Source organism: Photobacterium indicum (assembly GCF_003026215.1).
Taxonomy (GTDB): Bacteria; Pseudomonadota; Gammaproteobacteria; order Enterobacterales; family Vibrionaceae; genus Photobacterium; species Photobacterium indicum.
The window spans coordinates 1-57,671 of sequence record NZ_PYOC01000016.1; the positions used below are offsets into that span (position 1 = coordinate 1).

Below are 57,671 nucleotides of genomic sequence, written 5' to 3' on the forward strand. Positions count from 1 at the left end.
TGTCTGGCGACCATAGCGCTGTGGCTCCACCTGATCCCATGCCGAACTCAGAAGTGAAACGCAGTTGCGCCGATGGTAGTGTGGGGTCTCCCCATGTGAGAGTAGGGCATCGCCAGGCGCCCAATTTAAGAAGGCCATCCGAAAGGATGGCCTTTTTTCGTATATACAGTGAAAATATCTATTGTTATTCCAACCTAGAAAACTAGTGATCCAGCAGCCTTCTATCCCTTGAAATAGTCTTCTCGCCTTTTAGCTATCTGTTACTAAGCAGTACAAACTCTCCCTGCAATATCACCATAATCCTTAAACGCTTGATTGGCTAAAAACAGCATTGTCGCATTCTAGCTACCTACTCATATTCATAACGGCATCATGATTCTTCCTGTGATAATTGATTGTTTCTAAAATACGGAGAACTAGAATGCCTTATATGCTTAGTTGCCTATGAACTATATAAAAGTAAGCTTAGTAGCGGGGGCTGAAAGCTGTCTGGTTGGTGAGGAGGAGCTTATACCTATGACTAAGTCTTTATCTAATCTTATTCTTTGGTTGGTATCATCTGAAGAGGTAAGAATGGTAGCGTTGATATGAAATTATAGAATTGGTGATATTGGGAAGGGTAAGCCTGAGGGGGGTAATGAAGCCTGCAGTTAAAACTGCAGGCTTTTGTATCTTAGAAGATGATATGTGCCATTAATGCGATGACTGGTAGAGTTACTAGTGTGCGTAGAATGAAGATAACAAACAGTTCCCATGCTTTTACTGGTACTTTACTACCAATTAGCAGCGCACCAATTTCAGACATGTAGATAAGTTGTGTTACCGACATTGCTGCAATAACAAAACGAGTCAGATCACTTTCGATGCCTGAAGCTAGAATCGAGGGTAAGAACATATCCGCAAAACCGACAACGATTGTTTTAGAGGCTTCAGTGGCTTCAGGAATTTGAAGCAATTCTAGGAAAGGAATAAATGGCATTCCTAGGTAATCAAAAATTGGTGTATTTTCAGCAATTACTAACGCTACGGTACCTATTGCCATTACGACTGGCAGTACGCCGAAAACCATATCAACGGCATTTTTTAGGCCATCAAGTGCGATTGCTCGAAAGCTTTTTACTTCGCGAGCTTTATTTAAGGCTTGCTCTATACCGTATGAAAATATGTTGTGTCCAGCTGGTACTGCTTCATTGTCTGTCGATACTTTTGAACCATCAATGTAGGTATTCTTTTTATTCGATAGTGGTGGCAAACGTGGAACGATTATCGCGGCTACAAAACCAGCTAAACAAACTGTTAAGTAAAATGGGGCAAACATATGCTCCAAGTTAACTTGTGCGATAACCACTAAGCTAAAGGTAATAGAAACTGCGGAGAAAGTTGTACCAATGACAGCTGCTTCACGCTGAGTATATAAACCAGTCTCATATTGCTTACTTGTAAGAAGTACGCCAACACTGCCATCACCTAGCCATGATGCAATACAGTTAACTGATGAACGACCTGGCAAGCCGAAGATTGGGCGCATTATTTTCGTAAATAAGGTACCGAAAAATTCAAGTAGACCAAAATTAAGTAATAACGGTAATAACATACCAGCAAAAATAAACACCGAAAATAATACTGGTAGTAAGTCATTGAGTACCAGCCCGCCAGTATCACCACTGTGAATCGCTTCAGGTCCTATATTAAGGAAAGTCATTACTGCAAAAATAGCACCTAGTTGCTGCACTATAAACCATGCCATCGTTGGGTTCAGTAGACCATTTAGAAAGCTATTATTTAAAATAAATTTAGGTTTAACTACTTTTGTTATTAAGGACAAAACAGCAGTAAAGCTAATGATAAAGGTTACTATCGCCGTTAATTTATCATCAAATAGGGTTTGAATTGTTTTCGCTAAAATCGCGATCGGAATGGTAATAGTGCCCTGATAATCGACGGGTGCCATAAAAAGAAAGACACCTAATAGAGAGGGAAGAAGGAACATAAGCCAATTGGCCGTTGTAATTGGCTTTGCTTGTACCTGATCCTGCATGATTAACCTTTATCTTATAAATTCACTAGTGTGAATGACTGCTTTTTATCCTTGCGGAATAACTATTCACTGATTATCCATAATCAGGAGGGAGAAGGTTACATTTTTTACGGCTATTTGGGAATACTGTAAGTGCAGAATTGTCTATTTATGCACTATTTGTGAGGTTTTTATTCTTTGTATGAGAGCTGTAAAGGTAAAATCAATAAGTTATAAAAAAGCATATGGCTTTTAATTATTGGCTATCGAGTTCTATTTTTTCCTGATAATAAAAAAGGAGGCTAACTAGCCTCCCTTTATATTTTACCTATTACGACTTAGCGCATAGTAACAAATTCTTCAGAGCCCGTAGGGTGAATGGCTACAACGCTATCGAAATCTGCTTTGGTCGCACCCATCTTGATTGCAACACCGAAGCCTTGAATCATCTCATCAACTGTAAAGCCAATACCGTGTAAGCCAACCACTGTTTCTTCAGGGCCAGCACAAACTAACTTCATTTTACAAGGCTGACGATGAGATGTAACTGCAGTGTACATAGCCGTAAAACCAGACGTATACACTTTAACGTTATCTTCGCCATACTGTGCAATAGCTTCCGGTTCCGTTAAACCAATTGTACCGATCGGTGGGTGGCTAAATACAACAGTAGGGATTAGTTTGTAATCCATCTTGGCTTCAGTTTTACCATTAAATAGGCGTTCAGATAACTGACGTCCTGCTTTAACAGCTACAGGAGTCAGTTCAACACCACCTTCCATAATGTCGCCAACACAATAAATACCAGCAACATTTGTTTGTTGGTATTCATCAACCTTGATATAACCACGTGAATTAGTTTCAACGCCCGTTGATGCTAGGTTTATTTTATCTGTCGTTGGATTACGACCAATAGCCCAGATCAGTAGGTCGGTATTGTGCGACTCACCATTTTCGAAGTGTAATGTTGTTGAACCATCAGCTTCTTTGATGATTTCTTTAGGAATTGAATGCGTATGAAGGGTTGGACCTTCTGCATTCATGACTTCCACTAATGTTTCAACGATCAATGGATCAAAGCTACGCAGTGGTGATTCTTTACGAACGAACAGGTGAGTATCTGTACCTAATGCACTTAAAACACCTGCAATTTCAACAGCAATATAACCTGCACCAATGACAGCTGTACGCTTAGGCTGTTCGTTCAAGTCAAAGAAGCCATTTGAGTCGATGCCATGTTCAGCACCAGGAATATTCGGGATTGTTGGCTCGCCACCTACAGCAATTAGGATGTGATCTGCTGTTAAATGCTCGCCATTTACTTCAATTGTTGTTTCATTAACAAACTTAGCGAAGCCATTAATTACTTCGATTTTGTTGTTACCAAGCACATTGTCATATGCTTGATGAATACGACCGATATATGCCTCACGGTTTTTGACGAGAGTGCTCCAATTGAAGCTTTTCACATCAACATCAAAGCCATAGTCTTTTGAATAAAGATGGATAGCTTCAGCAATTTGAGCGCCATGCCACATTACTTTTTTCGGTACACAACCAACGTTTACACAGGTGCCACCCAGTGCTTTTGCTTCAATTAGAGCAACTTTTGCGCCATGCATTGCAGCACGGTTAGCGGATGCAATACCGCCACTTCCGCCACCAATACAAATGTAATCAAAATGCTTCGCCATGACTTTCTCCGCTTAATTTTATGATTTATGAGCTGAACCTAGTGTAATCAAGAAATAGAAGAGTTACGAGAGGTGTGAATCGAGAAATCTGATTCAGCTTAGATCATTAATCGAAGATAGAAAGAAGGCGATTGAAATATCGCCTTACTGAAGGGGTATAATCGTATTAACTCTTATTCAGGTACTACCCATGTAATTGAATGGTGACCATGATTAGGTGCAATAGCTTGTTGTAACCAAGGAAGAATAGTCTGCATTTGACTCTCTAATTTCCATGGTGGGTTGATTACAATCATGCCTGAAGCCGTCATACCACGCTCGGTCGTATCTGGCTCAACGCCTAATTCAATTTGTAAGATATTACGGATACCACACTTCTCAAGACCTTTAAGCATTTTATCGATGTTTTCGCGGTAAACCACAGGGTACCAAATTGCATAGGTCCCCGTTGCCCAGCGCTTATGGCTATCAGCTATCGCGTTTACGACATCCATATATTCATGCTTAAGCTCATAAGGTGGGTCGATCAGTACCACACCACGTCGCTCTTTAGGGGGTAAACTACCTTTTAATCGTAAGAATGCATCTTCTTTATACATACGTACTTGGCGATCGCCTCGAAACTCTTGCAATAATAAAGGAAAATCGGCTGGGTGAAGTTCAGTTAGCACCATACGGTCTTGTTCACGTATCTGAGCGCGAGCAACACTCGGTGAACCTGGGTAATACCGCAGTTCTTCTGTTTCATTCAGCGCTTTTATTGCTTCGATATAAGAGGTGATTTCAGCTGGAATATCATCACGAGACCAAAGGCGTGCAATACCTTGTTTGAATTCCCCCGTTTTTTCACTTCGCTCATCTTGCAGATCATAACGACCCACACCAGAGTGCGTATCGTGGTAGACGAAAGGCTTATCTTTTTGCTTGAGTGCATCTAGGATCAAACTTTGGACTATATGTTTAACCACATCGGCGTGGTTGCCAGCGTGGAAGCTGTGGCGATAACTCAGCATGAATTGGTCTCTGTGCGTATTTTAAAGTATTTATGTGTGGCTATTATGGCGGATTAGCCATGAATATCCAGATGAGCGGTGAACTTTAGTTGTTCACTATGAATGCCGTCTATAAAAGCTTGTGGGTAACATTCAGTTTTGTTTTATTTAATCGATAGATATTACAAGCAGTTCGACCATAATGAGTAAATAAGGGATTGAATTAACACGCCCGCACACACATCTAAACAATAATAAAAGAATTAAGGATACGCGCATGTCTAACCCATTATTATCCATGACGGCTTTACCGCCATTTTCTCTGATAAAGCCAGAGCATATAAAGCCTGCTGTTGAACAGGCTATTGCCGATTGCCGTGCGAAAGTAGAAGAAGTTCTCACCAATAGCGACTTGGCAAGTTGGGAAACGATTTGTGTCCCACTTGCAGAGACGGATGATCGACTTAGCCGTATTTGGTCTCCTGTCGGGCACCTGAATGGTGTTAAAAATAGCGCTGAATTACGTGAAGCGTATGAAAGCTGCTTACCTATTTTATCGGATTACGGTACGTGGGTGGGTCAGCACAAAGGTTTATATGAAGCATATAAGGCCATTAAAGCGAGTGATGAGTTTGCTACGTTGTCTCAAGCACAGCAGAAAACAATAACCGATGCGCTCAAAGATTTCGAACTGTCTGGCATTGGTTTACCTGCAAAAGAGCAACATCGTTATGGTGAAATTAGTAAGCGACTTTCAGAATTAGCATCAACGTTTAGTAATAACGTGTTAGATGCAACGATGGGATGGAGCAAACTGATTACCGATGAGTCGGCATTGGAAGGCTTGCCTGAATCCGCAATACAAGCAGCAAAAGCGAATGCAGAAGCCAAGGATAAAGAAGGCTACTTATTTACGCTTGAAATTCCCTCTTATTTACCAGTAATGACTTATTGTGCCAACCGTGAATTACGTCAGGAAATGTATCAAGCATTTGTTACTCGTGCTTCAGATCGTGGTCCAAATGCTGGTGAGTGGGATAACAGCGAAATCATTGCTGAAAAGTTAAAGCTGAGCCATGAAATTGCACGTCTATTAGGTTTTAACACTTACAGTGAAAAATCACTTGCGACGAAAATGGCGGAATCTCCAGAGCAAGTATTGGGTTTTCTTAATAATCTTGCTGTACGCGCAAAACCTCAAGCTGAACGTGAAGTGGCAGAGCTACGTGACTATGCGAAAACTGAATTTGGTGCAGAAGATCTAGAACCGTGGGATTTTTCTTTTTATTCCGAGAAATTGAAACAACACCGTTATAGCATTTCAGATGAACAGCTTCGCCCGTATTTCCCTGAGGAAAAAGCCGTCGCAGGTTTGTTTGAAGTACTTAAGCGTGTCTTTGGGATGGATGTGAAGCAGCGCGAGGGTGTCGAGGTATGGGATGACACTGTTACCTTCTACGATATTTTTGATGCAACTGGCGAGCTTCGTGGCAGTTTTTATCTTGATTTGTATGCCCGTGAACACAAGCGTGGCGGTGCATGGATGGATGAGTGTGCCGTACGTCGCATATGTGCCGATGGTGGCTTACAAACCCCTGTCGCATACCTAACGTGTAACTTTAATAAACCCATTGGCGATAAGCCTGCATTGTTTACTCATGATGAATTGGTCACTTTATTCCATGAAACTGGCCATGGTATTCACCACATGTTGACGCAGGTTGATGCGCCATCTGTTTCTGGTATCAATGGTGTGCCGTGGGATGCAGTTGAATTACCGAGTCAGTTCCTCGAGAACTGGTGCTGGGAAGAAGAAGCGTTGGCATTTATTTCTGGTCACTTTGAAACGGGTGAGCCTTTACCGAAAGAAATGCTAGATAAAATGTTGGCGGCAAAAAACTTTCAATCCGCGATGGGTATTTTGCGTCAGCTGGAATTTGGTCTGTTCGATTTCAGCTTATACACCAACTATGATCCAGAAGTGGGTGCCCAGGTATTAGAAACATTATTTGATGTGAAATCACGAGTATCGGTCGTACCTAGCCCTGAATGGGGACGTTTCCCGCATAGCTTTAGCCATATTTTTGCCGGTGGTTACAGTGCTGGTTATTACAGTTACCTATGGGCAGAGCTATTATCTGCTGATGCATTTTCTCGTTTTGAGGAAGAGGGTATTTTTAACCAAGCAACAGGTGCTGACTTCCTACATTGCATTTTAGAGCGTGGCGGTAGTGAAGAGCCTATGGACCTTTTTAAACGTTTCCGCGGGCGTGAGCCTCAATTGGATGCGATGCTACGTCACTGTGGTATTACAGGCTAAGTTGTATTATTAATACGTGAAGTTAAGATGTAATAAAAAAGGCTCCCGAGGGAGCCTTTTTTAATCGAACAGGTTGTGAATATTAGCGTTATTCGCTTTCTTCAAGAACCAAAGGCCAACCCATGTCAGTTTGACGGGTGGCTTCTTGCTGTAACTCAGCGCAGCTTAACGGGTTAGCTAATAGCCAAGCCGCTGGCAATGTCAGAACCAGTTTGTTCTCAGCGACCGATAAACTAAATGGCGGCTGCTGGTTGTGATCACGACGATGACAGAGAATGACGGCTAAACGTAACAGACGTAAAATACGGGCAGCACTTTGAGCTGACAGTGCATGCTGTTCCGGTAGACTCGTTAACTGCTCGCGGAAGCGACGCAGTAATTCTGCTATCAAATATTTTTGTGCGCGAGTAAAGCCTGGTAAATCAATGTGATTGATCAGGTAAGCGGCATGTTCACCGCTTTTCTTGAACTCAATACTGGTACCGATTTCATGTAAACATACGCTTGCATGAAGCAGATATTGTGCCTGAGGTTCTAATTGCCATTCTTCATCGCAACGAGATAGTAACGCCATCGCAGTATTAGTCACCGCACTTGCGTGACTGGTATCGAGCTGAAAACGCTCTTGAACGCTGGTAAGTGTACGTTCACGTACATCATGGTGACGCATTTTGCTCATCATTTCATACACCATACCTTCACGTAGGGCGCCGCCAGCCAGAGTCATTGATTCTATGTTCAATGATTCAAACACAGCGATTAAAATGGATAAGCCGCTCGGAAAGACCAGCGCGCGTTCCAGAGTCAGACCTTCAATATCTAAGTCTTCTAAGCGTTCATACTGCATTGCTTGGCGCTGCATGCGCTTTAGCTTCGGAAGGGTGATGATTTCATCCATTCCTTGGGCCAGCATGATTTCCTGCAGGGCTTGTACGGTACCACTGGCACCCACACAAGTTTCCCAGCCTAGCTGGGTATACTGCTCAACGATTGGCTCAATCGCATTTTTTGCAGCATTAATGGCAGCGTCAAAATTTTCAGCCGTTAAGTAGCGATCTTTGAAGTAGCGCTCTAACCAAGTCACACAGCCAATTTTCAGGCTGGTTAATGCGCTGGCATCAAAGCCCTCGCCAATAATGACTTCGGTACTCGCACCACCAATATCGACTACTAAACGCTTGTCACTGCCACCAGAGGTGTGGGCTACACCTTGATAGATAATCCGGGCTTCTTCTTCTCCGGGAATCACATCGACCTTGCTACCAAGGATATCTTTTGCTTTGGAAAGAAATATATCAGCATTGACTGCAGTACGAAGTGCCGCAGTACCAACAATGCGAACACGCTCAGCAGGTATATCCTGTAAACGTTCTGCAAATAGACTGAGACAGTCCCATCCGCGTTGCATTGCTTCTTCGCTCAATTCGTTTTGGCTATTCAGCCCTGCCGCTAAACGCACTTTACGTTTAATTTTAGCCAGAGTTTGCACACTGCCAGCGACTTCACGAACAATCCACATATGAAAGCTATTAGAGCCTAAATCAATTGCGGCATATAGCGGTGATATTGAATTCCTTTCCATAGGCATATGTTCTTATTGTTGCTTCTGTGATTGTGGATGACGTCGGTTATTATTACGAGGACGTGATTGTCCTTGCCCCTGGCGGTTTCCATTAGGACGACGGTTTCCACCTTGACGCGGCGTTCGCTGAAGGCGAAGCGGTGCTGGTAGCTCGTCTAACAATGCGTCAGAGTTATACTTTGATAATGGAATTGGGTGTTCAATGTAAGTTTCGATAGCAGGAAGGTTAATTGCGTATTCTTCACATGCAAAACTGATTGAACTACCGCTTTCGCCTGCACGACCAGTACGACCGATACGGTGTACGTAATCTTCAGCATCATCAGGTAGATCGTAATTATAAACGTGTGTTACTTGTGGAATATGTAAACCACGAGCAGCCACATCGGTAGCCACTAGAATATCGATATCACCTTGGGTGAACTGTTCTAGAATACGAACACGTTTTTTCTGCGGTACATCGCCATTCAATAGACCAACACGGTGGTTATCGGCAGCTAGGTGACCCCAGATGTCTTCACAACGGTGCTTTGTATTAGCAAAGATAATAGCGCGATCTGGCCACTCTTCTTCGATTAGAGTCTGTAGAAGACGCATTTTTTCCTGATTAGAAGGATAGAAAAGCTCTTCTTGAATACGGTGTCCCGTTTTTTGATCCGGTTCAACAACCACACTTTCAGGGCTGTTCATGTGTTCGAATGCGAGCTCTTTCACACGGTAAGATAATGTTGCAGAGAACAACATGTTCAAACGTGCTTTAGGTGCTGGCATGCGACGGAACAAAAAGCGAATGTCTTTAATAAAACCTAAATCGAACATGCGATCGGCTTCATCAAGTACAACCACCTGAATAGAGGCTAAGTCGATAACACGCTGTTTGTAGAAGTCGATAATACGACCACAAGTACCGATAAGGATATCAACGCCTTCAGCAAATACTTTCTGTTGCTTTTCATACGCTTCACCACCATATGCTAGACCAGCTTTTAGACCGGTACTTGCAAGTAGTGGCGCGGCATCATTGTAAATCTGGATAGCCAGTTCACGGGTTGGTGCCATGATAATAGCGCGAGGCTGGTTAGTTTTGCGCTCATCCGATGCTGGATTAAGTAGCAAATGATTAAAAGTCGCGGTCAAAAAAGCCAGGGTTTTCCCTGTACCTGTTTGAGCCTGACCTGCGATGTCTTGGCCGGTGAGCACAACCGGCAATGCTAAAGCTTGGATCGGGGTACAATTATGAAACCCTTGTGCGTCCAGTCCTTGTAAAACCGTAGGGTGTAAACCTAGGTCAGCAAATTTCTGCTCTGTGATGTGAGTCGTCTTCATTCGTATAGAATATCAGCTTAGGGTTGCAATACGAAACGTATTCCATTCAAATAGGGCAACGATTTGCTGGTTAAAAATAAAATCAGCTAAAAAATCAACCATTGGAGTGGAAGATGAACGACAAGATTGTGCAGCTAACAGACGCAACTTTTGACAGCGATGTAGTGAATGCTGCTGGTCCGGTATTGGTCGATTTTTGGGCTGAATGGTGTGGTCCTTGCAAGATGATTGCCCCAATTCTTGACGAAATCGCCAACGAGTACGAAGGCAAAGTGACAATCGGTAAATTAAATATCGATCAAAACTCAGCAACACCGCCAAAATTTGGCATTCGTGGCATCCCAACATTATTACTATTTAAAGATGGTGGTGTGGCTGCAACGAAAGTGGGTGCTCTTTCTAAGACCCAGCTAAAAGAGTTCCTTGACGCGAACTTATAAGCAGCTTTATGTGAACTATGTGCAATTTCTAAGTTGTACATAGTTTGTCTTCCGTCTATGCTAGACGGAAGGAATCTTTAGTGCTAACGTAATGCACATAAATTGCTATTCCGTTCATTTCTTGACCAGCCCCTTGGTCAACTCTATCTTAAACTAAAATAGAACCCCGATTTTGACAGACAAGAAACCCACCACTATGAATCTTACAGAACTGAAGAACCAACCCATTCCAAAGTTGGTCGCACTTGGCGAAAGCTTGGGCCTAGAGAATCTAGCGCGCTTGAGAAAACAAGACATTATCTTCTCTATTCTCAAACAACACGCGAAAGGTGGTGAGGATATTTTTGGCGATGGTGTTCTAGAAATACTTCAAGATGGCTTCGGCTTCCTTCGCTCTTCAGATAGTTCTTACCTTGCTGGCCCTGATGACATTTATGTTTCTCCAAGCCAGATTCGTCGTTTCAATCTTCGTACTGGTGATACAGTTGCCGGAAAGATTCGTCCACCGAAAGATGGCGAGCGTTACTTCGCATTACTTAAAGTAAATGCAGTTAACTACGACAAGCCAGATAACGCACGTAATAAGATCTTATTTGAAAACCTGACTCCACTGCATGCGAACGATCGTATGCGTATGGAACGTGGTAACGGCTCAACCGAAGATATCACTGCACGTGTTCTTGATTTAGCATCTCCAATTGGTAAAGGTCAGCGTGGTCTGATTGTTGCTCCGCCTAAAGCGGGTAAAACCATCTTGCTTCAAAATATTGCACAAAGTATTGCCCACAACCACCCTGAGTGTGAGTTGATGGTTTTACTTATCGATGAGCGTCCGGAAGAAGTAACCGAGATGCAACGCCTAGTTAAAGGTGAGGTTATTGCATCAACGTTTGATGAGCCAGCATCACGTCACGTACAAGTGGCAGAAATGGTTATCGAGAAAGCAAAACGTCTTGTTGAACACAAGAAAGACGTTGTTATCCTGCTTGACTCAATCACACGTCTAGCGCGCGCATACAACACCGTTGTTCCTTCATCTGGTAAGGTACTAACAGGTGGTGTTGATGCTAACGCCCTTCACCGTCCTAAGCGTTTCTTCGGTGCTGCACGTAATGTTGAAGAAGGTGGTAGCTTAACTATCATCGCGACAGCATTGGTTGATACCGGCTCTAAGATGGATGAAGTTATCTACGAAGAGTTTAAAGGTACAGGTAACATGGAATTGCACCTATCTCGTAAGATTGCTGAGAAACGTGTATTCCCTGCGATTGACTTCAACCGCTCTGGTACTCGTCGTGAAGAGTTATTGGCTAAACCTGACGAATTACAGAAAATGTGGATCCTGCGTAAGATTGTTCACCCAATGGGCGAAACAGACAGCATGGAATTCCTGATCGACAAACTGTCTATGACGAAGACGAATAATGAATTCTTTGACGCAATGCGTCGTCAGAAATCATAATCGAAACTGTTTACGTCACAGTTTGATAAAACGCCACCTTGTGTGGCGTTTTTTATAGGACAAAATTCCGGCATACTGCAGTGGTAAAACAAAAATCAAACAGTATTCAATTGATTGCGTATTTTAATCGCGAGTATATTTCATCGGATTGAAATTTGTCTCTGATTTAAATTTACAATATGCCCAATTTCATTGAATCAATACAACCTTACGACATATGAAAGCATCAAGATGGTCATCGTATGAATACGTTAAAAGGTTGTCCTTTCTATTTAGGAGGCAACATGCGACAAGGAATGTGCATGGTCGTCTTGCTACTTGCAGGATGTGTTCAATCTGCTTTGGCGGTTGAGGTCACTGAAAAAAAAGTTCATGAGGTTTCGATATCGCCTCAAGTGGTTAACCGTGTTGCTGCATTAATTAGGCTGTACGATAAGAGTGATTTTCGTGCCCTCGAATTTAACCTTTACCAAATTTCCCCATTGAAACAAGAATCCGTTCGTAGCCAGCTTATTCAGCATGCTGTGAGTTATGGCCAGCTTGATCAAGATAAAGCGAATTGGTTGCAGGTTCAGGCAGAGCGTCAATCAACCTTTACGATTATAGAGCAGGGCGATGGCTATCTTGTGACTAAAGCCGCATTTCCATACGGGACTCAGGCCCGAAAGTTAGTGCAGCATTGGCAGCAGATACTGTCTGCCGAAAAAATGGTACTCCAAGCCGAAGACGGTTCACTGGTATTATCAAAATGGCTCGCTGGGGATATTAATCATCAAAAAGAACAACGTGATATCTTCCTCGAAAAATTGCCAGATCTTTCATCGATGGCACTTAATAAACTAGTGGCTCAATTCTCTTCTGATCCCCAATTGATGTGGCTGCCTGATAACGCGATCATTGCCAGTCTAGCTAAGCAAACCGGTGATGAGTCAATGTACCGTTTACTATGGCGGCGTCGTACAGACCAATACAGTCAAGCAGAGCTTACTCGCTTAGTGAATAAGGCCCCCGAGCCTCAAGCGATTGAGCAATTAATGGCTGCAACCAGTAACCCATCATTAAAGCAACAAGCCTACCGTTCGTTAGTGTTATTAAAGCCTATGCCACCACAGACTCGTGAATTCCTACAAGGGAAACTCAATGAAGTGGATGATGGAAAAGTTGTTGCCGTGCAGTTAGCTCAGCAGGGTTATAGCAGTTGGCTAGAAAAATTGGCTGAATCCAGTGGTAACAAGGTATTACAAAAAAACTTACAATCGGCATTGGCTAATTTACCTTAGTACCTTGTATAAACAGGCTACATGTTTTGTTACCGCGAACGGTTGGTGCTTATTCTGGTATTCAGAGGTAAGAACCGTGTGTTCAAGTTAACAAATCGTTATAATGTCGCTAATTTGATGGAAGATAGTCGTCATGTTTTACATGGCACCAACGCTATTTAATCTTTTATTGGCAACGGGTAGCCCCTATGAAATTTAAGGATCTGCGAGACTTTATTGATTACCTCGAACAAGAAGGTCAATTAAAGCGCATTAAGCAGCCTATCGATCCAAATCAGGAAATTACTGAAATCTGTGACCGTACTTTACGTGAGGGTGGTCCAGCATTATTGTTTGAAAACCCTATTGGTTATGATATTCCGATACTCGCGAACCTTTTTGGCACCCCTGAACGCGTAGCGATGGGCATGGGCCGCCAAGATGTTAAAGAGTTACGTGAAGTCGGAAAATTGCTTGCTTACTTAAAAGAACCTGAGCCCCCTCGCGGTTTTCGGGATGCCATGGATAAGCTTCCCGTGTTCAAACAAGTATTGAACATGCCAACGAAACGTCTGCGTAAAGCGCCTTGTCAGCAAGTGATCTGGGAAGGTGACGATGTTGATTTAGATAAAATTCCAGTAATGAGCTGTTGGCCTGATGATGTTGCACCACTGTTAACATGGGGCTTAACGATTACCAAAGGGCCGAATAAACCTCGTCAGAACTTGGGTATTTATCGCCAGCAAAAAATTGCAAAAAATAAGATCATTATGCGTTGGTTGGCTCACCGTGGTGGTGCGTTAGATCTGCGTGACTGGATGGACACTCATCCTGGCGAACCGTTTCCTATTTCTGTGGCTTTTGGTGCTGATCCAGCGACAATTCTGGGTGCGGTTACCCCGGTGCCAGATACTTTATCTGAGTATGCATTTGCAGGCTTGCTACGTGGTAGCAAAACGGAAGTCGTTAAGAGCCTTAGTAACGACTTAGATATACCAGCAAGTGCTGAAATTGTGCTTGAAGGCTACATCGATCCTAATGAATTTGCAGATGAAGGTCCGTATGGTGACCACACGGGTTACTACAATGAAGTTGAACGTCATCATGTGTTTACCATTACGCATATAACGATGCGTGAAGACCCTATCTATCACAGTACGTATACGGGACGTCCGCCTGATGAGCCTGCAGTATTAGGGGTAGCACTCAACGAAGTTTTTGTGCCTATTTTGCAAAAGCAGTTCCCCGAAATTGTGGATTTTTACTTACCGCCTGAAGGTTGTTCGTACCGCATGGCCGTCGTCACAATGAAAAAACAATATCCGGGTCATGCGAAACGCGTGATGATGGGGGTGTGGTCTTTTTTACGTCAGTTTATGTACACAAAATTTGTAATTGTCCTTGATGATGACGTGAACGCACGTGATTGGAATAGTGTTATTCAGGCTATGACAACAAGGATGGATCCGGTTCGTGATGCTCTGCTGATAGAAAACACACCGATTGATTCACTCGACTTTGCATCTCCTGTAGTTGGTCTTGGCTCAAAGATGGGGCTTGATGCCACAATAAAGTGGGATGCTGAAACGGCGAGTACGCCTTGCGGAACCAGTCAGGCAAAGCCGGATTTCGATATTGAAACGGGTACGCGCAGTTTACTCGGGCAATTTCCAGAGATTGTCGATTTCTATTTACCGCAAGAAGCGGATAAAAATAGTATGGCCATCGTGAGTATCAAAAAAGATGCTGCAGGCCATGCGACTCGTGTGATGGACGGAGTCTGGTCGTTTCTGAGCCAGTTTACGGATGCGAAATTTGTGATTGTATGTGACGATGATGTCAATGTACGCGATTGGAATGATGTTATTTGGGCGATCACCACCCGAATGGATCCAAGCCGCGATACATTACTGATCGCCAATGCGCCGATAGATTCATTGGATCTTACTTCGCCTGTTGTCGGTCTAGGCTCTAAAATGGGACTAGATGCGACCAATAAATGGCAAGGTGAAACGGCTCGCGAATGGGGTACACCTATTACCAAAGATCCAGTAATCGTTGCAAAGGTGGATGCCATCTGGAACGAACTGGGTATTTTAGATTAACTATTTAGGTTAATTCACGATGTCAGAAACTGAAACGAAGCATCAAATACACCTATTGCCTCATGATCTTGTTTTTATTGCCAGCGAGCAAGAAACGATCTTAGAGGCAGCGCTCAACGCAGGTGTTGCTTTCCCTAACCGTTGTCAGGTTGGAGCATGTGCGATGTGTATGTGCCAAAAAGTTTCTGGCGAGATAAGCTACCAACTAGAGCCTATGCTTACAGAGAAAGAGCAGGCGCAAGGTTGGATGTTTACCTGTCAGGCCGTCGCGCAGAGCGATGTGGTTTTACAGTTAGATTAGAGGAATATAATGTCAGCGATAACAGCAATGCCCACCAAATGTGAAGTGACGTCAGTAGAGCCACTTGCCTGCAATACATTTCGTATTCTGCTAAAGCCAGAACAGAATGTTGATTATAAAGCGGGTCAGTATCTACTCGCGGTAATGGGTGAGAAAGATAAGCGTCCATTTTCGATAGCAAGCAGCCCTTGCCGTGACGGTGAGCTTGAATTACATATCGGCGCTGCAGAGCATAACCCTTATGCGATTGAAGTGGTTGAAGCCATGAAGACAGCGTTAGCAAATGGTACAACCGTTGAAATTGAAGCACCGCATGGTGATGCTTGGGTTCGTGATGATAGCGACAAACCGTTATTGATGATTGCTGGTGGCACGGGCTTTTCTTATGTACGTAGTATCTTAGATAACTGCTTAAGCCGTGGTGTTACTCAACCTATCTTTGTTTATTGGGGCGGGCGTGATGCTTGCCAGCTTTATGCGCACGATGAACTGCAAGCATTAGCGAAACAGCACAGTAACCTTACCTATATACCTGTCGTTGAAGATGCACCGAAAGAGTGGGTTGGTAAAACAGGAAATGTACTAGAAGCCGTTAGCAATGATTTTGTTAGTCTATCAGCGTACGACATTTATTTGTGTGGTCGTTTTGAAATGGCTGGCGCGGCTCGTGAGCAATTTACGGCAGAAAAAGGTGCAGATCGCGAGCGTATGTTTGCTGATGCATTTGCATTTATTTAAAAATACGATGAGTAGCGTGTGGCTATCTGAGGTTAGTCGCTGATTCCAAAACTGTGTTAGTTTAACGGTGAATATTGAAAGGCGAGATTATCGATCTCGCCTTTTCTATTTGAACCGTATTATTTTCAGCCATTCTGCCAAAAAAGCAGCACGGGTATTGGGCTGGCGCTAAGGTTTCACATTGCGGTTGATTGGGTTCTGTAGCGAAATTAATGTTTCAGTCGATTGCACTTCATCGATAGCTTGAAGCTTATCAATGAGTACATATTGCAACTCTTCAATCGAATGGCACATCAGTTTAACGAAAATGTTATAAGCGCCAGTGGTGTAATATGCCTCAACGACTTCATCCAATTCTTTGAGCTTTTCTATGGCTGAATGGTAATCGCGTGCAGCATTTAAATTAATACCAATGAAACAACATACGTCATAGCCCAATAATTTAGGGTTTACCACCACTTCTGTTCCTGTGATGATTTCTGATGTTCGCATTTTTTCTACCCGAACATGCACGGTAGCCGGGCTTACATTAAAACGTTTTGCCATTTCGGCATAAGGTATTCTGGCATCATGCATTAAGGCTTTTAAAATATCGCGGTCTAAGTCATCAATTCGAGGGTGCTGGGTCATGATTTTCGTCAATCCATTGTTTATACGTAACAGCTCATATCTTATACTGGTTTAAATCCCAGATTCATACCTAACAATAAAATAGAGTTATAAGCACTGTAAAGGAATGACAGTGCTCAGTGGCTGATTCACCTCATTCCAGGTTACCAGGATCCTGTTGTCGTTTATGCGTTTTATTATTTTATTCTTGATGGGTTTTCTCACACTCCCATCTTTTGCTGAGCCGGCAAAAAATACCCTCGTTATTCACTCTTATCATCAAGGATTGTTGTGGACCGACGCCTTACAAGCGGGATTAGAGGCAACAACACGGCCTTATAATATTCCATTGAATGTCAGTTATATGGATACCAAACGCTATCAATCTGAATTCGATCTTGCCAAGCGATTAGAGATTTATCGCGATAAGTTAGCTAATGAGAAATTTGATGCGATCGTGGTGACGGATGATTATGCCTTGTGGTTAGTGAATCAACTTGCCGATGAAGTGGGTAATACACCGATAATTTTGGGTGGAATTAATGATTACACACCAGCGAAGCATGAGCAGCTGAAGTTTGTTACAGGCGTATTAGAGGTTGATAGTGTGGCTGATAATATTCAATTGGTGCGTTCATTACAGCCAAACCTAAAACATATCTACTTTTTAGCGGATGACACATATACCGGGCGAACTTTTTGGGCAAAAGTTGAACGTTATTTGGCACAAGCCCCCATTAATGGTGTCCAATTCACGCGGCTTCCCATTGAGGAGTTCTCAGCGTTATTTGATCATGCGAGTAAGCTTCCTCCCGATTCAGCTGTGATTTTTCTGAGCTATTTTAAAGATAGTACAGGGCATTATATGGCGAGTGATGTTTTTTTACAGCAGTTCACTGAGCGGGTTTCTGCACCGGTATACGTTTCTTATCGTTATATGCTGGATCTTGGCGCGACTGGCGGGGTCGTCACAAGCGGGGTTGAACAAGGCCGTAAAATGGGCTCACTGTTGGTGAAAGTCCTCAATGGAAAACAAGGTGAAATACCTGAGTTTATTAATAACTCAACCCAAATTGCGTTTAACTACCAACAGCTTAAGCGCTGGGGGTTAACGGTTGTCGATCAATATGCATTGCTAATCAATAAGCCAATTACCTGGTATGAGTATTATAATAAAGAACTGAAAGCACTCAGTATCTCGGTTGCATTGATGGGGGTGGTGATTGTTTTATTAGTACTGATGATTCGTCAGTTACGAAAGAGCGAACAACAATTACAACAAAGCCAAGCCTTGTTTGAGGGGGTGTTTGATCAAAGTTTTCAATATATTGGTATTCTAGACTCAAACGGCGTATTGATCTCCGGTAACCTCGCCTTACAGAATTTGCTGGGGCATAAGATCATTAAATATGATCGTCCGTTATGGCGCTGGCATTGCTGGCAACAAGAAACTGCCGTTAAACTCAGCCAGACATTTATCTCAGCCCAACAAGGGCAGCTTCTTCGTTTTGAAGCGCCAGTGCAAAGTATTGATGATGGGATACGGGTATTAGATATTTCGGTCAAAAACATGCCGACGGCTCAAGGTGAAAGTGAGCAAGTGTTGATTGAAGCGCGTGATGTTACCTCACGTCACCAGATGGAAGATAAATTACGCGAGCGTGAAGTGAGCTACCGCTTACTCTACGAGCAGCAACCCGTCATTCTTTTAGCCATCGACAGTCAAGCGCGGATTCAGTCGGTTAATCAGTTTGCTGCCGATTTATTGGGTTATAAAAAACGCGATATGCTGGGACATAAAGTAACTGACTTTTACTTAGATAATGACGTTTTGCCGCAACAATTTATTTCAAACTCTAGGTTGAATGACGATCAAATTGTTTGGCGCCGGCAAGTTAGATATAAGTGTGCAGAAGGTAAATCGGTATGGGTACGTGAAACCATTCGTTCAACCCAATCGAAATTGCAGCTTTTGCTGGTGGGGGAAGATATAACCTCAACACGAGAGCTGGAAGAAAAATTGGAATATCAGGCGTGCCATGATTACCTTACCGGATTACTTAATCGCAATTACTTTGAAACTCAGTTAGAAAATGTTTTAGTCGAAGCTAGAGAAAATGATATTCGTCATGCGATGTTTTATATCGATTTAGATCAATTTAAAGTGATAAATGATACCGCAGGGCATGAAGCTGGTGATGAAGCCTTAAGGCAGGTGGCATTATTGCTACAAGACATAACCCCAGAACATGCGACATTGTCGCGTTTAGGTGGGGATGAATTTGCCATTATTTTACGCCACTGTACACAATACGAAGCAGTGACATTTGGTGATGAAATTCTACACTTGTTAGAAGGGGCTGAGTTTTTCTGGCAAAACACCCGCTTTAGCTTTAGTTGTTCGTTAGGTATTCGTTTGATTGATGAGACGGCAGGCTCTCCTCAACAGGTTCATGCGCAGGCAGATACTGCTTGCTATGCCGCCAAAGACGAAGGGCGTAATCGTCTGCACCTCTATCACCCTGACGATGAAGAGCTCAAACGTCGCGAGTTGGAAATGGAATATGTGAACCATATTCACAAAGCATTAGCTGAACAGCGATTTGAATTGCATGCCCAGCAAATTGCACCTGTGGCATCTGGCTCGACGAAGCAGCATTATGAAATATTGGTAAGAATGCGTAACAGTGATGGCAGTATGGTGTCTCCAGGGCTCTTTATGCCTGCCGCTGAGCGTTACAATATCGCTCACCTGATTGATCGTTATGTTGTAAAAGGGGTTATTGAGTGGCTGCAAGCCAACAAAGAGGCAGTTGAAAAGCTAGAATTATGCTCGATTAACCTATCGGGGCAATCGATGGGGAATCGAGACTTTGTCGGTTTCTTGATTGAGCAGATTCGTGATTCAGGTTTACCTCCATCAAAGCTGTGTTTAGAAATTACGGAAACCGCGGCAATCGGTAATATGAGTGAAGCCATTCAATTGTTTACTCAACTTAAGAACCTTGGCTGTCTTATTGCGTTGGATGATTTTGGCTCGGGATTATCCTCCTTTGGTTACTTGAAACGGATGCCTGTCGATATTATTAAAATTGACGGCATGTTTGTGCGTGATATTGCTGAAGATGAAATGGATTTTGCGATGGTGAAAGCGATTAATGAACTTGCAAAAAAAATGGGCAAGCAGACGGTCGCTGAATTTGTTGAAAATGAAGCTATTTTAATGCGCCTGCAAAGCCTTGGGGTGGATTACGCGCAAGGTTATTTGTTTGGTAAGCCAAAGCCTTTAGCGGAATTAGTGGCGGAATTAAGCCAAGATGAAATCTCGGTGCTATAATCCTGCGCCTTATTAGCATTATATTCAGTTGAACCAGCCTAAACCTCTATCACGGTGTGATTGTGAAGAGAAGTGCTAAGACAATGTTAGAACCGGAGAGTGTTGTGCAGTTAGCTTTAATTTGTGAAAACCCAGAACGCCAGAATGAACTGGATGAATTAGCACAACGCTGGGGTCTGAGCCACGATGAAAACAGTATTTTTGCGTTAGTTCTGACAGACACCCAGCTTGAGCTACGTAAATTAGACGAAGCGAAATTGGGAGCGGTATTTGTCGATCTTGTCAGTGGCGCGGCGGCGCATCGACGTAAGTTTGGTGGCGGTCGTGGTCAGGCGATAGCCAAAGCGGTTGGTTTGAAGAAAGGGGTAATGCCGCGAGTGCTGGATGGTACCGCTGGTTTAGGGCGTGATGCCTTTGTATTGGCATCGTTAGGTTGTACGGTGCAAATGGTTGAGCGTCATCCTGTGGTTGCAGCATTGTTGGATGACGGGTTAACGCGAGCAAAACAAGATCCTGAGATTGGAGGGTGGATTAGTGAGCGTTTATCGTTACTGCACGCTTCAAGCCACGATGCATTAGTTAAGTTGGTTGAAGACCCCGACTTTATTGCTCCTGATGTGGTGTATCTTGATCCTATGTATCCACATAAGAAAAAATCGGCTTTAGTTAAAAAAGAAATGCGTGTATTTCAAACGTTAGTGGGTGCAGATAACGATGCCGACAGTTTATTTGCACCGGCTATGGCATTAGCAACGAAACGTGTTGTGGTAAAACGTCCTGATTATGCAGAGTTTTTAGCAAATGCTAAGCCCTCAACGGCAATTGAAACGAAGAAAAATCGATTTGATGTGTATGTAAAAGCTGCAATGACGTAAATTATTAGGTAATCTAACTGATAATGATTAGCGTTTGCTGGGGTAAAGATGACCAAAACTTTGTGTAAGTTTCGTCGTATTGAGATTGCAGATAAATTTTCGACGATCACGAGTATTATTAGTCAGCCAAAATATGTGTGCAGCAGTTGTGCACGTTCAGCAAACGATAAAGCTTATTTATGTAAGCCTAGTGCGCTTGGAAAACTTACTAAGAGTAAACCTGCGAATCGTGTGCCTGTCGCGGTTACAACTTCAGGCGTTGCGCCTGTGATGACCCAGAACTTACCCGTTACGAATGCAATATCTCAAACCACAGTGCATTCATTGCCTACACTTTCTATGGGTGCGCAAGCGCAGCTTCAAGCGATGGTAATTATTGAGCAAGAACAGGCAAAACCTGATGTTGTTTTTACCAATAAGCAGGCGAAGAAATTGAAAAAGCTTGCGAAGAAAAAGAATAAGCAATTAAAGCAAGCAGCCAAAGCCGTAAAGCAATATAACAAAGCATTAAAAAAGGCGAAGAAAGCCTTAAATCTGTAATGCGTTGAACAGAAGTTTCACCCGCAAAAAAGCCTCCATTAGGGAGGCTTTTTTATATTTCATCGATTGTCGTATTAAGATTCTTTAATTAGAACCGCTGTCATCAAACAAGTGATCACAGAAACAACAATACCTGAAACTATCATCCACGGAAGCATATCCATAGTGCGTTATCCAACAAGTAGCGACTAGAGACTACATTGAATAACTTTTACATTCTGCTATCAATGGGGTAGATATAAGCTGAAATAACTATTAACACTTGGTAACAATTATCCATTTATAGCGTATATTTGATGACCTTAGGGTATAAAAAAGCACCCTTACGAGTGCTTTTTGATAAAGAATAGTATGTTAATTAAATGTTAGCTTTTGGCTGGAAGCGCTAAGGTCAATGCCTGACGTGAAACATCTGCAGCACCTTGGTTATCATTTAATTTATCAAGTACCTCTACAAGGTAAGCATAATCTGACACTGTTGGACCAAGTTTTATCGCTTGTTCGAAATGTGTTTTTGCTTCTTCCCATTTCTGTTCTCGAATAAACAGTTGACCCAAGGCACTATGAGTTGCTGGGTTGCTGCTATCGAAACGCAGTAGGTCTTGCAGGCGTACAATCGCAGGGTGTACATCTGGCAAATTGAGCTCAGCGACTAATGAAATAAGCCGAGGATCGGTCTGCTTTTTCAGTGAGTCGCATAATACTGTGTAAGCCTCTGAATCAGCTTTGCGTTTAATCATCTCTTTGACAAAACAACAAATCAACTCTGGGCGTTGCTTAGCTTTTCGACTCAGTGCATTCCAGTGGCCCATTAAGCCATCACTACCGCTGTGTTGACCGATATGTGCCATTAAGCCACATTCTGCCTGTAGCTCTAAGTCCGTCGCCTGTTGTGTGGTTAATACGCCCGTCTTTTCTAGTTGTGGCAATAAGTTTAATAGCGGTTGCCAGTCTTCTAGTTGGATATAGCAGTCTTTTAGCAGAGCTAACAAAATAGGGTTGCGGCTGTTATTTTGTTTGATGTCTTGCAGTGTTGCTAATGCTTGTTCGTATTGCGCTTGACGGTACTGCAATTTAGCACGCGTTAATGCAACGGCGAGGCTGTTATCATCAAGCTCTGCTGCTTGCAGAAGGTATTGATCACGCAGTGTGGCATTACCTTGACCTTGTGCTGCTTCTGCTGCTGCAAGGTAGTTTAGTAATGGTGTGTCACTATGTTTTGCTGATTTAACAACAAGCTTTTCTGCTTGTTTCCAATCACCTTCAATAACTTTCATTAAACCATTTGATGTTTGTACTCGTGCTTTACGCACTTTACGACCACTGAACCAGCCGCGTGTTGAGCTGCCAGCTGATAGTAAACGCTTAAGAATGGTTTCTACTAAGAAGAATACACCAAATAGAACAACCACTAATAAAATGAGCGTGGTGAGGCTCATTTCGATAGTCTGGTTAGCGGCAGAGATCAAGACATAGCCTTGATTACCTGCAAGCATAGGACCGACGACAATACCTGCAATCAGAGCAGCTACCAGCAGTAAAAGTTTAATCATGCTGGATTCTCCTCTGAGCTGAGTGGCTTGATTTTGCCGCGTAAACGTTCGTTGATTAGATCTGAGATAATTGGTTGTGACTGTAATCTGTCTGGGTAGCTAGCTTCTATGTTTTCTTTCGCGAGCTGATCAAGCGTATTGATAAAGCTTTGCGTCGCTGGGTCGTCAATATTATAGAACTGTTCTGCCCATTCTTTAGCCATCGTTAACGACGTTGCATAAACCTCACCTTGCTCGCGATACACTGAGTGAATGGCTGTTTCTAGCTTCGACTTAATATTTTCTTGCAGGTAGAAATCTTGCTTAGGCGAAAGGAGAGGAATAACGCTGCCATCGCGTTGGCGGTAGGTGACAAAGTGCTCGCTGAAATTTTGCAGTGATGTTTTAAGGTTTGTTTGCCAATCATCAACAGAGGTTGAAACGACATTCTCTTCAACAGATTTAGCTTCTGGAATTATCGCATTGGCTAGCGGTAGGGTTGCTACTTGCTCTTGTAAACTTGTTAAGCGTAGTACTAAACCATCGCGATCAATACGAGCAACCGCCTTCAACGAAGTAATGTCGTTGCTCATGGCTTTACGTACATTACGTAGACTTGGGTCGTTTAGTTCTGCAATGCGATGATCGGCAGATTCAAGCAGTGTGGTTGAACTTATCACATCATGTTCGAGCCATAATTTACGTCCTGCCATTTTGATTAAATAATCTGCTTCTGCAAGTAGCCAATCGTTAGGACGGCGACCTTCCATTTCAGATAAGGCAAGTTGTAAACTGGAAATAGATTTATCTTGCTGCTCAATAACAACTTGTGTGCGTTGTAGGCTTTGATCAACCTGTCCAATGGTTTCTTTTTGGCTGGTTTGCACTTGGTTGGTGATATTGGCTATTTGCTGTTGTAGTGCAGCAATTTGAGCTTCTTGTGCAAGACCTTGTTGATGACCGTGGTAATACAAACCAGCGCCAAGTGCGATAACAAGAGCAATAGCGATAGCACCAGTTTTACTGCCACTTTTCTTTTCTGCTGGTGGCGTTGCTGGTTTAGCTGCTGCTTTTCTCTCTGTGGTATTGGTCTCAGCTTTTGCTTCAGTCGCTTTTGGTGCTGCTGAAGAACTTACCGTTGAAGCCGTTTTATTTGCTTCAGCTTTAGCTGCTTCACGCTGTGTAGAGGTTTGCGGTGCCTGTGCTTTCGCACTTGATTGGCCCTGCTTATTGGTTGTTTTTGCCCCTGCAGCTTGGTTGTTAGTTGCAGCGCTATCATTATTGGTTTTTTTATCAGTCATCCGATTATCCCATCGAGCCTATCTTACTTAGGAACGTGAAGAGTGCTTTATTTGAAGCACTACCCACGGTGGAAAAATTTTTATAACCAAGGTTTTTGGCTTGGTTAGCAATACGCTGGCTTGGTACGAAAAGGTGACATTGAAAAAACCAAGTCAGATATTGTTTTGGAACTAAATGTGTTAAATACGCGAGTTGTTCACCGCTCGTCACCACTAAAGTTGACACATTCTGTGCCTGCCAAGTGCGGCAAAGTGCCTCTCCATTTAATGCTAGCCAAGTGCGCTGGTAAGTTTCACAGTAACTTACTTTTGCATTGCGTTCTGTTAGCGTTTGATGGATCAGTTCTCGTCCGCCATTTCCTCGTAAAATAAGGATTTGGCGATCAGTTACATTAGCCAATTCAGGCAGCGCGAGTAACCCTTCGCTATCGCAACGCGTTTGTGGAGAGATGACCTTTTGACCTGTCACTCTCTTTAACGTTGCGGCTGTTTTATGTCCAACGGCTATATAATGCACGTTTTTTGGCCAGCAGACATCCTGTGACATCAAATAATTGTGGGCCAAATTGACTGCATGAACACTGATAACAATCAGAAAATCATCAGTTTTCAAGTTTTTTAGCTTATTAATCAAGTCTGGTAGGTCATTACCAGCCTTGATTGTGAGTAACGGTTGAGCTATCGCATTGATCCCCGCAGCATTGAGTTGCTGAGTTAGTTCGTGGCAATCCGGTTCTGGACGGGTGATCAATATACTCATTATGCGTTGCCGTAAAGCTCGTCTAAAATTTCTTTTGCACCGTCAGCCAGTAGTTGTTCGGCAAGTTGGGTGCCCAATGCTTCACCGTTAATGGCTGGTCCTGTTATCTCACCACGCACCATTTTGCTGCCATCTGGTTCACCCACTAAAGCACGTAACCAAATTTGATCACCTTGTAGCTCAGAGTAACTGCCGATAGGTACTTGGCAGCCGCCTTGTAGGTGGTTGTTCATTGCACGTTCACAAAAAATGCGTGTTGCTGTTTCAGGGTGGTTAAGGGTCGCTAGTAGCGCTCTAACACGGTGATCATCCAAACGACATTCAATGCCTACTGCACCTTGACCAACTGCGGGTAGACTTTCTTCTGGCTCAATAGCAGAGCGAATACGATCATGCATTTTTAAACGCATTAGCCCTGCGCATGCAAGAATGATTGCATCATACTGACCTTCGTCGAGTTTACGCAGACGTGTATTCACGTTGCCGCGTAAATCATTAATGATTAAATCTGGGCGTTGTGCACGAAGTTGGCACTGTCGACGTAGGCTAGATGTGCCGACAATAGAGCCTGCAGGCAATTCTGCAATACTGTTGTAGGTATTCGAGACGAATGCATCGCGTGGGTCTTCGCGTTCACAGATCGTCACAAGACCAAGGCCTTCCGGAAATTCAACAGGCACATCTTTCATTGAGTGTACTGCGATATCTGCACGCCCTTCCAACATTGCGACTTCGAGTTCTTTAACGAATAGACCTTTACCGCCAACCTTGGCAAGTGGAGTATCCAGAATTATGTCGCCTTTGGTTACCATAGGTACCAATTCAACCACTAAGCCTGGATGTGCTTTTTCCAGTTCTGCCTGTACAAATTCAGCTTGCCACATTGCAAGTGGGCTTTTACGAGTAGCAATGCGGATCGGTTTATCGGTCATAAAAATAGGGTCCATAAAGTTCGCGTTAATCACACTAATCGTACCATTCAAGGGGCTGGATGATAATTCACTTATTGTGCTCAGTGCGTTCACGCAGTATTGTCTTGATATGTGCTGTAAATAATGTGATATTTCTCACATAATATTCAAGTGAAAAAAGTATTACAGTGCCATTACTTGTGGCTTAAGTCGTATATACTAGCTTGAAGAAACAAAGGATAGACCATTTAGTTTTATTGCTAGCCATTAATAACCTGTCACAAATCGTCACTAACTTTACGACCATGGTGAAAAGTGTTACATTGATCACGTTTTCGCTTCTGTGTCGAACGAAAATCACGCTAATAGTGACAAGATTTGAGCCGCTTTCACGCTGGCAGCTCTTGGAAGAGTAATTTGCATAACTATATCCAGATGCTAAAAAATAGATTAGACGGACATAATCAGCTGCGCATTGAACGTGCACGAGCAGCGATGAATGTTCAATCTGAACAGGTTTTTGACCTGTTATCTATATTGCTTCACTATAATCATCCAGCGGTACCAGGATACCTTGAGCAAAAGGTACCATTTGGTATTGCTAACTTTGCCGTTTCTGCGTTTCAGCAGCAATTTATTGATGATTGTGGTTTGGGCACGCAAAGCCTTATCCCTACCACACAAATAGATGATTCAGAATGCTCAATCACTGGCTTATACGCCATGGGCAGTACGTCATCTATTGGTCAAAGTTTAACAAGTGATCTTGATATTTGGGTCTGCATTCGCACGACACTTTCAGCTAGCTGCCGTGAAATATTAGACGCTAAATGTTCACTAGTTTCTGAATGGGCAATGAGCCAAGGCGTAGAAGCTAATTTCTTCCTGATTGATGAAAATCGTTTTCGCGATAACTTTTCCGAAAAAATGACCGGTGAAAACTGTGGTTCAAGCCAGCATTTATTGTTACTTGATGAGTTTTATCGTTCAGCTGTTTGCCTTGCTGGTCAGCCTTTGTTGTGGTTTATGGTGCCACCAGAGATGGAAGAGTGTTACGACGAATACATCGAGTATTTAGACTCAGCTGGGTATATTCGTCGTGATGAGTGGATTGATTTTGGTGGGCTGACGCGCATTCCTGCTGAAGAGTATTTTGGTTCTAGTTTATGGCAGCTTTATAAAAGTATCGATTCACCGTACAAATCGGTCTTAAAAGCCATTTTGCTGGAAGCCTATTCTTGGGAATATCCGCATACTCAATTATTGAGCGTTGATGGTAAACGTCGTTTCTTCTCAGAAGATCGTACAGATTTCTGTATGGATGCGTATTACCTGATGCTAGAAAAAGTTACTCGTTACCTTGAACGTATTAACGATCATCGCCGTTTAGACTTGGTGCGTCGCTGTTTTTACTTGAAGACCCATGAAAAACTCACGCGAGAGCCTTCTTCTGGCTCGGTGCCTTGGCGTCGAAAGGTGCTTCAGCAGCTCACGACTGATTGGCATTGGTCACAAGAGGTATTGGAAGAGTTAGATAACCGTCGTGATTGGAAAGTCGGACAAGTAAAGCGTGCGCATAATGAATTACTTGATGCCTTGATGCTCAGCTATCGAAACTTGATTCGTTTTGCTCGTCGCAACAATATTACTTCGGCAATTAGCCCTGAAGATATCAGTATCTTAGCGCGTAAATTATATGCTGCTTTTGAGGTGCTACCCGGTAAGGTAACCTTACTTAATCCACAGATTTCACCTGATCTACATGAGCCTGATCTCACGTTGATTCAGGTGCCTGCTGGTCGTACGAATACTGCAGGGTGGTATTTGTATAAACAGCCGCTCGATCCGTTTGCGATTTTAGGGCAACCATCGTTAGAGCATAACCGTTATCTCAGTAAGCTGGTGGCATGGTCATATTTTAATGGCTTGCTAACAGAGTCGACCTGTTTACACAGTGTGGCGAACGGGACGGATATGGACATTGATAAGCTGTATCAGCTTGTGAGTGACATTCGAAATACCTTCCCAATTCGTCGTCCAAATCCTGGGTTACAGGCGCTATCTAGCCCATGTGAAATTCGTCAGTTAGGGTTATTCATTAATTTGGAAAATGACCCAACGACAGAGCTGAAAAATCGTTCAGTTCGTTTTGATTTTAAAAATACCGATATTTTCAGTTACGGCACAGAGCAGAGATGCTTAGTGGGTAGTGTTGATTTGGTCTATCGTAATTCGTGGAATGAAGTGCGTACACTGAATTTCAGTGGTGAAAACTCGATGTTAGATGCATTGAAAACCGTATTGGGGAAAATGCACCAAGATGCTATTCCACCAGAATCGGTTGATGTGTTCTGTTATAGCAAGCATATGCGCGGTTTAATTCGCAACTTGGTTTATCAGTTGGTCGCTGAGTGCATCGAAATGCGTTTAAAGCCGATAGAACAAGAAAAACGCCGTCGCTTTAAAGCGATTTGTATTGGTGATCAAACTCATGGGCTGTTTTTTGAACGCCGTGGTGTATCAGTGCAGAAATTGGAAAACTCGGTTGATTTTTATAGCTGTATTTCGACCAATAAGCTAACAGGCACGCCCAATGTTGTTATGGGTAAAATGGATGAACCGCATCCGCCTGAAATTGTTGATGCGTATGCGAGTGAAGGTTTAATCCAATTTTTCTTTGAAGATTGCGAAGACGGTTACAATATTTATATTCTTGATGAGACTAATCGTATCGAGATGTATCGTCAGTGCAGTGGTGATAAAGATGAAATGGTGCATGGGGTAAATCGCTTTTACACCTCATCGCAAGATCGCTTTAGCTATAGTGCGAATTTTATTAATTTTAATTTGCCACAATTTTACGAGATTGTGCATACCGATAATGGCGAGTTAAGAGTCATGCCATTCAAAAGCGGACAACAAGCATCGCGAAGCCCTACAGGTGTTAACCCGAAAGCTTCAAATATATCTCTATTATCACGTCAGTCTTGAGTTTTGCCTGTAGTTAGTTGAAATAATAAGTTTTTATAAAAAAGCCTTCAGTGATGAAGGCTTTTTTTATCGGAGAAATTGTTGATTATGACCAATCAACAGCCTCGCCTGCGTGAACAGAGCACTCACGTTTAACGAGAGCAAAGAACTCTTCGCCACTGCGAGTACAGCGCCATTCCCCGTTATTGTATTTGAAGTGATACCCACCCGATTTAGATGCCAACCACAGTTCGTGCAGTGGTTCTTGGCGGTTAATTACTATCTGGCTGCGGTTCTCAAATTCCAGTGTAAGTACATTCCCTGTCGTCTCAGATTCGATATCTGCACCTGATTCGTCGATGCCTTCTTCGATGATCATCAGCGCATGATCGACCAACTTATGAAATTCAGTATCATTCATCACATTGTGTCCTATTGCTTTTCCTATTCTTGGTGCGATTATAGAGGGCATTGAAATGATAATCACTGGCTTTCAAAAATGCATAAAGGTTTATTAGTAAGTTTAGTTGTGAGTGTTTTAGCCTTAACTGGCTGTGGGCAAAGCGGTGGGCTGTATATGCCTGAAGATACGTCACAGCAAAAAGAGCAACAACAGACACAAACACAGCAAGAATCTCAGCAGCAACAATCGCAAGAGCAGCAAGTGCAATTGTAATTATGGCTCATTGATAAAATAACAACGCGACCAGACAGGGAAGAAACAACTTGGATTACTTTAATTATCAACCGAACGGCCAATTGTGGGCTGAAGATATCGCATTAACCGAGCTTGCTGAGCGCTATGGTACGCCATTATATGTGTATTCACGTGCCACGCTTGAGCGTCACTGGAATGCATTCGACCAAGCGGTAACGGATCATCCTCATCTGATTTGCTACGCAGTAAAAGCGAACTCGAATATTGGTGTGCTGAACGTATTAGCACGGTTAGGTTCTGGTTTCGATATTGTCTCTCAAGGTGAACTTGAGCGTGTGATTACCGCGGGTGGTGATCCTGCAAAAGTGGTGTTCTCTGGGGTGGGCAAAACCGCAGTAGAAATGAAACGTGCGTTAGAGTTGGGTATTAAGTGTTTTAATGTTGAGTCTGAACCTGAGCTTGAACGCTTGAATCAAGTGGCAAGTGAGCTGGGAGTTATTGCACCGATTTCATTGCGTATTAACCCTGATGTTGATGCGCAAACACACCCTTACATCTCTACGGGCTTGCGTGATAATAAATTCGGTATCTTCTTTGAGCGTGCGGCTGAAGTCTACCGATTGGCACATAGCCTACCTAACTTGAACGTAGTGGGTATGGATTGTCATATTGGTTCTCAGTTAACTAATATCGACCCATTCATTGATGCGACAGATCGCCTATTGGCCTTGATCGATACCTTGAAAGCAGAAGGTATTGTAATTAAGCACCTTGATGTTGGTGGTGGCTTAGGCGTTACATACAATGAAGAGCAACCGCCGTTGCCGTCTGAGTATGCCTCTGCTTTGCTAGCACGTTTAAGTGAGCATTCTGAGCTGGAGTTGATCTTTGAGCCGGGTCGCGCCATTGCAGCGAATGCCGGTGTATTATTGACCCGCGTAGAATTTTTAAAGCACACCGATTACAAGAACTTCGCGATTGTCGATGCGGCAATGAATGACTTGATTCGCCCGACCTTGTACCAAGCATGGCAAAATATTGTGCCAGTGGTACCACGTGAAGGTGAAGCCAAAACGTATGATTTGGTTGGCCCGATCTGTGAAACCGGTGATTTCATTGGCAAAGATCGCGAACTATGTCTTGCCCCTGGTGACTTACTCGCGGTGCGTTCAGCGGGTGCTTACGGTTTTGTTATGTCGTCTAACTACAATACTCGTACTCGTGCGGCAGAGATCATGGTCGATGGTAATACCGCTCATGTGGTACGTGAACGTGAAAAGCTTGCAGAACTATGGCAATCTGAACATCTATTGCCGTAACCGTTGTACTTATGAATCATAACGAGAAGGAACATCATGCAGATTAATTTTTCCAAAATGCATGGGCTGGGAAATGACTTCATGGTGGTGGATTGTGTCACGCAGAATGTATTTTTTTCGCCTGATGCAATAAGGCGCTTAGCTGATCGTCACCGTGGCATTGGGTTTGACCAGCTATTGGTGGTTGAGCCACCTTATGATCCTGAAACTGATTTCCATTATCGTATTTTTAACGCTGATGGCAGTGAAGTTGAACAGTGTGGCAACGGTGCCCGTTGTTTTGCCCGCTTTGTTTGGATGAAAGGATTAACCAATAAATATCAAGTGGCGGTAAGTACCAAAGCCGGCAAGATGTTATTGAAGTTAGAAAATGATAATCAGGTAACTGTCAATATGGGCGTGCCTGAGTTTGAACCAAGTAAGATCCCTTTTCGCGCTAAGCAGACAGAAAAAACCTACATCATGCGTGTGGGTGAGCGCACTATGTTTTGTGGTGTAGTGAGTATGGGGAATCCGCACTGTGTTACCGTGGTTGATGACTTAGATCTCACTGACGTTGATACTCTAGGGCCATTGATGGAATCTCATGAGCGCTTCCCTGAGCGTGTTAATGCCGGTTTCATGCAAGTGGTATCGCGCAATGAGGTTAAATTACGGGTATACGAACGCGGAGCGGGTGAAACGCAGGCTTGTGGTAGTGGCGCTTGTGCTGCCGTTGCAGTGGGTTACCTTCAAGGTTTACTGGATGAAAATGTCAAAGTTAGTTTACCAGGTGGCGATTTACACATTAGCTGGGCTGGTGAAGGCAAATCACTGTATATGACTGGGCCAGTGGCACATGTTTTTGATGGACAAATAGTATTATGACCGATGCCTCACTACAGGATGATGCAGCGCTACTTCCCGATGCGCCATTGGATGATAAAAAGGTGGCGGAATATTTACTTAGCCACCCTGATTTCTTTGGTAGTAACTCTGAATTGCTGACGCACTTACGTATTCCTCACTCTGAACGTGGTGCGGTCTCGTTGGTCGAGATACAACTTGAACGGTTACGTAACCGTGTACAAGAACTTGAAGGGAATATTGGGAATCTAGTTTCTTTGGCTGCGAAAAATAGCGAGCTATTTTCGGTTTTTTCACTGGCACAGCAAAAACTGTTTCAAACCCATAATATTTACCAAGCGTTAATTGTATTGGATGATCTAAGCACTCAGCTTGGGTTGGAATTCAGTTTACGTTTGTTTGATAGCCTTGATGAGCAATTATTCTTAGAACGTCGATTATTTGATAACTTCCGTAAATCACGTTTAGTGGCTCGCTCAGTCTATTTAGGGCGGTTACGTAAAGCGGAAGCTGAGTTGTTATTTGAGCAACCACCACAGTTAGGATCGTTTGTGGTGTTGCCGTTAGGTGTCGATCGTCTGATTGGGTCGCTTAGCTTTTCAAGCCCTGATGGCGGTCATTTCCAGCCTGAAATGGATACCATGTTTGTTGAACAATTGGCGTCAGTATTAACCCGTTTGATTCATCACTGGGAATACAGCCGAGAGGTTATCGATTGAGTAGCTTACCAACCGCTTTAGAAAAACCTCTTCAATGTTTCTACGAATATATTCGTAGCGAGCGTGAATTGAGTTTACATACTCAGCAGAATTATAAGCGCCAACTCTCTACAATCGCAGAGCAGCTTGTGTCGTTTGAAGTAACCGATTGGACCATGGTTGATGCTGGCTGGGTACGTCAAATTGCCAGTAAAGGTATGCGTGATGGGCTGAAAGCGAGCAGTATTTCGATGCGACTATCAGCCTTGCGCAGCTTTTTTGACTTTTTAGTACAGCAAGACATATTGAAAGCCAACCCTGCTAAAGGGGTGGCAGCACCACGCAAAGCGCGACCATTACCTAAAAATATTGATGTTGATGAAATGGATCAGCTGCTTAGCGTGAATGAAGATGACCCACTATCTATTCGTGATCGTGCCATGATGGAATTGATGTACGGTGCAGGGTTACGTTTAGCTGAGCTGGTTAGCTTGAATGTGCGTGATATTAGCTTGAGTAAAGGAGATATCCGTGTCATCGGTAAAGGGGACAAAGAACGCATTGTGCCTTTTGCTGGGCTCGCTCGTGAGTGGGTTGCTAACTGGTTAAAAGTGCGTGGGTCATTGGCTTCTGGTGATGAGCCGGGTTTGTTTGTGTCGAAATTAGGCACGCGTATCTCGACACGAAACGTGCAGAAAAGAATGGCAGAGTGGGGGCAGAAACAAGCTGTTTCAAGCCACATCAATCCACACAAATTACGCCATAGTTTTGCGACCCATATGCTGGAATCCAGCGGTGATTTGCGTGCGGTGCAAGAATTGCTTGGCCATGCAAATTTATCAACCACGCAAATTTATACCCACCTAGACTTTCAGCATCTGGCTAAAGTGTACGATGAGGCACATCCTCGAGCCAAGCGTGGTCGTCGCTAGCCTCTAGCACTGAGCGTGCGTATTTAATATAACGCATAGATAACGTGTAGTTCCCCCACCTTGATTACAGGGCAGTTGTGTTCTGCCCTTATCGTTTTAGTTTTTTGAGGAAGCAGATGCAGTTTTATCGAAACCTTCAGCCGATCAAAGCCCTGACGTTTGATTTAGACGATACGCTTTATGATAATCGTCCGGTTATCGTGCGCGCAGAACAAGCTATGTATGATTGGTTGGCAGAGTATCACCCTTGTAGCTACACCCTTACCAGGCAAGATTGGATGGGCTTAAAGCAACATATTGCCATGGCAGATCCAATGCTTAAACACGATGTGACTTTGTGGCGTTACGAGCTGATAAAGATTGGTTTAATGCAATTGGGCTATCGTCTGGCTGATGCTGAAAAAGCCGCTCACCATGGGCTCGAGGTGGTACTTGCTGTACGAAATAACGTCAATGTACCAGCAGAAACGCATAGGGTACTGAGTGAACTTGCTCAACGCGTGCCTTTATTGGCGATAACGAATGGCAATGTTGATGCGGATAAAATAGGGCTAGGGCAATACTTTTCACGGGTATTAGTGGCAGGCCGTGATGGTTTAGCGAAACCTGCACCAGATTTGTTTGCTCAAGCTGCGGCATTACTTGGGCTACCCGCTGAGTACATTTTACATGTCGGCGATCATCTAGTGACCGATGTTGGTGGGGCGAAAAAGAATGGTTTTCAGGCGTGCTGGTATAACGATCAATTGCGTCAATTGCATTCTGAACCAAGAAGCCGATTACTCCCTGATATCGAAATCTCTCAGTTAGCGCCTTTGCTTACTCTCGTGTCTTGATGTAGAAATGTCGACAGGGTTAATACCAATCAAGTAACCAAAAGGCGACTATTGTTCGCCTTTTATGGTTTTAGCGATAGAACAATATGGCTATTTAATTAAGCTGCGTTTAGGTTGCTCGCTACTGATTAGGCGATCAAGTGAAAATAGCCCAGCGCCCCAAAAGATATTCACTAAAATCATCATTCCCCATAACTGGTGGTCATAAAAGCCTTTTTCCCACAGCAGCGGATAAGAGGCAACGGCGACGATATTAAAGATAAATAAGATTAATGCCATTGGGCGAGTAAATAAACCAAGCGCTAAAAATACCGGTAAAATAAGCTCTGCTGCAGTACCGGAATAAGCCGCTAGTTGCCATGGAATAACTGGTACCTGATACTCATATTCGAATAAATACAGTGTGCTGTCCCAGCTTGAAAACTTCACCATGCCTGATTTAAAGAAGACCCAAGCCACCCATAAACGTGTAAATAACAATAAAAATGGTGTTAATAGCTCAGCGATTTTTTGACCGATATTATCGATACTTCGAATGAAATTCAGCATCATTTATTTCCCTTTGGTTGACAGTGAACATCTGAAAAAATGTGTTGCTGTACTAATTCACTGAGCATTGCGAGCATGGTGTCATCAGCCTTATCCAGCGTTTTCTGTTGTTGGCTTAAGGTAACCAGTGCGGTAGCGGCACTATTCGTATTCATTACCAAAATCTGTTTAGCACGGTGCTGGATGATGGCTGACTCAGGTTGATTAATATCGAATTCTTCGAAGTTGTTATTCGTCACCATTTGCCACAAGGTGACCACGGCGTAAGACGAATCAAAGCATAAGGTGAGATGTGGAACTTCAAATTGTAGCGATGAGAAATCGCTCTCTGCTAACCCTTGTAGTTTGTGGAGTGGAAACAATGAATCGATCGCAGGCTGGTGATTAGCGCGATCAACGCACCATTCTAACGCTGCTAAATCAGCAAGGTATGGAACGGCTTGATGCAATTCGGTAGTCTGGGTAATTGCGTCATCCAATCCTGCACCATAATGGCTTACGTCCCCTTGTTCGAGAGGGTGAGACAAGACATATTGGCGCGCTAATTGGCTAAAGCATTCATCGCCTACGACGGCTTTGATTGCGGGGTAAGTCGCTTCTAAAATTTCAGATAAACTAATAATAAAGTTATTACGGTAGATCTGAATTAACTGCTCTGCAGGAAATTGCCCCCGAACAATTTGATTTGTCACATCACTTTCTTGATAGTGAAGTGCATCAGAAAATGCTTTTTGCAGATCATGCAGAGAGCGGCTAGGTGGTTGTGATTTGTCCATATTGCGCCTCTTGCATTAAAATTGTGTTGGCTTTATCAGCTTCTGCTAATAACACCGAAAGTTCAGGAATATCTAAATCCCATTCAATCAGCGTGGGTGTGGCACCGTGTTGCTGTATCCAGTGACGGTACATTTGCCATACGGGGTCGCTAACGGGTTTGCTATGGGTATCAATCCAAATTTCGCCATCATCAAATTTCTTTACCGTAAAGCCAGCAAGGTGAATTTCTTTTACCGATAATGGATCTAATGCCGCAATGTATTCATTGCTGTCAAAGCCGTGATTAAAGGCACTAACATAAATGTTATTAAAGTCGAGCAGTAAGCCACAGCCAGTACGCTGTTGTACGTGATGCAGAAACTCCCATTCTGGAATCGCTGAATGCTGGAAGCTTAAATAACTCGATGGGTTTTCAACCAGTAATTGGCGACCGAGAAAATCTTGCACCTGTTCGACTTTGTCACAGAAATTGTTCAGGGCTTCTTCGGTATAAGGGAGTGGCAGTAAATCATTAAAAAACTGCCCGTCGACTGAACTCCAACTGAGATGATCTGAAACCGCAATCGGGTTTACCTCATCAACTAACTGCTTTAGTTGGACAAGGTGATCGCGGTTTAATGGATCTGCTGAGCCCAGTGATAACCCAATACCATGACAACTGATAGGGTAATGCTCGGCTATTTGACGTAGTTGTTCTCGCGCCATAGAAGCCGGATTAAAATAGTTCTCACTGTGAATCTCAAACCAGCCAATATCTGGCTGTTGAGTAATGACTTGAGATACGTGGGGAGAGCGTAAGCCCACCCCAACCATCTGCTGTTGAGACAATAAGCTCAATTACTTAGCCCTCTGTAGAACCACCAGATAAGCGGTCGCATAATCCTTTAGGTACCATCATGAATGCATCTTTTTGGCCATCAGTTTTTGATGTCCCGGCACATGAGCTGGTTTTGGTCGCACAGTCATTCTTACCGGCTTTAGCTACGCCGTAGCACTTTTCTTTTTCTTCAGCGGCAACGGCAGATGTAGAAGCCACAGTACCCGCTAGAGCAATAAGACCTGAAACAGCAGTCGCTAAAGCAATATTCGTTTTTTTCATGATGGTTCCTCAAAATTTACGTATTGCTGCGCAATTGCACAGCAAGATATTTAATTAGTTAAAAGGTTATGCTGATTCGGTAGAACCACCCGATAAGCGGTCACATAGACCTTTAGGAACCATGATGAAAGCATCTTTCTGACCATCAGCCTTTGCTGTTCCGGCACATGAACTGGTTTTGGTCGCACAGTCATTTTTACCCGCTTCAGCCACGCCGTAGCACTTTTCTTTTTCATCCGCCGCGACGGCAGATGTTGAAGCGACTGTACCGGCTAGAGCAATAAGACCTGAAACAGCAGTGGCTAGGGCGATGTTTGTCTTTTTCATAATAAATCCTCTTTAATACGTTGGCTGTTGCTGTAAGTTGCAACGTTTCCTTTGACTTAACTTATTTTGCTATGGCGCCTTAAGCGCTCTCGAAATATAAGAAAGGGTAAAGACAGAATTAATTTCACCTTTTTTTAACTTTTTTAAAGATTCATTAATGTTTCCGCTCAGAAAAAGCATAGAACAAAAATAAACAGGCAAGGTATTGTGTTGTTAAAAGTTATCAAAGCATTCTGAAAATGAGCTGGTATAATCCTCACCATTGTATAAATAACCAGTAGATAGCGATGGACGTTTCACTCCTGTTAGATGGGCTCAATGATAAACAAAGAGAAGCGGTGGCAGCACCATTAGGAAACCACCTTGTGCTAGCGGGAGCGGGCAGTGGTAAAACCCGAGTGCTCGTTCATCGTATTGCATGGTTAATGCGGATTGAGCAAGCCTCGTCGTACTCGATCATGTCCGTGACGTTTACCAATAAAGCGGCTGCCGAAATGCGCGGCCGAATTAATGAGTTAATGCAAGGCTCATCGGCGGGTATGTGGAATGGTACATTCCACGGTTTATGCCACCGCATGCTACGTGCGCACTACCTTGATGCGCGCTTACCCGATGATTTCAATATTCTTGATTCTGATGATCAAATGCGTTTGTTACGCCGTTTGATTAAAGCGCAAAACCTTGATGAAAAGCACTGGCCGGCACGTCAAGCTGCGTGGTACATCAACGGTAAAAAAGATGAAGGCTTACGCCCGGCTAATATCGATGCTTTTAACGACCCAGTTGAAAAAACATGGTTGCGTATCTACACCGCGTACCAAGAAGCATGTGATCGCGCGGGGTTAGTTGATTTTGCCGAATTGCTGCTACGTGCCTTTGAGTTGGTTCGCGACAATAAACATATTCGTGAGCATTACCAAGCGCGTTTCAAGCACATCTTGGTGGACGAATTCCAAGATACCAACAACATTCAGTTTGCATGGCTGCGCTTAATGGCGGGTGTTGATTGTAATGTGATGATCGTGGGTGATGATGATCAGTCTATCTATGGCTGGCGTGGCGCGCAGGTTGAAAACATTCAGCGCTTCTTGCGCGACTTTGCCAATGCATCGTCCATTTTCCTTGAACAAAACTACCGTTCTACTGGCAATATTCTAAATGCTGCCAACGAATTAATTGCCAATAACAATGAACGTATGGGCAAGAAATTATGGACGGACGGTGAAGAAGGCGAGTTGATCTCGCTGTACTCTGCCTTTAATGAATTGGATGAAGCCCGTTTTGCGGTGGGTAAAATTAAGGAATGGCGTAATGAAAAAGGCGGTTCGCTGAACGATACGGCCTTTTTATACCGTAGCAATGCACAATCTCGTGTATTGGAAGAAGCCTTAATTCAAGCGGGTCTACCGTACCGAATTTATGGCGGCATGCGCTTCTTCGAACGTCAGGAAGTGAAAGATTCACTGGCATACCTGCGTTTGATGGCCAACCGAAATGATGATGCCTCTTTTGAGCGAGTGGTGAATACCCCTACGCGTGGTTTGGGTGATCGTACCTTAGAAACCATTCGCTTAGCCGCCCGTGATCGCAGTGTCACTATGTGGCAAGCCAGTGTATTACTGCTTGAAGAGCAAGTGCTGGCAGGCCGTGCAGCGAACTCGTTACGTCGTTTTATCGAGTTGGTTAATGCACTGGAAGACGATACGCGAGACTTACCTTTGTTCCAGCAAACGGATGATGTGATCCGTAACTCGGGTTTGCGTGCGATGTACGAGCAAGAAAAAGGCGAAAAAGCCCAAGCTCGTATCGAAAACTTAGAAGAATTAGTAACGGCAACCCGTCAATTTGTTGTGCCAGAAGAAGCGGAAGAGATGACGCCATTAGCGGCGTTTCTGTCTCATGCGGCACTAGAAGCTGGCGAAGGTCAGGCCGATGACTTTGAAGACGCGGTGCAGCTAATGACCATGCACAGTGCGAAAGGGTTAGAGTTTCCGATTGTCTTCATGGTGGGTGTTGAAGAGGGCATGTTCCCTAGTTCACGCACCACGGAAGAAGTCGGACGCTTAGAAGAAGAACGTCGCTTGTGTTACGTCGGTATGACCCGTGCAATGAAGAAGTTGTACATTACTTATGCTGAAATGCGCCGTTTATACGGTAAAGATAACTTCCATAAGCCATCACGCTTTATTCGTGAGATTCCAACGGAATTTGTGGAAGAAGTGCGGATGAAGGCACAAGTCTCTCGCCCTGCAAGCAGTGGACGTTTTAGCCAAACCCAAGTGAATGATAACTTTAATCAAACCGGTTTTAATTTAGGGCAGCGTGTTAGTCACCCTAAATTTGGTGAAGGAACCATCATTAACTTTGAAGGCAGTGGTGCGCAAAGTCGTGTTCAAGTCGCTTTCAATGGTGAAGGTATTAAGTGGTTAGTGACGCAATACGCTAAGCTCGATCCGATGTGATCCTGAACGACATAAAAAATAAAAAGCCCGTCTTGCCAGCTTCTTGCTAATAAGAACTGACAAGGTGGGCTTTTTTGTTTTAGGTCTGTGCTTTGTTAGCTAAGTCTTGCTGGTTAGCAAAGATGCTTACTGATTAGCCAAGGCGCTTACTGAGCAATGACTTTCCCTTCACGGCGTGGGTCAGCGGCACCCATGAGTGATTTACCGTCAACACGAATAGCTTGAACACCAGAATTTAACTCTTTCACTTTTACCTTAAAGCCGAGCTGTTCCAGTTTTGGTGCCCATTGTTCAGCGGTTGTGCCTTGCTCTAATTCAAATGCGCCAAAGCGGTTATTCATATTGGGTAAGTTAATGGCTTGCTGAAGGTTTAATCCCCAATCAAGGTGTGCCACTAATGTCTTGGCGACATACCCAATGATTTGGCTACCACCAGGTGAACCAACGGCCATATACGGTTCACCTTCTTTCATTACAATGGTCGGTGCCATCGATGAACGCGGACGTTTTCCGGGCTCAATCCGATTGGCAATTGGTACACCATCGGCATGGCTGCGGAATGAGAAATCCGTTAATTCATTATTGAGTAAGAATCCACGTACCATTAAGCGTGAGCCAAAACCATTCTCAATGGTGGTGGTGATCGACACCATGTTGCGGTCTTTATCGACAATCGAAAAATGGCTGGTAGACGGTAACTCTATAGCTTCATCTAACGCGTAGTTCATTGCATGTGACCAAGGTGGCTTACCCGCCGCAGTCGTTGCTAGCGCGGTATCCCTTTTCAGTAATGTTGCGCGTTGTTCGATATAATCAGCGGCTAATAAGCCCTCGGTAGGCATAGGAACATAATCGCTGTCTGCCATATATTTACCACGATCGGCAAAGGCTAAACGAGAAGCGTCACCGAGTAAGCGCCAGCTTTGAATGTTCTCTGGACCCATTTTAGCGATGGGATAATGGCTTAGCATGCCCATTATTTGCCCTAAGGTTAATGCCCCAGAGCTGGGTGGCCCCATGCCACATATCGAATATTGACGATAAGGCGCGCAGACGGGTTCACGCTCTTTGACTTGGTAGGTAGCTAAATCCATCGTGTTTAATACACCGGGGTTAGCTTTTGCACCACGTACGGTTTTAACAATATCGTTAGCAATCTTACCGTGGTAAAACGCACTGGCACCTTGGTCGGCGATTAACATTAATGTATCGGCATAAGCGGGATTTTTAAGGTTTTGTCCTGCTTTGATTGGTGAGCCATCTTGATTAAAGAAGTAAGCTTTAGCTTCAGCTGAACGTTGTAGATAGTCTTTATCGTTGGCCACTAATTTAGCTAAGCGTGGGCTAACAACAAAACCTTTTTTAGCCAGATTTATAGCGGGTTCAAAGAGGGTTTTCCACGGTAATTTACCTAAACGCTGGTGGGTATGCTGCAGTAATTTAACGGTACCTGGTGTACCCACTGAACGCCCACCGACAACGGCGTCAAAGAACTGTAGTGGTTCGCCTTTATCATCCTGAAATAACCGCGGTGTAACGCCATAAGGTGCAGTTTCTCGACCATCAAATGATGTTAAAGCCTCTTTTTTTGCATCCCAATACATTAAAAATGCACCACCACCAATCCCCGATGACTGTGGTTCAACTAATCCCAATACTAATTGGGTGGCAACCATGGCATCAATGGCATTCCCCCCCTGGCGTAGCATTGCTGCTCCAGCTTCACTGGCATAAGGATTAGCAGACGCAATCACCCAATCAGACCCTTGCACCAAGGTTTGCGTTTTTAAGCCTGTCGCGGCTTCGGGGGCAATATTGTCTGCGCTTTGTTTAGCGAACGCGGGTGTGATGGTGAGGCTAGCGGTTATAAATAACGCTAGGTAAGATGCTTTCCACTGCATATGAGCTCCTTATCTCTGTCTCTCTTGATAGAAGTTCGGTCAATGAACTTCGTAGCGTAGAGAGTGACAGTGCAAAGCGCTAGTGTCTAATTGTTGAGCACTTTTTTGTGCTCATTCTCAATAATTTTCGTGCTTAATTACTACGATATTTTTACAGCGTAACGATTATATTTTCACAACGTAACTATGATATTCAATAAGATCATACTGCCGATAGTCACAAACAGTACGCCACAGATACCGTCGATATAAGGTGTCCATTGCTGAATTTTTTGTTGTAGACGTTTCCCTGTAAGTAACCACGCCAGCATGGCGAACCATAGAAATGACGTTATCCATAAAATCGCAATTGCGGTTATTTTGCCGGATATCGACATATCAACTGGCACTATGGTCGAGAGTAGGCTGATGAAAAATACTAACGCTTTAGGGTTTAATATATTGGTCGTAAACCCTTTAACGAGCGCTTGTTTACTATTAGCAATAATGCGTTTTGGGGCTGCAGCTGTTTCAGTATGTGCTGTGGGGCGAAAAATAGGAGTCAGCACGCTTCTAACAGCACCAATACCCAGCCATAGTAAGTATGACCCCCCAGCGGCTTGCAGTAAGGCAAATAGGGTTGGCTGCTGGTGGATCAATAAGCTGGCGCCAGTCAGGCTTAAAATTGAATGCAATAAAATACCCAGAGACAAGCCCAGTGCGATCGCAATGCCCGTTTGACGCCCGTAACGTCCTGCGTTTTGTACCACTAAGGCAAAATCAGGCCCAGGGCTCATTAGCGCAATAACGTGGACGGTAACTAAGGTAAGTAAAGTGGTGACTTCGTTCATGGTGTCTCGCCGTTTGTATTCGATTGGATCGGTATGTTTTGCAGTATGACGGGGCGTGTTTGAATACGCTTGTAAAAAAGTGACAGTGAAAAGAAAGTACAACGGAAAGAAGAATAGTGATGGTTATAAATTGGATATCGTTATTTTATGTGGGAAGGCGCAATACCGAACGTTTGTTTGAAGGTATTGGCAAAGTGCGCCTGATCATAAAAGCCGACATGATAAGCCACCTCTGTACTGTTAAAACCAGCCCGTAGCAAAGCCATAGCATGCTCTAGGCGTAAACGAGCTAACCAAGCATAAGGTGTAATGCCGGTGGTTTTCTTAAATTGACGCAAGAGTTGCGACGGGCTGAGGTCACACAGTGTTGCCAAGTCATTAAGGCTGATTTTTTGATCAAGATGCGCCATAAAATAATCGCGTAACTGGCGTAAATCTTTGGTACCCAGCTTCGTGACTATGTGTTCGGTTACTTTTCCATAGTGGGTTAATAGATAAGAAAAGTATTCTATCGGCAAGCTATCTTTAGCTAGTTGAGACGCCAAAGGATTGTCTAACTGGGTATGTAATTGAGTTAGTTGCTGGAAAAACTGATGATCGGCAATCTTATGTTGTGGGAAACAAAAGAGGGCTTTACCCGATACGGCTTCAGCCTGTTGAGTTAACCAATCAGGGCTAATACTAAAAACTTTAACGCGGTAGCCAGCGCTTTCTTTTGGCTGTCCATCGTGGATTTCATCGGGGGGCATGATCACCATTTGACCCGGCCCTGCTACATGTTTTGCGCCATTGAAAAAATACTGCTGCTGCCCTTGGGTGATTAAGCCCAAATGGTAATCGAGGTGATAATGGCGTTTGAAAGAAAAGCTTTGGTAATGGGCATCAATCAAGTTGATGTCATCAATATTGCTTTTACGATGACTGACTTTATTCATGCGATTGCTCAGTGATGATCGGAAGGTCGTGCTTTTCTATTACAAGTAAACCATAAGTGAAGGGTATGCAGCTTGTAAAAAATTCACAAGCTGCAGAACGAATTAAACAGATTAGGTGGAAGGAGCCACTTTTTTACTGTCGCGATGGCGTTTAATACCGTCAAAGCTGAATAAAATAAGGGCAGCCCAGATAAATATAAACGTCACACCGTTATCGACCGTAAAGGGTTCGCCATATACCAAGACCGCTAATAAGAACATCAAGCTTGGGCCGATATACTGGAAGAAACCCAGCGTGGATAACTTGAGTTTAGTGGCAGCCCCGGTAAAACACAGTAAAGGCAATGTGGTTACAATCCCCGCAGCCACAAGCAATAGATTAAGTTGCAATGGGTTGTCAGCGAGGTTGGCAGTTGGGCTGTCGGTAATAAAGAAAATATAAATGGTTGCCAGCGGCAGCAGTACACAAGTTTCGAGGTATAACCCTGTTTGAGCATCCAAATTAATTTTCTTACGGAGTAAACCATAGCAACCGAAACTACCGGCTAATGCCAACGCAATCCAAGGTAATGAGCCAAATTGAATTAACTGTGCAGCGACACCACATGCGGCTAATGCCACCGCGACCCATTGTAAGGCTCGTAGTCGTTCACCAAGAAAAACCATGCCAAGAATGACATTGAATAAAGGGTTAATAAAATATCCTAGGCTGGCATCCAACATGTAATTGTTATTCACCGCCCAGATGAAAATCATCCAGTTAGTTCCCACCAATAGCGCTGTTACCGTTAGCATTAGCAACATTTTTGGTTTAGCTATCACAGCGCGAATTTTGCCCCACCCCTTACTGAAAAAAATCAATGCAGCTAAAAAGAAGAACGACCAAATAACACGATGGCTTAGAATTTCTAACGGGCTAACATTCTGCAATGATTTAAAGTAGATAGGGGCAATGCCCCACATCGTATAAGCAGCGAGGGCAAGAATAACCCCGCGTTGTGTTTTTTTGGTTTGTTCTTCCATGGGAATCCAAATGGTTATTTTATAAAATCAATGAGATTTTCTCAAAAAGTATGCGGAAGCAGTATAAAGCGAGATTCTTTGAAATGGCTACATCTTTATCAATAGATTAAATGATAAACAATGTATCGCAAGCTTAACGGTTCATCTTCTTACTCTGTTTCGTATTTCTTTTCAGATATCTTTTCGGCGTGCTTTCTGCGACTGACAACGTGTTGAGTCGTTCACTTAATAAGCCCATTTAGTATAGAATAGCCCGCCCCCAACATTTTAAGAGTAGGTCTATGTCTTCCAGCAGTACCGCGGTTTGTGAGCCAACGCCCTTAGCGCCAAGTGAGAAAATCTTACAGGATGTGTTTGGCTATCAATCTTTCCGTATTGGTCAGCAGGAAGTGATAGAAGCCGTTGTAGAAGGTCAAGATTGCTTAGTCATCATGCCAACGGGGGGCGGTAAATCGTTGTGTTACCAGATTCCCGCATTAATCATGCCCGGTATTACCTTGGTTATCTCACCGCTTATCTCATTAATGAAAGATCAAGTCGATCAGTTGAATGCCAATGGGGTGGCAGCGGCGTATATCAACTCAACCATGTCGCGTGAAGAAGTGATGGAGACTTTCTTGGCAATGCGAGAGGGGGATTTGAAGTTAGTCTACGTATCGCCTGAACGGGTATTGATGCGTGATTTTATCGAGCGATTGTATGAAACCCCGTTAAGCATGGTAGCCGTTGATGAAGCGCACTGTGTTTCTCAATGGGGGCATGATTTCCGCCCTGAATATGCCGCATTAGGTACCTTGAAACAACACTTTGAAAACTTGCCGATCATGGCATTGACGGCAACTGCTGATGATACCACCCGTAACGATATTACCAGTCGTCTTGGTCTTACAAATCCTCATGATTATCTCGGTAGTTTTGATCGTCCTAATATTCGTTATACCTTACTTGAAAAGCACAAACCGATGACACAGCTCACCCGTTACTTAACGGGGGTACGTGGTCAATGTGGGATCGTGTATTGCAATAGTCGTAAACGCGTCGAGCAAATAGCAGGAAAATTGCGTGATAGTGGGGTACGAGCAGCTGCGTATCACGCAGGGCTCGATCATGATGAACGAGGGCGAGTACAAGAAAGCTTTCAACGTGATGATATTCATATTGTGGTTGCCACCGTGGCCTTTGGCATGGGGATCAATAAACCTAACGTCCGCTTTGTCGTGCACTACGATATTCCGCGCAATATCGAGTCGTATTATCAAGAAACCGGGCGGGCAGGGCGGGATGGATTACCTGCAGAAGCGGTTATGTTTTATGACCCATCAGACTTAGCTTGGTTACGTCGCTGCCTTGATGAAAAAGAAGACGGAGCACAAAAGCAAGTTGAGAGTCATAAGTTAAATGCAATGGGGGCATTTGCCGAAGCGCAAACATGCCGCCGTCAGGTATTGCTGAATTACTTTGGTGAATACCGTGAAGAACCGTGCGGTAACTGTGACATTTGTTTAGACCCACCTAAGCGATTTAATGCGATTGAAGTGGCACAGAAAGCTCTGTCGTGTGTATACCGTGTTAATCAAAGCTTTGGTGTGGGTTACGTGGTGGAAGTGCTGCGTGGCATGCAAAATCAGCGGATACGCGAACATGGGCATGACAAGCTCACAACGTATGGGATTGGACGTGAACATAGCCATGAATATTGGGTCAGTATTTTACGCCAGCTGATCCATCGCGGATTTTTAACTCAAAATATTTTGCGTAGCTCAACCCTACAGTTAACCGAAAAAGCGCGCTCAGTATTACGTGCTGAAATTGAACTAGAGCTAGCGGTTCCTCGACTTGATGTGGCAGCCCGCAGTGCGAAAAGCGATAAAATGGCCAATCGTCACTATGACAAGAAGCTGTTTGCTAAATTACGTAAGTTACGTAAAGCCATTGCCGATGAAGAAGATTTACCGCCATATGTGGTATTCAATGATGCAAGCTTAATGGAAATGGCTGAAATTCTACCGACATCTCAAGGTGAAATGTTAGCGATTAATGGCGTTGGGCACCGTAAGCTAGAAAAATACGGCAGTGTTTTTTTAGGGGTGATTGAAGAGCATTTGATGGCAGGGGACAGTGACAGATAAAAAAATACCGGACTATCCGAGTCCGGTAAAATGCGTTCAAAAAACATAAATAGTTTATGTATTGTTCGCTACAAAACAGCTTGCGTATTTGGTGAGAATATAGATTTTCACCTGTTGCCAGTTCACTGAAAATCGACGGGACGCGTTCTTCAGCAGTGTTAGGCAACAAGGCTATAAAACCATGGATTTACATTGGTAGCTATAGCCTGCTTATGGTTTGATACGCAAAGACACAGTTGGTTACAGGAAACTTACTCTCTGCGTATATATATACCCAAGTCACCTCAAAATGAAGTTAAAGGAATAATTATGACGGATTCAACGCCCTTATCAGAGCCCCTCTTTACGGTACGTGAGCTAGATTTAGCCCATGGTCACCTTTTACTTTCTGGTCCTGATTTCGATTTTGATTCTTTCTCTGAGATTGCAGAACAGCTACTGGTATGCATTGATGCACGAGTGATCGAGAAAGAATTGAATGCGGATTTGCACGTGTGGATCATTGATTTTGAAGGCAGTCGTCTATTGTTAAAAGGCGAGCATTACGCCAGCGCACTGTGGATCGAAGCGTTGTCATCGGCAGATAATGATGCCCTAGCGTTTATAGCGACACTCTTACCGCGCCAATCAGGGCTGCTGTGCTAATTGAGCGACTAAAATCGGTAAAGTAATACTGATAATACAGGCAAACGATTGCTTGATGTAATTCAACACAACGAGGGTAGGCAAGAATATTGGTTAATGTATAATCGCCGCCTTCGGTCACTGCTGCATGGTATGAGAACCTGCTGACAGTGAAATTTTGGGTTCCCTCTCCCCCAATGACAAAAAGGTCTACTATGACTATATCTCAGTTATCTTCAGTACCATCGTTTACCCTGCCACAACAACGTAAAGCCCTTTCCTTTCTGGTGTTATTTCACCTTGTGATCATTGCGTCGAGCAATTATCTGGTGCAGCTACCGTTTACTATTTTTGGCTTTCATACCACTTGGGGAGCGTTTACTTTTCCCTTTATTTTTCTTGCGACGGATCTGACTGTACGTATTTTTGGTGCCCCTATGGCGCGGAAAATTATCTTTCGGGTAATGGCACCCTCTTTGGCGGTTTCTTATGTGCTATCGGTGTTGTTCTATCAAGGTGAATATCAAGGGGTGGCACATCTAGGTGAATTTAATCTATTTGTTGCCCGTATCGCGATTGCGAGCTTTATGGCGTATTTGCTTGGGCAGATTTTGGATGTTTCTGTTTTTAATCGCTTGCGTCAAATGAAGCAATGGTGGATAGCGCCAACGTGTTCCACTATTTTCGGTAATGCATTAGATACATTGGCATTTTTTGCTATTGCATTTTATAACAGCCCAGATGCGTTTATGGCTGCTAACTGGACTGAAATCGCGCTGGTGGATTACAGCTTTAAACTGATTATTAGCCTTGGGTTATTTGTACCCGTTTATGGTGTATTGCTGAATTATTTAATTAAGCGTCTAACAGCGGTTAATGTAACGGAGAGTGGGCTAGCGAATCAAAAGCTTAAAACACACTAACCGATAATATAGAATATGAAAGCCGGCTTTGGGTCGGTTTTTTTATACCATTTTTCTGGGTAAGGGAATGAATTCAATGCGAGTACGACAAGCCTCATTGGCAGAAGCCATAATAGTGTTGAATCAGATCAGTGAGTTTGACCATCCTGAAACAGAAGACAGTTTGATGCAGCGTCTTGCTGGGCATACAAGCTTAATACTGGTTGCCGAGCATGAAGACCGCTTGGTTGGAGTGAAGATTGGTTATCGTCTTTCAGATTCGACCTTCTATAGCTGGTTGGGTGGAGTTGCCCCTGCTGGTCGTCGAATGGGGATTGCTCAAGCCTTGTTAGATGCACAAGAAACATGGGCGATTGAGCAGGGTTATCAGGAAATTAAAGTTAAATCGCGAAATTGCTTTCCGTCTATGCTGATGTTACTTATGAAGAATGAGTACCTCATTGAAAATATTGAAAAAAAAGACAGAGTTGCTGATTACCGAATCTATTTTTCAAAGTTACTGACTGAGAAAAAAGAGTCTAAATGAAAATAATTCTCAATAAGTGCTTGCAACTCAAGTGAGAATGGTTATTATTAACAGGCACTCAGGTGAGAGGGGAAACAAATTACCTCTTAGTTGAAGGCACGACATTGCTCACATTGCTTCCAGTGTACTTCGGCGACGGTTGAGTGTTTTTAGTGTAGGGCTAGAAACATGCAACACTTCTGCTGAGCGGCGACTACCTCCTGATTATCAGGTTTTCTTAATTTTAAGAGAAAAGGTAGCGTCGCTTTTTCTTTTCTAGCGTTATGCCAGCTGTACTAAGTGCTTCACCAGCTTATTGATCCCACTTGCAGCCTCAGAAATACTTCCCGCCAACATGTAAGCCGGTGTTGTCAGTAGACGGCGTTTTTGATCCAATACAAAATCATCCACAGGGCAATCAATATGCTCACCACCCATCGCATTAAATGCTTTGGCGGTTTCAGGATCGGTCCCAATTGTACCTTTTGCCCCAGGCCCATAGATCGCGGGGATCATGGTTGGTGCGATACATAAATACGCCGCAGGCTTTTCTTCTTGGGCAAAAGCTTGGCAAACTTTTTTAACATCTGGGTTGATCTCGCATTCTGCCCCTTTGATAGCAAAATTAGACAGGTTTTTTGCCGCTCCAAAGCCGCCAGGGATCAATAGCGCATCATACTCAATGGGCTTTAGGTTCACGATGTCTTCAATGTTACCACGAGCAATACGGGCAGCTTCGATCAATACATTACGTGTTTCTGTTGTTTCTTCACCTGTTAGGTGATTAATCACATGGTATTGATCAATATTCGGGGCAAAACAATGCCAACTCGCCCCTTCTTGCTCGATTGCCAACAAGGCTAAAACGGTTTCATGTATTTCAGCGCCATCAAATACGCCAGAGCCGCTTAAAATAACTGCAATTTTCTTCATTTTGGCTTCCTTCCTAAACAAAATAGACTGTTTTTACTTTAGCATATGGTTATTTTCGAGCGATCTGTTAACTTTTTCCACAATTAATGATCATTTTAAGATCTGGGATCGTTTTTTGCAGTTGAGGTTAACCTGTTGATTTCAATTGCTTTAGAAGTGTTGTTTTGATTGTTAAAAAAGATTAATCAGATTTGTAAAATTAGATACTAACAAAGTTATCCACAGATTATGGTGTGTAAGTGGAAAACATCAGTTAACACTTGTCGTCTCTCATGGCATTCTAGTGTCTTACACCACAGTTTTTGATTTTTCAGTGTTGAGCATGCCAAAATCTGTGCGATGTGGCACTTTTTAATCTTTCATCCCCCGGATATAAGAATATCTCTATGGCAACTATCCCAGAAAATCCACTCATCCTAATTGATGGATCATCTTATCTTTACCGTGCTTATCATGCCGCGCCTAATTTCACTAACTCTGACGGTGAGCCGACGGGTGCAGTATATGGCGTGGTAAACATGCTACGCAGTTTATTACGTCAATTTTCGACTGAACATATTGCAGTGATCTTCGATGCGAAAGGCAAAACATTCCGAGATGATATCTATCCGGAATATAAGGCAAATCGCCCACCGATGCCTGATGATCTTCGAGGTCAGATTGAACCATTGCATGCCGTGATCAAAGCTATGGGCTTACCGTTGATTGCGATTTCAGGTGTTGAAGCGGATGATGTGATCGGAACATTGGCAACGCAGGCATCAAAAGCGGGTATGCCAGTACTGATTAGTACTGGCGATAAAGATATGGCACAGCTGGTTGATGAAAATGTCACGCTGATCAATACCATGACTGATGTGGTAATGGATCCTGCTGGGGTCGTGGAGAAGTTTGGGATCGGCCCTGAGTTGATTATCGACTATCTTGCACTGATGGGAGATAAAGTTGATAACATTCCTGGAGTGCCAGGGGTCGGTGAAAAAACAGCAAAAGCATTGCTAACGGGTGTTGGTGGTCTTGATGCTATTTATGACAATTTAGACGCGATTCCTGCACTTGGTTTTCGTGGTTCTAAAACCATGCCTAAAAAGTTGGCCGATAACAAAGAAGCGGCTTATATGTCGTATGAGCTTGCAACCATCAAATTGGATGTAGAGCTAGACAGTGCACCGCATGAACTGTTGAAGACTGAACCTGATACTGATGAGCTAACCAGTCTATTTGGTAAACTACAGTTCCGTCGTTGGTTATCTGAAATGCTAGACGGTAGCGACGGTAAAATCGTGGCTGACGAGAAAGCGTCAGAGCCTACAGAAAAGAAAGTGGTCGCTCCAACTATTGATCGCAGCGGTTACGAAACTATTCTCGATGAAGCAAGCTTTAATGCGTGGTTAGCGACGCTAACTGCAGCAGATGTTGTCGCTTTTGATACAGAGACTGACGGCCTTGATTACATGACGGCTAATTTAGTTGGTGTATCATTTGCTGTCGAAGAAGGGAAAGCGGCTTACGTGCCCGTTGCGCATGATTATCTTGATGCGCCGGAACAGCTTGATCGTGATTGGGTACTTGCTCAGCTAAAACCGTTACTTGAAGATCCCGCTCAAAATAAAGTCGGTCAAAACCTAAAATTTGATATGAGCATCTTGGCACGTTACGACATTAATATGCAGGGTATCAAATATGACACCATGCTTGAGTCATACGTGTTCAATAGTGTGGTTGGCCGCCATGATATGGATAGCCTAGCACTACGTTACCTAGAACATAAAAATATCAGTTTTGAAGAAGTTGCCGGTAAAGGTAAAAAGCAATTAACGTTTAATCAAATTGATTTAGATGTTGCTGGGCCTTATGCCGCTGAAGATGCTGATATTACGCTGCGCTTACATAATTTATTGAACGAAAAAGTTGAATCTGATGAGCAGCTAAAGTCTGTATTTGAAGATATTGAAATGCCGCTGGTACCCGTATTATCTCGTATTGAACGTACTGGTGTATTAATTGACAGCATGCTATTGAGTGCCCAATCGACAGAAATTGCTGCGCGCCTTGATGAATTAGAAACCAAAGCGTACGAGATTGCAGAACAAGAGTTTAACTTAAGTTCGCCGAAGCAGCTGCAAGCTATCTTGTTTGAAAAGATGGGTTTACCCATTTTGAAAAAGACCCCGTCAGGTGCGCCTTCGACTAATGAAGAAGTACTTCAAGAACTGGCGTTAGATTACCCATTACCGAAGATACTTTTAGAATACCGTGGCTTAGCTAAGCTGAAATCCACCTATACTGATAAGTTACCTAAGATGGTGAATCCGTCGACTGGGCGAGTACATACTTCATACCATCAAGCGGTAACCGCAACGGGACGTTTATCTTCTAGCGATCCTAACTTACAGAATATTCCGGTCCGTAATGCTGAAGGGCGTCGTATTCGTCAGGCATTTATTGCCCCTACAGGCTATAAGATCCTTGCTGTCGATTACTCGCAAATCGAGTTACGAATTATGGCGCATTTATCGGGTGATAAAGCGTTATTAGAAGCCTTTAAACAAGGCAAAGATATTCACGCAGCAACCGCAGCAGAAATCCTAGGCTTACCGATTGAATCAGTTACCACTGAACAACGTCGTCGTGCTAAAGCGATTAACTTTGGTTTGATTTATGGCATGAGTGCGTTTGGTCTTGCTAAGCAATTGGATATGGGACGTAATGAAGCACAAGACTATATGAATGTGTATTTTGAACGTTACCCTGGCGTGTTGGAATATATGGAAAGCACCCGAATTCATGCGAGTGAGCAAGGGTATGTTGAAACCTTGTTTGGACGACGTTTGTACTTACCTGATATTAAATCTCGTAATGGTATACGTCGTAAAGCAGCAGAACGTGCAGCAATCAATGCGCCGATGCAAGGAACCGCTGCTGATATTATCAAACGTGCGATGGTATTGGTTGATGAGTGGGTTGAACAACAAGAAACAGGGCGTGTTCGTCTATTAATGCAAGTACATGACGAACTTGTCTTTGAAGTACAAGAATCTGAGTTGGACGCTGTCTCTGCTGATGTACGTCGCTTAATGGAACTAGCGGCTGAATTAGATGTACCTCTGATTGCAGATACTGGGTCTGGTGACAACTGGGATGAGGCGCACTAGCGTTTTTAATCCCTTTTAATCATGATACAAAAATGAGAGTCAGCCTAGTGCTGGCTTTTTTTTTAATGATTAATTAATCGTAATTAAAAATCATTATTAAAATTTAGTTACCAGTTTATGAAAAAAAACTACAACTTTCACTTTTCTTATCTGCTCAATTGATATACAGTTAATGACGTAGGGTACAGAGGTAAGATGTTCTATCTTTCAGACCTTTTGTTTCACGTTATTGGATTTGGCTGATTCAGCCGCCCTGGTCGATTGACCAGGGCGTTTTTTCTTCTAAGCTACTATAAACCCCATACCTTGTTTCTCATCTTTTTAAATATCCTCACATTACTATTCTGCTGGCTGTTGTTTCTTTTTCTGTATTTAGCATCTGTACTAAAAATAATCGAATGATTAAAAATGAGTTATTATTTGCTCTAATTGTTAAAATTGTTTTTTAAATTAATGCATTAGATGGGAAGAATAACAATGGTTTTTATTTCGACAAATTGTTACATATCTATTTTAGAGTAATTACTTTAAAAAAGATTTAGAGCAGGTATAATGAGCACAGCTTCTTGTTCATATTTGTTATTGTTTACGGGCGTTATGCCAATGAACTTGTACATTCATGAAATAACCATCCTTTTTATTGAGGATGGTTTTTTTTTGCCTGTTTGTTCGTATTGTAATTAAATTCCGAAATAAATACGTATACGTGATATTAACTATACTTAATTCTTATTAAGAATAATGATTGAGTGAAGTCTATAATATAGAGAGAATACGGGGAAAGGACGTTACTGGTGTCAGTTATTACGTTTATATCAGTGGTGAAAAAACGCACAAAATGTGGATAAAGAACTTGCGTTGAGTTAGGAAATCATTGATGCTTTCTGGATAAATATAAAAAAGCTCCTATTTCTCTCCCGTTGCCCCACCAGAAGGTGGGGAATTTTTATGGCCCCTTCCTTAGAGCCATAAACAGACGTCGTGCTCTATTAACGAGTGATATTTACTCGATTAATCATCGCTTTTATCTGATAACGTTTCACCAGTGTATGTCTCACCATTTTCAGCAGCGGCAAGCATCAGTTGGCGCTCTAGTTCTGGTCCAAACCATGTATCTAGTTTACGACGAACTTGATCAAGCCCAATGCCCTTCAATGAAGAAAACAGTTCAATTTGTACATCACCACCAAAAGACTTTGATGACTCACGTACTTTTAGTAATTGTGCTTTACGTGCGCCGCTTTTCATTTTGTCGGCTTTCGTTAAGAGCACTAATACTGGAAGGCGGCTTTCGATCGCCCAAAAAATCATTTGTTGGTCGAGATCTTTCATTGGGTGGCGGATATCCATTAATACCACCAAGCCTTTTAGGCACTCACGTTTTTGTAGGTATTCACCTAACGCTTTCTGCCATTTAATCTTCAGTTCTAGTGGCACTTGAGCAAAACCATAACCTGGTAAATCGATTAGGTTACAACCTTGAGTCACTTCGAACATGTTAATTAATTGTGTACGACCTGGTGTTTTAGAGGTACGCGCTAGACCTTTTTGATCTGTAATGCGGTTAAGTGCACTTGACTTACCTGCATTGGAGCGGCCAGCAAATGCGATCTCAACGCCTGTGTCTTGTGGCAAGTGACGAATATCAGGTGCACTTGTGATGAATCCGGTATTTCTGTAGTTGAGAGGTTGATTCACTGTTAACTCCGTCAAGTCTTCATGTAGTAGACTGATTACTTTTATGTAAAATTGTGTAAAATGTACCAAAACCGTGCTTGGTTTGTGGTCGCATTGTATACCATGTAACTGAGCATTACTTGTGGTACTGGAAGCTCTATAATTATAAACGGAATGTCATGAAGAAATTAGCACTTATATTGGCTCTTCTTGCCAGTTGCTCAGTCTGGGCTCAAGGAGACGCAGAAGCTGGAAAAGCAAAAGCTGCAACATGCGCAGCTTGCCATGGCGCAGATGGTAATAGCATTATGGCGCAATATCCTAAAATTGCAGGACAACACCCTGGTTATATCGAAAAACAACTTAAAGAATTTAAGTTAGCAATGACCACAGGTGGCACACAAGGACGTAATGATCCTGTTATGGGAGGCATGGTAATGGCATTGTCTGAAGAAGATATGTCTGACCTTGCTGCTTATTTCTCTTCATTACCTATCTCTGAAAACGTTACGCCAGAATCTTCAATTGAAGTGGGTAAGCAGTTGTATAACGTAGGTGATGCCGAACGCGGTATTGCTTCATGTACTGCTTGTCATGGCCCCCGAGGTAACGGTACTAGCTTATCAGGATTCCCTAAAATCTCTGGTCAAAATGCTGAGTACATTAAGTTACAGTTAGAGAAGTTCCGCTCTGCTCAGCGTAACAACGACATGAACTCGATGATGCGTTCAGTTGCGGCAAAACTATCAGATGACGAAATCACTTCATTATCTCAATATGTTGGTGGTTTACACTAAGTACTCGTATTCCAGTATTGGTCAATGAAAGGCAGCTTCGGCTGCCTTTTTCTTTTATAGCGTCTTTATAGAGGTAAATTACGTAGACTACATATGTAGAAACTGCAAGTTAGTAACGAAAATTCACTATTTTAAGTGCTTAAATCGTAGAACACTGAGAAGCGTGTGCGAGATCCGCTATGCGTGATAGCCCATCTAGATGATAAAGACGGTGGGTTTGAATGACTATTTCAAAAGTATCAGGCAGTTAGTTATATTGAAATAATATTACAAAAAAATGCTAAGAGCTGCCTTGTTGAATGAATCCTGAATGGGCGTAAAGTATACCTTGTCGACAGGGAATACGACGAAGGATTGGGAAGCGCCAGGATGGCATGAGCATGATGCTCGAAGGATACACAGGATGTCTGGCGAGGAAGCCGGGTAGTTCGCAAGATGCGTAGGATTGTCATGGTTGACACTTACGGAAAAGATTTCTGTTGATACACAACAGAAAATAGGTGCATGAAGGATTGTGTGCCCACATGGATGGTGACATTGGTTATTAGGAAGATAACGTGCTTAATGGATAGCCAGTTCAGGATGAACTGTTTTAACATGGATTGTAGCAAGGAAGACGAAAATTCATCAGGATGATGAAGAACAACAACGTCTTGCAAGGAAAGCACAAATAACAAACGGATTATTGTCTAACCAGATCTTTACAGCTGGTTATGGGCAGACTAGACAGGATTTAGCCATATTATGGCAACCTTATAGAGCGACAGGTTTATACCTGTCGCTTTTTTCTTTATTAGCTTTCTGTTATGTTTCGCCTTCATTTTTCGATGGCTAAGCAATGCAGACATTTCTGCTATGCAATGACCTCTCGGTCAGTGAAATTAAAAATCATTTATAATCAACATGAAACTGTCTAAACAATGACGGCTATTCTTATTGTTATTAGCACGTAGTGTTTCTTTTTCGACGTACTGATAAAGCCAGAAGCCGATAGATTGGTATTCGGTTATCCCCCTGATCTTACATTCTCCATAATGTTGGTCGATATAGGGTATAATGTGCCGATATATGACTCATATTTTGCTCATGAACCTAAAGTATTAGTAAGGCATGAAGCTTTACTATTGGTACGGAAGCGATTGAACATTTTATACGCCTGCAAAGGAATGGGGGCTGCTACTTAGCATAATACACACTAGCAGAAAGCTAGAATGAATGACTAAGCTGGCAATAGATGCAGATGCCTTTGCGCAATAGCATTACAAATACGATCCAACTTACATGCACTTTTTCAGCCAAAATACCGTTTATTCTTTAGTAAACAGTAATGGCTCGGAAGTTGATTTTGTTGGTAATGATGTGATTTTGCTGAGGAAGACCCAGTAATGACCCGTAAAAAAAGAAGTCGCAGTGTAGGATCAGAAGGTCCTGCAGTGTACCGCGAGAAATCAACAACACAGGTTGATGTTGAAGCACGCAAAAGCCAGAAAGATAAAAAACGTAAAGGTTTGAAGTCTGGTAACCGTAACGCAGAAGCTTTGGATCCAAAGCATTACGCGAACGGTCAAAAGAAAGACCCACGTTTAGGCAGTAAGAAACCGATCCCATTAGTGGTTGAGAAAAAACCAACTACCAAGAAAGAGCGTCGCTTAAGCGCCGAACAAGAATTGGATATGTTGGAAAATGACGCACAACTAATGGTGTTATTAGATCGTATTGAAGCGGGCGAGAAGCTAGGTGCTGGTTTACAGAAGCAAGTGGATCAAAAGCTAGACCGTATCGAGCATCTAATGGGCCGTTTAGGCTTACTTGAAGTTGAAGAGCCAGAAGTCACCGAAGAAGCACCTGTACGTAAAGGCGCTAAAACCGATGAAGATTTACTTGATCAGTTTGAAAATATGGATCTAGATTCTTTCGGTAAGGAGTAACCGTTGCAGGATATGACGCTTTGGTTAGGCTTGGGCGGCAGTATTATTGTCGCGCTAGCTATATATGCTGGCTATTTGTTGTTTAAGGTATATCAGCAACATCAACACCATAAAGCTTTCTTGAAGCGTGCTGCGCTTCAGCAAGCAGAGCAAATAAAAACGCGTAATACCAATATTATGGATAGCGTATTTATTATTGCTGATGCCGGAAAACAAGAACAATGTGACATGTCAGAAGTAACCATTCGTTTATATAAACTGATGGAAGTATTACAAGCTGAACAACACATTGATTTTGCCAGCAAGTTCCCAGCGATGTTTGAGCTTTATCATGTTGTAAAAGACATGCCACGTGGTGATGCCCGTAATATGATTCAAAAGAAAGAGCGAATGAAGCTCGATCTAGAACGTATGAAAGCAGAAGCACGACTACAAGATACAATTAAGTTAGAGCTCGACGATATCCTGTTAATGAAACCATAATGGGTGGCCAGCCTACCTATTATTGAGTACTCACCATCTAGGTCATTTGATCTAGGTGGTATTTTCCTCGCCCAAGAACTAGTAAGTGTTCTACATCTTTCTTGAGTGTGGCACACTAATCATCGAATTTATTCCCCCCCTACAAATAGTGGAAGTACGTCATGTCAAATGAGCAGATTATTTGGGATCAAGCACTGATAGAAAAGTATAACTACTCAGGTCCTCGTTATACTTCTTATCCAACCGCTCTTGAA

Annotated in this window: 49 protein-coding genes, 1 rRNA gene and 1 pseudogene (1 of these 51 running past the window's edge); 29 read left to right on the forward strand and 22 right to left on the reverse strand. The window is 43.2% G+C overall.

What is annotated here, in order from left to right; translation table 11 throughout:
• The first annotated feature begins 2 nt into the window (after positions 1-2).
• Positions 3-118 (forward strand): 5S ribosomal RNA (gene rrf, locus C9J47_RS24400).
• Between the two features lie 555 nt (positions 119-673).
• On the opposite strand, the gene C9J47_RS24405 is transcribed toward rrf, so the two are convergent.
• The 3 genes from C9J47_RS24405 to C9J47_RS24415 all read right to left on the reverse strand — a co-directional run bounded on the left by C9J47_RS24405 (position 674) and on the right by C9J47_RS24415 (position 4,724).
• Positions 674-2,038 carry a YjiH family protein gene (locus C9J47_RS24405; RefSeq protein ID WP_006233403.1) on the reverse strand — a complete coding sequence of 455 codons (1,365 nt, stop codon included), beginning with the start codon at positions 2,036-2,038 and terminating at the stop codon, positions 674-676.
• Positions 2,039-2,355: 317 nt separating this feature from the next.
• Positions 2,356-3,711 carry a glutathione-disulfide reductase gene (gorA, locus tag C9J47_RS24410; RefSeq protein ID WP_107256302.1) on the reverse strand — a complete coding sequence of 452 codons (1,356 nt, stop codon included), beginning with the start codon at positions 3,709-3,711 and terminating at the stop codon, positions 2,356-2,358.
• Between the two features lie 173 nt (positions 3,712-3,884).
• A complete protein-coding gene (locus C9J47_RS24415; RefSeq protein ID WP_107256304.1) occupies positions 3,885-4,724 on the reverse strand; it encodes a 23S rRNA (adenine(2030)-N(6))-methyltransferase RlmJ in 840 nt (279 codons plus the stop codon).
• 256 nt (positions 4,725-4,980) lie between these two features.
• On the opposite strand from C9J47_RS24415, the gene prlC reads away from it, so the two are divergent.
• On the forward strand, positions 4,981-7,023 hold the full coding sequence (gene prlC, locus C9J47_RS24420) for an oligopeptidase A (protein ID WP_107256306.1): 2,043 nt from the start codon (positions 4,981-4,983) through the stop codon (positions 7,021-7,023).
• Positions 7,024-7,111: 88 nt separating this feature from the next.
• Here prlC and gppA read toward each other — a convergent pair whose 3' ends face one another.
• Together gppA and rhlB are read right to left on the reverse strand one after the other, a co-directional pair.
• Complete coding sequence (gppA, locus tag C9J47_RS24425) at positions 7,112-8,605, reverse strand: guanosine-5'-triphosphate,3'-diphosphate diphosphatase (RefSeq protein WP_107256309.1); 1,494 nt, start codon at positions 8,603-8,605, stop codon at positions 7,112-7,114.
• A gap of 12 nt (positions 8,606-8,617) precedes the next feature.
• Positions 8,618-9,931 carry an ATP-dependent RNA helicase RhlB gene (rhlB, locus tag C9J47_RS24430; RefSeq protein WP_107256311.1) on the reverse strand — a complete coding sequence of 438 codons (1,314 nt, stop codon included), beginning with the start codon at positions 9,929-9,931 and terminating at the stop codon, positions 8,618-8,620.
• A 113-nt stretch (positions 9,932-10,044) separates the two neighbouring features.
• Between rhlB and trxA the strand changes: the two genes are divergently transcribed.
• The 6 genes from trxA (at position 10,045) to fre (ending at position 16,236) form a co-directional block, all read left to right on the forward strand.
• Positions 10,045-10,371, forward strand: coding sequence for a thioredoxin TrxA (trxA, locus tag C9J47_RS24435; RefSeq protein WP_107256313.1), 327 nt, complete (start codon positions 10,045-10,047; stop codon positions 10,369-10,371).
• 196 nt (positions 10,372-10,567) lie between these two features.
• Positions 10,568-11,833 (forward strand): transcription termination factor Rho, encoded by a 1,266-nt coding sequence (gene rho / locus C9J47_RS24440; protein WP_006233410.1) that lies wholly within the window; start codon positions 10,568-10,570, stop codon positions 11,831-11,833.
• Between the two features lie 242 nt (positions 11,834-12,075).
• Positions 12,076-13,113, forward strand: coding sequence for a hypothetical protein (locus C9J47_RS24445; RefSeq protein ID WP_245903619.1), 1,038 nt, complete (start codon positions 12,076-12,078; stop codon positions 13,111-13,113).
• A 188-nt stretch (positions 13,114-13,301) separates the two neighbouring features.
• Entirely contained in the window at positions 13,302-15,197 is a 1,896-nt protein-coding gene (ubiD, locus tag C9J47_RS24450; RefSeq protein ID WP_107256317.1) for a 4-hydroxy-3-polyprenylbenzoate decarboxylase, read from the forward strand.
• Positions 15,198-15,216: 19 nt separating this feature from the next.
• Positions 15,217-15,498 (forward strand): 2Fe-2S iron-sulfur cluster-binding protein, encoded by a 282-nt coding sequence (locus C9J47_RS24455; RefSeq protein ID WP_006233413.1) that lies wholly within the window; start codon positions 15,217-15,219, stop codon positions 15,496-15,498.
• A 27-nt stretch (positions 15,499-15,525) separates the two neighbouring features.
• Positions 15,526-16,236, forward strand: a complete 711-nt coding sequence (gene fre / locus C9J47_RS24460) for an NAD(P)H-flavin reductase (protein ID WP_107256457.1) — start codon at positions 15,526-15,528, stop codon at positions 16,234-16,236.
• 168 nt (positions 16,237-16,404) lie between these two features.
• Here fre and asnC read toward each other — a convergent pair whose 3' ends face one another.
• On the reverse strand, positions 16,405-16,866 hold the full coding sequence (asnC, locus tag C9J47_RS24465) for a transcriptional regulator AsnC (RefSeq protein ID WP_107256319.1): 462 nt from the start codon (positions 16,864-16,866) through the stop codon (positions 16,405-16,407).
• A gap of 166 nt (positions 16,867-17,032) precedes the next feature.
• On the opposite strand from asnC, the gene C9J47_RS24470 reads away from it, so the two are divergent.
• The 3 genes from C9J47_RS24470 (at position 17,033) to C9J47_RS24480 (ending at position 21,597) form a co-directional block, all read left to right on the forward strand.
• Entirely contained in the window at positions 17,033-20,182 is a 3,150-nt protein-coding gene (locus C9J47_RS24470; RefSeq protein ID WP_107256321.1) for an ABC transporter substrate binding protein, read from the forward strand.
• Positions 20,183-20,286: 104 nt separating this feature from the next.
• The gene (locus C9J47_RS24475; RefSeq protein WP_107256460.1) at positions 20,287-21,057 is read left to right on the forward strand and encodes a class I SAM-dependent methyltransferase; all 771 of its coding nucleotides are present in this window, start codon (positions 20,287-20,289) and stop codon (positions 21,055-21,057) included.
• 48 nt (positions 21,058-21,105) lie between these two features.
• Entirely contained in the window at positions 21,106-21,597 is a 492-nt protein-coding gene (locus C9J47_RS24480; protein WP_107256324.1) for a hypothetical protein, read from the forward strand.
• Between the two features lie 365 nt (positions 21,598-21,962).
• Here the strand turns inward: C9J47_RS24480 and C9J47_RS24485 are convergent, their stop codons facing one another.
• From C9J47_RS24485 to hemC, 4 genes are read right to left on the reverse strand one after another with little or no spacing between them, the layout of a single operon-like run.
• Positions 21,963-23,150: a heme biosynthesis protein HemY gene (locus C9J47_RS24485; RefSeq protein ID WP_107256326.1), complete on the reverse strand. Its 1,188-nt coding sequence runs from the start codon at positions 23,148-23,150 to the stop codon at positions 21,963-21,965.
• Complete coding sequence (hemX, locus tag C9J47_RS24490; protein ID WP_107256328.1) at positions 23,147-24,430, reverse strand: uroporphyrinogen-III C-methyltransferase; 1,284 nt, start codon at positions 24,428-24,430, stop codon at positions 23,147-23,149. Before hemX ends, C9J47_RS24485 begins: the two co-directional genes overlap by 4 nt.
• 4 nt (positions 24,431-24,434) lie before the next feature.
• Positions 24,435-25,190, reverse strand: a complete 756-nt coding sequence (locus C9J47_RS24495; RefSeq protein WP_107256330.1) for a uroporphyrinogen-III synthase — start codon at positions 25,188-25,190, stop codon at positions 24,435-24,437.
• A complete protein-coding gene (gene hemC / locus C9J47_RS24500) occupies positions 25,190-26,122 on the reverse strand; it encodes a hydroxymethylbilane synthase (protein WP_107256462.1) in 933 nt (310 codons plus the stop codon). Before hemC ends, C9J47_RS24495 begins: the two co-directional genes overlap by 1 nt.
• Before the next feature lie 396 nt (positions 26,123-26,518).
• Between hemC and C9J47_RS24505 the strand changes: the two genes are divergently transcribed.
• A complete protein-coding gene (locus C9J47_RS24505) occupies positions 26,519-29,092 on the forward strand; it encodes a class I adenylate cyclase (RefSeq protein ID WP_281259026.1) in 2,574 nt (857 codons plus the stop codon).
• Positions 29,093-29,177: 85 nt separating this feature from the next.
• On the opposite strand, the gene cyaY is transcribed toward C9J47_RS24505, so the two are convergent.
• Complete coding sequence (gene cyaY / locus C9J47_RS24510; protein WP_107256335.1) at positions 29,178-29,492, reverse strand: iron donor protein CyaY; 315 nt, start codon at positions 29,490-29,492, stop codon at positions 29,178-29,180.
• A gap of 78 nt (positions 29,493-29,570) precedes the next feature.
• Here cyaY and lptM point away from each other — a divergent pair.
• The 6 genes and pseudogenes from lptM to yigB all read left to right on the forward strand — a co-directional run.
• Positions 29,571-29,684 (forward strand): annotated as a pseudogene (gene lptM / locus C9J47_RS27625) (LPS translocon maturation chaperone LptM); the annotation flags it as partial.
• Positions 29,685-29,797: 113 nt separating this feature from the next.
• Positions 29,798-31,048: a diaminopimelate decarboxylase gene (gene lysA, locus C9J47_RS24520; RefSeq protein ID WP_107256339.1), complete on the forward strand. Its 1,251-nt coding sequence runs from the start codon at positions 29,798-29,800 to the stop codon at positions 31,046-31,048.
• 36 nt (positions 31,049-31,084) lie between these two features.
• Complete coding sequence (gene dapF, locus C9J47_RS24525) at positions 31,085-31,915, forward strand: diaminopimelate epimerase (RefSeq protein ID WP_107256341.1); 831 nt, start codon at positions 31,085-31,087, stop codon at positions 31,913-31,915.
• Positions 31,912-32,613: a DUF484 family protein gene (locus tag C9J47_RS24530; protein ID WP_107256343.1), complete on the forward strand. Its 702-nt coding sequence runs from the start codon at positions 31,912-31,914 to the stop codon at positions 32,611-32,613. Before dapF ends, C9J47_RS24530 begins: the two co-directional genes overlap by 4 nt.
• Positions 32,610-33,524, forward strand: a complete 915-nt coding sequence (xerC, locus tag C9J47_RS24535; RefSeq protein WP_107256346.1) for a tyrosine recombinase XerC — start codon at positions 32,610-32,612, stop codon at positions 33,522-33,524. Before C9J47_RS24530 ends, xerC begins: the two co-directional genes overlap by 4 nt.
• Positions 33,525-33,640: 116 nt before the next feature.
• Positions 33,641-34,360, forward strand: a complete 720-nt coding sequence (gene yigB, locus C9J47_RS24540) for a 5-amino-6-(5-phospho-D-ribitylamino)uracil phosphatase YigB (RefSeq protein WP_107256348.1) — start codon at positions 33,641-33,643, stop codon at positions 34,358-34,360.
• Positions 34,361-34,450: 90 nt separating this feature from the next.
• Here the strand turns inward: yigB and C9J47_RS24545 are convergent, their stop codons facing one another.
• The 5 genes from C9J47_RS24545 to C9J47_RS24565 all read right to left on the reverse strand — a co-directional run bounded on the left by C9J47_RS24545 (position 34,451) and on the right by C9J47_RS24565 (position 37,112).
• Entirely contained in the window at positions 34,451-34,909 is a 459-nt protein-coding gene (locus C9J47_RS24545; protein ID WP_107256350.1) for a DoxX family protein, read from the reverse strand.
• Positions 34,909-35,685: an HvfC/BufC N-terminal domain-containing protein gene (locus C9J47_RS24550; protein ID WP_107256352.1), complete on the reverse strand. Its 777-nt coding sequence runs from the start codon at positions 35,683-35,685 to the stop codon at positions 34,909-34,911. The genes C9J47_RS24545 and C9J47_RS24550 overlap by 1 nt, the downstream gene beginning before the upstream one ends.
• The gene (bufB, locus tag C9J47_RS24555; RefSeq protein WP_107256464.1) at positions 35,663-36,499 is read right to left on the reverse strand and encodes an MNIO family bufferin maturase; all 837 of its coding nucleotides are present in this window, start codon (positions 36,497-36,499) and stop codon (positions 35,663-35,665) included. The genes C9J47_RS24550 and bufB overlap by 23 nt, the downstream gene beginning before the upstream one ends.
• A 28-nt stretch (positions 36,500-36,527) precedes the next feature.
• Positions 36,528-36,785, reverse strand: a complete 258-nt coding sequence (locus tag C9J47_RS24560; protein ID WP_006233435.1) for a BufA1 family periplasmic bufferin-type metallophore — start codon at positions 36,783-36,785, stop codon at positions 36,528-36,530.
• A gap of 66 nt (positions 36,786-36,851) precedes the next feature.
• On the reverse strand, positions 36,852-37,112 hold the full coding sequence (locus tag C9J47_RS24565; protein ID WP_006233436.1) for a BufA1 family periplasmic bufferin-type metallophore: 261 nt from the start codon (positions 37,110-37,112) through the stop codon (positions 36,852-36,854).
• Positions 37,113-37,399: 287 nt separating this feature from the next.
• Here C9J47_RS24565 and uvrD point away from each other — a divergent pair, with 287 nt between their 5' ends.
• Positions 37,400-39,574 (forward strand): DNA helicase II, encoded by a 2,175-nt coding sequence (uvrD, locus tag C9J47_RS24570; RefSeq protein WP_107256354.1) that lies wholly within the window; start codon positions 37,400-37,402, stop codon positions 39,572-39,574.
• Between the two features lie 146 nt (positions 39,575-39,720).
• Here the strand turns inward: uvrD and ggt are convergent, their stop codons facing one another.
• The 4 genes from ggt to rarD all read right to left on the reverse strand — a co-directional run bounded on the left by ggt (position 39,721) and on the right by rarD (position 44,263).
• On the reverse strand, positions 39,721-41,475 hold the full coding sequence (ggt, locus tag C9J47_RS24575) for a gamma-glutamyltransferase (RefSeq protein WP_107256356.1): 1,755 nt from the start codon (positions 41,473-41,475) through the stop codon (positions 39,721-39,723).
• Positions 41,476-41,648: 173 nt separating this feature from the next.
• On the reverse strand, positions 41,649-42,305 hold the full coding sequence (locus C9J47_RS24580) for a LysE family transporter (RefSeq protein WP_107256358.1): 657 nt from the start codon (positions 42,303-42,305) through the stop codon (positions 41,649-41,651).
• A gap of 140 nt (positions 42,306-42,445) precedes the next feature.
• Positions 42,446-43,240 (reverse strand): AraC family transcriptional regulator, encoded by a 795-nt coding sequence (locus C9J47_RS24585; protein WP_107256361.1) that lies wholly within the window; start codon positions 43,238-43,240, stop codon positions 42,446-42,448.
• A gap of 111 nt (positions 43,241-43,351) precedes the next feature.
• A complete protein-coding gene (gene rarD / locus C9J47_RS24590) occupies positions 43,352-44,263 on the reverse strand; it encodes an EamA family transporter RarD (protein ID WP_107256363.1) in 912 nt (303 codons plus the stop codon).
• A 281-nt stretch (positions 44,264-44,544) separates the two neighbouring features.
• Between rarD and recQ the strand changes: the two genes are divergently transcribed.
• From recQ to C9J47_RS24610, 4 genes are all read left to right on the forward strand, one after another.
• On the forward strand, positions 44,545-46,392 hold the full coding sequence (gene recQ, locus C9J47_RS24595) for an ATP-dependent DNA helicase RecQ (protein WP_107256366.1): 1,848 nt from the start codon (positions 44,545-44,547) through the stop codon (positions 46,390-46,392).
• A gap of 309 nt (positions 46,393-46,701) precedes the next feature.
• Positions 46,702-47,037: a DUF3630 family protein gene (locus C9J47_RS24600; protein ID WP_107256368.1), complete on the forward strand. Its 336-nt coding sequence runs from the start codon at positions 46,702-46,704 to the stop codon at positions 47,035-47,037.
• Between the two features lie 194 nt (positions 47,038-47,231).
• A complete protein-coding gene (locus tag C9J47_RS24605; protein ID WP_107256370.1) occupies positions 47,232-47,939 on the forward strand; it encodes a 7-cyano-7-deazaguanine/7-aminomethyl-7-deazaguanine transporter in 708 nt (235 codons plus the stop codon).
• A gap of 76 nt (positions 47,940-48,015) precedes the next feature.
• The gene (locus tag C9J47_RS24610; protein WP_107256372.1) at positions 48,016-48,465 is read left to right on the forward strand and encodes a GNAT family N-acetyltransferase; all 450 of its coding nucleotides are present in this window, start codon (positions 48,016-48,018) and stop codon (positions 48,463-48,465) included.
• A 261-nt stretch (positions 48,466-48,726) separates the two neighbouring features.
• On the opposite strand, the gene elbB is transcribed toward C9J47_RS24610, so the two are convergent.
• Complete coding sequence (elbB, locus tag C9J47_RS24615) at positions 48,727-49,377, reverse strand: isoprenoid biosynthesis glyoxalase ElbB (RefSeq protein WP_107256374.1); 651 nt, start codon at positions 49,375-49,377, stop codon at positions 48,727-48,729.
• Between the two features lie 386 nt (positions 49,378-49,763).
• Here elbB and polA point away from each other — a divergent pair, with 386 nt between their 5' ends.
• Positions 49,764-52,532 (forward strand): DNA polymerase I, encoded by a 2,769-nt coding sequence (gene polA / locus C9J47_RS24620; protein WP_107256376.1) that lies wholly within the window; start codon positions 49,764-49,766, stop codon positions 52,530-52,532.
• A gap of 195 nt (positions 52,533-52,727) precedes the next feature.
• Positions 52,728-52,775 (forward strand): small protein SpfP, encoded by a 48-nt coding sequence (gene spfP / locus C9J47_RS27640; RefSeq protein ID WP_438616993.1) that lies wholly within the window; start codon positions 52,728-52,730, stop codon positions 52,773-52,775.
• A gap of 768 nt (positions 52,776-53,543) precedes the next feature.
• On the opposite strand, the gene yihA is transcribed toward spfP, so the two are convergent.
• The gene (yihA, locus tag C9J47_RS24625; RefSeq protein WP_107256378.1) at positions 53,544-54,230 is read right to left on the reverse strand and encodes a ribosome biogenesis GTP-binding protein YihA/YsxC; all 687 of its coding nucleotides are present in this window, start codon (positions 54,228-54,230) and stop codon (positions 53,544-53,546) included.
• Between the two features lie 158 nt (positions 54,231-54,388).
• Between yihA and C9J47_RS24630 the strand changes: the two genes are divergently transcribed.
• From C9J47_RS24630 to hemN, 4 genes are all read left to right on the forward strand, one after another.
• A complete protein-coding gene (locus tag C9J47_RS24630) occupies positions 54,389-55,006 on the forward strand; it encodes a c-type cytochrome (RefSeq protein ID WP_006233492.1) in 618 nt (205 codons plus the stop codon).
• 1,385 nt (positions 55,007-56,391) lie between these two features.
• Positions 56,392-56,934: a Der GTPase-activating protein YihI gene (yihI, locus tag C9J47_RS24635; RefSeq protein WP_107256380.1), complete on the forward strand. Its 543-nt coding sequence runs from the start codon at positions 56,392-56,394 to the stop codon at positions 56,932-56,934.
• Between the two features lie 12 nt (positions 56,935-56,946).
• On the forward strand, positions 56,947-57,417 hold the full coding sequence (locus C9J47_RS24640; RefSeq protein ID WP_107256382.1) for a DUF2489 domain-containing protein: 471 nt from the start codon (positions 56,947-56,949) through the stop codon (positions 57,415-57,417).
• Positions 57,418-57,578: 161 nt separating this feature from the next.
• Positions 57,579-57,671, forward strand: the 5' end (the start) of a protein-coding gene (hemN, locus tag C9J47_RS24645; RefSeq protein ID WP_107256384.1) for an oxygen-independent coproporphyrinogen III oxidase. The gene runs 1,281 nt beyond the window's last position; 93 of the gene's 1,374 nt are visible here — the first part of the coding sequence; it begins with the start codon at positions 57,579-57,581; its stop codon lies beyond the right edge, outside the window.

Bases quoted from the DNA above. Each gene is read 5' to 3' on its own strand.
- C9J47_RS24560 (WP_006233435.1), bottom strand. From the start codon at position 36,785: ATGAAAAAAACGAATATTGCTTTAGCGACTGCTGTTTCAGGTCTTATT.
- polA (WP_107256376.1), top strand. From the start codon at position 49,764: ATGGCAACTATCCCAGAAAATCCACTCATCCTAATTGATGGATCATCT.
- yigB (WP_107256348.1), top strand. From the start codon at position 33,641: ATGCAGTTTTATCGAAACCTTCAGCCGATCAAAGCCCTGACGTTTGAT.
- prlC (WP_107256306.1), top strand. From the start codon at position 4,981: ATGTCTAACCCATTATTATCCATGACGGCTTTACCGCCATTTTCTCTG.
- C9J47_RS24640 (WP_107256382.1), top strand. From the start codon at position 56,947: ATGACGCTTTGGTTAGGCTTGGGCGGCAGTATTATTGTCGCGCTAGCT.
- C9J47_RS24545 (WP_107256350.1), bottom strand. From the start codon at position 34,909: ATGCTGAATTTCATTCGAAGTATCGATAATATCGGTCAAAAAATCGCT.
- elbB (WP_107256374.1), bottom strand. From the start codon at position 49,377: ATGAAGAAAATTGCAGTTATTTTAAGCGGCTCTGGCGTATTTGATGGC.
- C9J47_RS24445 (WP_245903619.1), top strand. From the start codon at position 12,076: ATGAATACGTTAAAAGGTTGTCCTTTCTATTTAGGAGGCAACATGCGA.
- C9J47_RS24470 (WP_107256321.1), top strand. From the start codon at position 17,033: ATGCGTTTTATTATTTTATTCTTGATGGGTTTTCTCACACTCCCATCT.
- rhlB (WP_107256311.1), bottom strand. From the start codon at position 9,931: ATGAAGACGACTCACATCACAGAGCAGAAATTTGCTGACCTAGGTTTA.
- C9J47_RS24630 (WP_006233492.1), top strand. From the start codon at position 54,389: ATGAAGAAATTAGCACTTATATTGGCTCTTCTTGCCAGTTGCTCAGTC.
- C9J47_RS24530 (WP_107256343.1), top strand. From the start codon at position 31,912: ATGACCGATGCCTCACTACAGGATGATGCAGCGCTACTTCCCGATGCG.
- C9J47_RS24605 (WP_107256370.1), top strand. From the start codon at position 47,232: ATGACTATATCTCAGTTATCTTCAGTACCATCGTTTACCCTGCCACAA.
- dapF (WP_107256341.1), top strand. From the start codon at position 31,085: ATGCAGATTAATTTTTCCAAAATGCATGGGCTGGGAAATGACTTCATG.
- rarD (WP_107256363.1), bottom strand. From the start codon at position 44,263: ATGGAAGAACAAACCAAAAAAACACAACGCGGGGTTATTCTTGCCCTC.
- C9J47_RS24585 (WP_107256361.1), bottom strand. From the start codon at position 43,240: ATGAATAAAGTCAGTCATCGTAAAAGCAATATTGATGACATCAACTTG.
- recQ (WP_107256366.1), top strand. From the start codon at position 44,545: ATGTCTTCCAGCAGTACCGCGGTTTGTGAGCCAACGCCCTTAGCGCCA.
- fre (WP_107256457.1), top strand. From the start codon at position 15,526: ATGCCCACCAAATGTGAAGTGACGTCAGTAGAGCCACTTGCCTGCAAT.
- gorA (WP_107256302.1), bottom strand. From the start codon at position 3,711: ATGGCGAAGCATTTTGATTACATTTGTATTGGTGGCGGAAGTGGCGGT.
- trxA (WP_107256313.1), top strand. From the start codon at position 10,045: ATGAACGACAAGATTGTGCAGCTAACAGACGCAACTTTTGACAGCGAT.
- C9J47_RS24415 (WP_107256304.1), bottom strand. From the start codon at position 4,724: ATGCTGAGTTATCGCCACAGCTTCCACGCTGGCAACCACGCCGATGTG.
- uvrD (WP_107256354.1), top strand. From the start codon at position 37,400: ATGGACGTTTCACTCCTGTTAGATGGGCTCAATGATAAACAAAGAGAA.
- yihI (WP_107256380.1), top strand. From the start codon at position 56,392: ATGACCCGTAAAAAAAGAAGTCGCAGTGTAGGATCAGAAGGTCCTGCA.
- C9J47_RS24580 (WP_107256358.1), bottom strand. From the start codon at position 42,305: ATGAACGAAGTCACCACTTTACTTACCTTAGTTACCGTCCACGTTATT.
- C9J47_RS24550 (WP_107256352.1), bottom strand. From the start codon at position 35,685: ATGGACAAATCACAACCACCTAGCCGCTCTCTGCATGATCTGCAAAAA.
- C9J47_RS24405 (WP_006233403.1), bottom strand. From the start codon at position 2,038: ATGCAGGATCAGGTACAAGCAAAGCCAATTACAACGGCCAATTGGCTT.
- hemC (WP_107256462.1), bottom strand. From the start codon at position 26,122: ATGACCGATAAACCGATCCGCATTGCTACTCGTAAAAGCCCACTTGCA.
- C9J47_RS24610 (WP_107256372.1), top strand. From the start codon at position 48,016: ATGCGAGTACGACAAGCCTCATTGGCAGAAGCCATAATAGTGTTGAAT.
- C9J47_RS24480 (WP_107256324.1), top strand. From the start codon at position 21,106: ATGACCAAAACTTTGTGTAAGTTTCGTCGTATTGAGATTGCAGATAAA.
- C9J47_RS24455 (WP_006233413.1), top strand. From the start codon at position 15,217: ATGTCAGAAACTGAAACGAAGCATCAAATACACCTATTGCCTCATGAT.
- ggt (WP_107256356.1), bottom strand. From the start codon at position 41,475: ATGCAGTGGAAAGCATCTTACCTAGCGTTATTTATAACCGCTAGCCTC.
- hemX (WP_107256328.1), bottom strand. From the start codon at position 24,430: ATGACTGATAAAAAAACCAATAATGATAGCGCTGCAACTAACAACCAA.
- ubiD (WP_107256317.1), top strand. From the start codon at position 13,302: ATGAAATTTAAGGATCTGCGAGACTTTATTGATTACCTCGAACAAGAA.
- C9J47_RS24565 (WP_006233436.1), bottom strand. From the start codon at position 37,112: ATGAAAAAGACAAACATCGCCCTAGCCACTGCTGTTTCAGGTCTTATT.
- C9J47_RS24485 (WP_107256326.1), bottom strand. From the start codon at position 23,150: ATGATTAAACTTTTACTGCTGGTAGCTGCTCTGATTGCAGGTATTGTC.
- bufB (WP_107256464.1), bottom strand. From the start codon at position 36,499: ATGGTTGGGGTGGGCTTACGCTCTCCCCACGTATCTCAAGTCATTACT.
- asnC (WP_107256319.1), bottom strand. From the start codon at position 16,866: ATGACCCAGCACCCTCGAATTGATGACTTAGACCGCGATATTTTAAAA.
- C9J47_RS24495 (WP_107256330.1), bottom strand. From the start codon at position 25,190: ATGAGTATATTGATCACCCGTCCAGAACCGGATTGCCACGAACTAACT.
- C9J47_RS24600 (WP_107256368.1), top strand. From the start codon at position 46,702: ATGACGGATTCAACGCCCTTATCAGAGCCCCTCTTTACGGTACGTGAG.
- cyaY (WP_107256335.1), bottom strand. From the start codon at position 29,492: ATGAATGATACTGAATTTCATAAGTTGGTCGATCATGCGCTGATGATC.
- gppA (WP_107256309.1), bottom strand. From the start codon at position 8,605: ATGGAAAGGAATTCAATATCACCGCTATATGCCGCAATTGATTTAGGC.
- rho (WP_006233410.1), top strand. From the start codon at position 10,568: ATGAATCTTACAGAACTGAAGAACCAACCCATTCCAAAGTTGGTCGCA.